The sequence below is a fragment of the Roseovarius marisflavi genome, from assembly GCF_900142625.1.
In the GTDB taxonomy this organism is placed as follows: domain Bacteria; phylum Pseudomonadota; class Alphaproteobacteria; order Rhodobacterales; family Rhodobacteraceae; genus Roseovarius; species Roseovarius marisflavi.
In genome coordinates this window covers 1-54,455 of the sequence record NZ_FRBN01000022.1, presented here as the reverse complement: position 1 = coordinate 54,455, position 54,455 = coordinate 1, and the positions used below count along the sequence as shown (strand labels likewise).

65 protein-coding genes are annotated in these 54,455 nt (G+C 60.0%); 18 read left to right on the top strand and 47 right to left on the bottom strand.

Annotation, left to right across the window (positions count from 1 at the left end; genetic code table 11):
- Positions 1-40: 40 nt before the first annotated feature.
- A complete protein-coding gene (locus BUB78_RS15975) occupies positions 41-439 on the bottom strand; it encodes a c-type cytochrome (protein ID WP_073199741.1) in 399 nt (132 codons plus the stop codon).
- A gap of 411 nt (positions 440-850) precedes the next feature.
- Positions 851-1,627, bottom strand: a complete 777-nt coding sequence (locus BUB78_RS15970) for a methyltransferase domain-containing protein (protein WP_073199739.1) — start codon at positions 1,625-1,627, stop codon at positions 851-853.
- Between the two features lie 264 nt (positions 1,628-1,891).
- Between BUB78_RS15970 and hisD the strand changes: the two genes are divergently transcribed.
- From hisD to BUB78_RS15935, 7 genes are all read left to right on the top strand, one after another.
- Positions 1,892-3,193: a histidinol dehydrogenase gene (gene hisD / locus BUB78_RS15965; protein ID WP_073199737.1), complete on the top strand. Its 1,302-nt coding sequence runs from the start codon at positions 1,892-1,894 to the stop codon at positions 3,191-3,193.
- A 164-nt stretch (positions 3,194-3,357) separates the two neighbouring features.
- Positions 3,358-4,404, top strand: coding sequence for a rod shape-determining protein (locus BUB78_RS15960; protein WP_073199736.1), 1,047 nt, complete (start codon positions 3,358-3,360; stop codon positions 4,402-4,404).
- 31 nt (positions 4,405-4,435) lie between these two features.
- Positions 4,436-5,353 (top strand): rod shape-determining protein MreC, encoded by a 918-nt coding sequence (gene mreC / locus BUB78_RS15955; protein WP_073199734.1) that lies wholly within the window; start codon positions 4,436-4,438, stop codon positions 5,351-5,353.
- On the top strand, positions 5,346-5,885 hold the full coding sequence (locus BUB78_RS15950; protein WP_073199732.1) for a rod shape-determining protein MreD: 540 nt from the start codon (positions 5,346-5,348) through the stop codon (positions 5,883-5,885). The genes mreC and BUB78_RS15950 overlap by 8 nt, the downstream gene beginning before the upstream one ends.
- Positions 5,882-7,825 carry a penicillin-binding protein 2 gene (mrdA, locus tag BUB78_RS15945; protein WP_073199730.1) on the top strand — a complete coding sequence of 648 codons (1,944 nt, stop codon included), beginning with the start codon at positions 5,882-5,884 and terminating at the stop codon, positions 7,823-7,825. Before BUB78_RS15950 ends, mrdA begins: the two co-directional genes overlap by 4 nt.
- Entirely contained in the window at positions 7,822-8,961 is a 1,140-nt protein-coding gene (gene rodA, locus BUB78_RS15940) for a rod shape-determining protein RodA (RefSeq protein ID WP_073199728.1), read from the top strand. Before mrdA ends, rodA begins: the two co-directional genes overlap by 4 nt.
- Positions 8,962-8,966: 5 nt before the next feature.
- Complete coding sequence (locus tag BUB78_RS15935) at positions 8,967-9,899, top strand: 2-hydroxyacid dehydrogenase (protein ID WP_073199726.1); 933 nt, start codon at positions 8,967-8,969, stop codon at positions 9,897-9,899.
- Between the two features lie 22 nt (positions 9,900-9,921).
- Here the strand turns inward: BUB78_RS15935 and BUB78_RS15930 are convergent, their stop codons facing one another.
- The 3 genes from BUB78_RS15930 to pncA are packed head-to-tail and all read right to left on the bottom strand — an operon-like array spanning position 9,922 to position 11,891.
- A complete protein-coding gene (locus BUB78_RS15930; protein ID WP_073199724.1) occupies positions 9,922-10,707 on the bottom strand; it encodes an SseB family protein in 786 nt (261 codons plus the stop codon).
- On the bottom strand, positions 10,700-11,287 hold the full coding sequence (locus tag BUB78_RS15925; protein ID WP_073199722.1) for a uracil-DNA glycosylase family protein: 588 nt from the start codon (positions 11,285-11,287) through the stop codon (positions 10,700-10,702). The genes BUB78_RS15930 and BUB78_RS15925 overlap by 8 nt, the downstream gene beginning before the upstream one ends.
- 7 nt (positions 11,288-11,294) lie before the next feature.
- Positions 11,295-11,891 (bottom strand): bifunctional nicotinamidase/pyrazinamidase, encoded by a 597-nt coding sequence (pncA, locus tag BUB78_RS15920; RefSeq protein WP_073199720.1) that lies wholly within the window; start codon positions 11,889-11,891, stop codon positions 11,295-11,297.
- A 105-nt stretch (positions 11,892-11,996) separates the two neighbouring features.
- Between pncA and trhO the strand changes: the two genes are divergently transcribed.
- Entirely contained in the window at positions 11,997-12,911 is a 915-nt protein-coding gene (gene trhO, locus BUB78_RS15915) for an oxygen-dependent tRNA uridine(34) hydroxylase TrhO (RefSeq protein ID WP_073199718.1), read from the top strand.
- 109 nt (positions 12,912-13,020) lie between these two features.
- Here the strand turns inward: trhO and BUB78_RS15910 are convergent, their stop codons facing one another.
- Positions 13,021-14,238 carry an MFS transporter gene (locus BUB78_RS15910; protein WP_073199716.1) on the bottom strand — a complete coding sequence of 406 codons (1,218 nt, stop codon included), beginning with the start codon at positions 14,236-14,238 and terminating at the stop codon, positions 13,021-13,023.
- A gap of 116 nt (positions 14,239-14,354) precedes the next feature.
- Here BUB78_RS15910 and BUB78_RS15905 point away from each other — a divergent pair, with 116 nt between their 5' ends.
- Together BUB78_RS15905 and BUB78_RS15900 are read left to right on the top strand one after the other, a co-directional pair.
- Positions 14,355-15,314 (top strand): KpsF/GutQ family sugar-phosphate isomerase, encoded by a 960-nt coding sequence (locus tag BUB78_RS15905; RefSeq protein WP_139279374.1) that lies wholly within the window; start codon positions 14,355-14,357, stop codon positions 15,312-15,314.
- Between the two features lie 264 nt (positions 15,315-15,578).
- A complete protein-coding gene (locus BUB78_RS15900) occupies positions 15,579-16,076 on the top strand; it encodes a hypothetical protein (RefSeq protein ID WP_139279373.1) in 498 nt (165 codons plus the stop codon).
- Positions 16,077-16,199: 123 nt separating this feature from the next.
- On the opposite strand, the gene BUB78_RS15895 is transcribed toward BUB78_RS15900, so the two are convergent.
- Positions 16,200-16,454 (bottom strand): DUF167 domain-containing protein, encoded by a 255-nt coding sequence (locus tag BUB78_RS15895; RefSeq protein WP_073199712.1) that lies wholly within the window; start codon positions 16,452-16,454, stop codon positions 16,200-16,202.
- Between the two features lie 114 nt (positions 16,455-16,568).
- Here BUB78_RS15895 and BUB78_RS15890 point away from each other — a divergent pair, with 114 nt between their 5' ends.
- Positions 16,569-17,147, top strand: a complete 579-nt coding sequence (locus BUB78_RS15890) for a nitroreductase family protein (RefSeq protein WP_073199710.1) — start codon at positions 16,569-16,571, stop codon at positions 17,145-17,147.
- On the top strand, positions 17,144-17,854 hold the full coding sequence (locus tag BUB78_RS15885) for an EI24 domain-containing protein (RefSeq protein ID WP_073199708.1): 711 nt from the start codon (positions 17,144-17,146) through the stop codon (positions 17,852-17,854). The genes BUB78_RS15890 and BUB78_RS15885 overlap by 4 nt, the downstream gene beginning before the upstream one ends.
- On the opposite strand, the gene BUB78_RS15880 is transcribed toward BUB78_RS15885, so the two are convergent.
- Complete coding sequence (locus BUB78_RS15880; RefSeq protein ID WP_073199706.1) at positions 17,817-18,110, bottom strand: DUF1467 family protein; 294 nt, start codon at positions 18,108-18,110, stop codon at positions 17,817-17,819. The two genes, BUB78_RS15885 and BUB78_RS15880, sit on opposite strands and share 38 nt — an antisense overlap.
- A complete protein-coding gene (gene mce, locus BUB78_RS15875; RefSeq protein ID WP_073199704.1) occupies positions 18,110-18,514 on the bottom strand; it encodes a methylmalonyl-CoA epimerase in 405 nt (134 codons plus the stop codon). Before mce ends, BUB78_RS15880 begins: the two co-directional genes overlap by 1 nt.
- Positions 18,515-18,662: 148 nt before the next feature.
- Here mce and BUB78_RS15870 point away from each other — a divergent pair, with 148 nt between their 5' ends.
- Positions 18,663-19,364, top strand: coding sequence for a response regulator (locus BUB78_RS15870; protein WP_073199702.1), 702 nt, complete (start codon positions 18,663-18,665; stop codon positions 19,362-19,364).
- Positions 19,365-19,376: 12 nt separating this feature from the next.
- Here the strand turns inward: BUB78_RS15870 and BUB78_RS15865 are convergent, their stop codons facing one another.
- Together BUB78_RS15865 and aspS are read right to left on the bottom strand one after the other, a co-directional pair.
- Positions 19,377-20,093: a GNAT family N-acetyltransferase gene (locus BUB78_RS15865; RefSeq protein ID WP_073199700.1), complete on the bottom strand. Its 717-nt coding sequence runs from the start codon at positions 20,091-20,093 to the stop codon at positions 19,377-19,379.
- Between the two features lie 87 nt (positions 20,094-20,180).
- Positions 20,181-21,956 (bottom strand): aspartate--tRNA ligase, encoded by a 1,776-nt coding sequence (aspS, locus tag BUB78_RS15860; protein WP_073199752.1) that lies wholly within the window; start codon positions 21,954-21,956, stop codon positions 20,181-20,183.
- A 237-nt stretch (positions 21,957-22,193) separates the two neighbouring features.
- Here aspS and BUB78_RS15855 point away from each other — a divergent pair, with 237 nt between their 5' ends.
- Complete coding sequence (locus BUB78_RS15855) at positions 22,194-23,423, top strand: SAM-dependent methyltransferase (protein ID WP_073199697.1); 1,230 nt, start codon at positions 22,194-22,196, stop codon at positions 23,421-23,423.
- 6 nt (positions 23,424-23,429) lie between these two features.
- Here BUB78_RS15855 and BUB78_RS15850 read toward each other — a convergent pair whose 3' ends face one another.
- Positions 23,430-24,554, bottom strand: coding sequence for an aminodeoxychorismate synthase component I (locus BUB78_RS15850; RefSeq protein WP_073199750.1), 1,125 nt, complete (start codon positions 24,552-24,554; stop codon positions 23,430-23,432).
- 162 nt (positions 24,555-24,716) lie between these two features.
- Here BUB78_RS15850 and BUB78_RS15845 point away from each other — a divergent pair, with 162 nt between their 5' ends.
- Both BUB78_RS15845 and carB read left to right on the top strand, forming a co-directional pair.
- Entirely contained in the window at positions 24,717-25,280 is a 564-nt protein-coding gene (locus BUB78_RS15845) for a hypothetical protein (protein ID WP_073199695.1), read from the top strand.
- A gap of 126 nt (positions 25,281-25,406) precedes the next feature.
- On the top strand, positions 25,407-28,718 hold the full coding sequence (carB, locus tag BUB78_RS15840) for a carbamoyl-phosphate synthase large subunit (RefSeq protein WP_073199693.1): 3,312 nt from the start codon (positions 25,407-25,409) through the stop codon (positions 28,716-28,718).
- Between the two features lie 439 nt (positions 28,719-29,157).
- Here carB and BUB78_RS15835 read toward each other — a convergent pair whose 3' ends face one another.
- The 12 genes from BUB78_RS15835 to rplO form a co-directional block, all read right to left on the bottom strand.
- Positions 29,158-30,843 carry an ABC transporter ATP-binding protein gene (locus BUB78_RS15835; RefSeq protein WP_073199691.1) on the bottom strand — a complete coding sequence of 562 codons (1,686 nt, stop codon included), beginning with the start codon at positions 30,841-30,843 and terminating at the stop codon, positions 29,158-29,160.
- Between the two features lie 6 nt (positions 30,844-30,849).
- A complete protein-coding gene (locus BUB78_RS15830) occupies positions 30,850-32,088 on the bottom strand; it encodes an ABC transporter permease (RefSeq protein WP_073199689.1) in 1,239 nt (412 codons plus the stop codon).
- Between the two features lie 12 nt (positions 32,089-32,100).
- Positions 32,101-33,057: an ABC transporter permease gene (locus tag BUB78_RS15825; RefSeq protein WP_073199680.1), complete on the bottom strand. Its 957-nt coding sequence runs from the start codon at positions 33,055-33,057 to the stop codon at positions 32,101-32,103.
- Between the two features lie 202 nt (positions 33,058-33,259).
- Complete coding sequence (locus tag BUB78_RS15820; protein WP_073199677.1) at positions 33,260-34,870, bottom strand: ABC transporter substrate-binding protein; 1,611 nt, start codon at positions 34,868-34,870, stop codon at positions 33,260-33,262.
- A gap of 217 nt (positions 34,871-35,087) precedes the next feature.
- Positions 35,088-36,395: a replication-associated recombination protein A gene (locus tag BUB78_RS15815; protein ID WP_073199675.1), complete on the bottom strand. Its 1,308-nt coding sequence runs from the start codon at positions 36,393-36,395 to the stop codon at positions 35,088-35,090.
- A 147-nt stretch (positions 36,396-36,542) separates the two neighbouring features.
- The gene (gene rplQ, locus BUB78_RS15810) at positions 36,543-36,968 is read right to left on the bottom strand and encodes a 50S ribosomal protein L17 (protein ID WP_073199673.1); all 426 of its coding nucleotides are present in this window, start codon (positions 36,966-36,968) and stop codon (positions 36,543-36,545) included.
- Positions 36,969-37,121: 153 nt separating this feature from the next.
- Complete coding sequence (locus BUB78_RS15805; RefSeq protein WP_073199748.1) at positions 37,122-38,138, bottom strand: DNA-directed RNA polymerase subunit alpha; 1,017 nt, start codon at positions 38,136-38,138, stop codon at positions 37,122-37,124.
- A gap of 115 nt (positions 38,139-38,253) precedes the next feature.
- Entirely contained in the window at positions 38,254-38,643 is a 390-nt protein-coding gene (rpsK, locus tag BUB78_RS15800) for a 30S ribosomal protein S11 (RefSeq protein ID WP_073199670.1), read from the bottom strand.
- A 14-nt stretch (positions 38,644-38,657) separates the two neighbouring features.
- On the bottom strand, positions 38,658-39,026 hold the full coding sequence (gene rpsM, locus BUB78_RS15795) for a 30S ribosomal protein S13 (RefSeq protein WP_073199668.1): 369 nt from the start codon (positions 39,024-39,026) through the stop codon (positions 38,658-38,660).
- A 195-nt stretch (positions 39,027-39,221) separates the two neighbouring features.
- Positions 39,222-39,866: an adenylate kinase gene (locus BUB78_RS15790; protein WP_073199666.1), complete on the bottom strand. Its 645-nt coding sequence runs from the start codon at positions 39,864-39,866 to the stop codon at positions 39,222-39,224.
- Positions 39,863-41,227 (bottom strand): preprotein translocase subunit SecY, encoded by a 1,365-nt coding sequence (gene secY / locus BUB78_RS15785; RefSeq protein WP_073199664.1) that lies wholly within the window; start codon positions 41,225-41,227, stop codon positions 39,863-39,865. Before secY ends, BUB78_RS15790 begins: the two co-directional genes overlap by 4 nt.
- A 111-nt stretch (positions 41,228-41,338) precedes the next feature.
- The gene (gene rplO / locus BUB78_RS15780; RefSeq protein ID WP_073199662.1) at positions 41,339-41,812 is read right to left on the bottom strand and encodes a 50S ribosomal protein L15; all 474 of its coding nucleotides are present in this window, start codon (positions 41,810-41,812) and stop codon (positions 41,339-41,341) included.
- Between the two features lie 168 nt (positions 41,813-41,980).
- Here rplO and BUB78_RS15775 point away from each other — a divergent pair, with 168 nt between their 5' ends.
- On the top strand, positions 41,981-42,724 hold the full coding sequence (locus BUB78_RS15775) for a vWA domain-containing protein (RefSeq protein WP_245813537.1): 744 nt from the start codon (positions 41,981-41,983) through the stop codon (positions 42,722-42,724).
- Positions 42,725-42,780: 56 nt separating this feature from the next.
- Here BUB78_RS15775 and BUB78_RS15770 read toward each other — a convergent pair whose 3' ends face one another.
- The 18 genes from BUB78_RS15770 to rplB all read right to left on the bottom strand — a co-directional run bounded on the left by BUB78_RS15770 (position 42,781) and on the right by rplB (position 51,391).
- Positions 42,781-43,218 carry a GFA family protein gene (locus BUB78_RS15770; RefSeq protein ID WP_073199658.1) on the bottom strand — a complete coding sequence of 146 codons (438 nt, stop codon included), beginning with the start codon at positions 43,216-43,218 and terminating at the stop codon, positions 42,781-42,783.
- A gap of 282 nt (positions 43,219-43,500) precedes the next feature.
- Positions 43,501-43,689 carry a 50S ribosomal protein L30 gene (gene rpmD, locus BUB78_RS15765; protein WP_073199656.1) on the bottom strand — a complete coding sequence of 63 codons (189 nt, stop codon included), beginning with the start codon at positions 43,687-43,689 and terminating at the stop codon, positions 43,501-43,503.
- Between the two features lie 13 nt (positions 43,690-43,702).
- Positions 43,703-44,269, bottom strand: a complete 567-nt coding sequence (gene rpsE / locus BUB78_RS15760) for a 30S ribosomal protein S5 (protein ID WP_073199655.1) — start codon at positions 44,267-44,269, stop codon at positions 43,703-43,705.
- 110 nt (positions 44,270-44,379) lie between these two features.
- On the bottom strand, positions 44,380-44,739 hold the full coding sequence (rplR, locus tag BUB78_RS15755; RefSeq protein ID WP_073199652.1) for a 50S ribosomal protein L18: 360 nt from the start codon (positions 44,737-44,739) through the stop codon (positions 44,380-44,382).
- Between the two features lie 11 nt (positions 44,740-44,750).
- Positions 44,751-45,284, bottom strand: coding sequence for a 50S ribosomal protein L6 (gene rplF, locus BUB78_RS15750; protein WP_073199650.1), 534 nt, complete (start codon positions 45,282-45,284; stop codon positions 44,751-44,753).
- Positions 45,285-45,296: 12 nt separating this feature from the next.
- The gene (gene rpsH, locus BUB78_RS15745; protein ID WP_073199648.1) at positions 45,297-45,689 is read right to left on the bottom strand and encodes a 30S ribosomal protein S8; all 393 of its coding nucleotides are present in this window, start codon (positions 45,687-45,689) and stop codon (positions 45,297-45,299) included.
- Between the two features lie 12 nt (positions 45,690-45,701).
- Entirely contained in the window at positions 45,702-46,007 is a 306-nt protein-coding gene (rpsN, locus tag BUB78_RS15740; protein ID WP_073199646.1) for a 30S ribosomal protein S14, read from the bottom strand.
- 19 nt (positions 46,008-46,026) lie between these two features.
- Complete coding sequence (gene rplE / locus BUB78_RS15735; protein ID WP_073199644.1) at positions 46,027-46,590, bottom strand: 50S ribosomal protein L5; 564 nt, start codon at positions 46,588-46,590, stop codon at positions 46,027-46,029.
- Entirely contained in the window at positions 46,583-46,894 is a 312-nt protein-coding gene (gene rplX, locus BUB78_RS15730; RefSeq protein ID WP_073199643.1) for a 50S ribosomal protein L24, read from the bottom strand. Before rplX ends, rplE begins: the two co-directional genes overlap by 8 nt.
- A 1-nt stretch (position 46,895) precedes the next feature.
- Complete coding sequence (rplN, locus tag BUB78_RS15725; RefSeq protein WP_073199642.1) at positions 46,896-47,264, bottom strand: 50S ribosomal protein L14; 369 nt, start codon at positions 47,262-47,264, stop codon at positions 46,896-46,898.
- A 78-nt stretch (positions 47,265-47,342) separates the two neighbouring features.
- The gene (gene rpsQ, locus BUB78_RS15720) at positions 47,343-47,573 is read right to left on the bottom strand and encodes a 30S ribosomal protein S17 (RefSeq protein ID WP_073199641.1); all 231 of its coding nucleotides are present in this window, start codon (positions 47,571-47,573) and stop codon (positions 47,343-47,345) included.
- 15 nt (positions 47,574-47,588) lie between these two features.
- Complete coding sequence (gene rpmC / locus BUB78_RS15715) at positions 47,589-47,792, bottom strand: 50S ribosomal protein L29 (RefSeq protein WP_073199640.1); 204 nt, start codon at positions 47,790-47,792, stop codon at positions 47,589-47,591.
- Between the two features lie 210 nt (positions 47,793-48,002).
- Complete coding sequence (locus BUB78_RS15710; RefSeq protein WP_073199639.1) at positions 48,003-48,623, bottom strand: 2OG-Fe(II) oxygenase family protein; 621 nt, start codon at positions 48,621-48,623, stop codon at positions 48,003-48,005.
- Between the two features lie 125 nt (positions 48,624-48,748).
- Positions 48,749-49,162 carry a 50S ribosomal protein L16 gene (gene rplP / locus BUB78_RS15705; protein WP_073199638.1) on the bottom strand — a complete coding sequence of 138 codons (414 nt, stop codon included), beginning with the start codon at positions 49,160-49,162 and terminating at the stop codon, positions 48,749-48,751.
- A gap of 13 nt (positions 49,163-49,175) precedes the next feature.
- Positions 49,176-49,883 (bottom strand): 30S ribosomal protein S3, encoded by a 708-nt coding sequence (rpsC, locus tag BUB78_RS15700; protein ID WP_073199636.1) that lies wholly within the window; start codon positions 49,881-49,883, stop codon positions 49,176-49,178.
- Positions 49,883-50,263: a 50S ribosomal protein L22 gene (gene rplV / locus BUB78_RS15695; protein ID WP_073199634.1), complete on the bottom strand. Its 381-nt coding sequence runs from the start codon at positions 50,261-50,263 to the stop codon at positions 49,883-49,885. The genes rpsC and rplV overlap by 1 nt, the downstream gene beginning before the upstream one ends.
- 3 nt (positions 50,264-50,266) lie before the next feature.
- Positions 50,267-50,545 (bottom strand): 30S ribosomal protein S19, encoded by a 279-nt coding sequence (gene rpsS / locus BUB78_RS15690; protein WP_073199632.1) that lies wholly within the window; start codon positions 50,543-50,545, stop codon positions 50,267-50,269.
- 3 nt (positions 50,546-50,548) lie between these two features.
- Positions 50,549-51,391, bottom strand: a complete 843-nt coding sequence (gene rplB, locus BUB78_RS15685) for a 50S ribosomal protein L2 (RefSeq protein WP_073199631.1) — start codon at positions 51,389-51,391, stop codon at positions 50,549-50,551.
- Positions 51,392-51,746: 355 nt separating this feature from the next.
- Here rplB and BUB78_RS20745 point away from each other — a divergent pair, with 355 nt between their 5' ends.
- A complete protein-coding gene (locus BUB78_RS20745; protein ID WP_073199629.1) occupies positions 51,747-52,100 on the top strand; it encodes a phasin family protein in 354 nt (117 codons plus the stop codon).
- Between the two features lie 108 nt (positions 52,101-52,208).
- Here the strand turns inward: BUB78_RS20745 and BUB78_RS15675 are convergent, their stop codons facing one another.
- The 5 genes from BUB78_RS15675 to BUB78_RS15655 form a co-directional block, all read right to left on the bottom strand.
- On the bottom strand, positions 52,209-52,505 hold the full coding sequence (locus BUB78_RS15675; protein WP_073199626.1) for a 50S ribosomal protein L23: 297 nt from the start codon (positions 52,503-52,505) through the stop codon (positions 52,209-52,211).
- Positions 52,502-53,119, bottom strand: coding sequence for a 50S ribosomal protein L4 (gene rplD, locus BUB78_RS15670; protein ID WP_073199624.1), 618 nt, complete (start codon positions 53,117-53,119; stop codon positions 52,502-52,504). The genes BUB78_RS15675 and rplD overlap by 4 nt, the downstream gene beginning before the upstream one ends.
- Positions 53,116-53,958 (bottom strand): 50S ribosomal protein L3, encoded by an 843-nt coding sequence (rplC, locus tag BUB78_RS15665; RefSeq protein ID WP_073199622.1) that lies wholly within the window; start codon positions 53,956-53,958, stop codon positions 53,116-53,118. Before rplC ends, rplD begins: the two co-directional genes overlap by 4 nt.
- Positions 53,959-53,970: 12 nt before the next feature.
- The gene (rpsJ, locus tag BUB78_RS15660; RefSeq protein WP_073199620.1) at positions 53,971-54,279 is read right to left on the bottom strand and encodes a 30S ribosomal protein S10; all 309 of its coding nucleotides are present in this window, start codon (positions 54,277-54,279) and stop codon (positions 53,971-53,973) included.
- Positions 54,280-54,360: 81 nt separating this feature from the next.
- On the bottom strand, positions 54,361-54,455 hold a 95-nt coding region (locus BUB78_RS15655; RefSeq protein ID WP_207545791.1), incomplete at its 5' end, for an EF-Tu C-terminal domain-related protein.

Genomic DNA, 54,455 nt, shown 5'->3' with positions numbered 1-54,455 from the left:
GGGGTGTAAAACCATTCATCAATTTTTTCGGATCACCGCGTCACTGCTGAATCGATTCCAGATAATAGGCAATCGACAGGACACGCCCGCGAATGATCGGTTCGGCCCCATAGGGCCCCGCATTCGGGATATCCTTGGCAAAGCGGTCGCCCCAGACCGGCATGGGATATCCGTGGCCACGGGTGCCCTGACGCCCATCAATCGAGTGGATGACATCAAGCATCGGAAACTTGCCGTCATTGGCCGCCGACAAGCCGGTCAACGCGGGCACCGGCACGGTCATCAACTCGGCCAGTGGTCCGTCGCCGGCGGCGCTCTCGCCATGACAGGATGCACAGGCGCTCATATACTCGGCCTTGCCAAGATCATCAGCCTGAGCGATTCCGCCCAGACCGCAGCACAGAGCAACAGCACAAATCCGAAGTTTGGAATTCAGCATCTTTTTCTCCCTTCCAAGTGTTCACACGCGACGTCAAAAATGATTCGTCAGACCATTATCGGGCGGCAATCGCTAAGGGCTTTGACAAGGATCAATGAAACCATGCCTTTAAATGGGTTTGGGCTGTCTGCGACCGCGCCATCATTTGGGGGGCGGCGATTACGCCCTGCCTTGAAACGTCGCGCGCCTTTTCGCTTGATAAGGCAGGTTTTCTGGTTCCGATCAAAAGGTCGCGTCACGTAATACCGGCCCAACCATCAAGCATTTCTGACCCAAACCTGACCTTCGGCGCAGGCCGCACCTAGGTCCGGTGAGCGGACAATCTGAGCTTTCGCTGCGCTCGCGTCGGCGGCAGCTTTGGTGCAGAACACAGCACTCAGGACCGAGACTGATAGATGTGCCAACCTCTATCTACATTTTGATGGCACTCATCCGATAGTAAGTAAGTGAAAAGAAGAAGCGTCCTTGGTTTGCAAGTTCCACTTGCTCCTTAAACCAAGCCGTTGTCTCAGCCTCAGTCATATGGTCGTGTTCAGCAGCATAGCGTGACATCAGGTGCATCAACATGAAAGCGATACCATCGGGCCGCAAAGTCACATCGCAGAATGTAAACGGTTCGATCTCTATCGCTGAAAAACCGGCATCGTGCGTCAGTCTGGGCCAAAGTGCGGCCACACAGGCCTCAGTGTAGTGATGATCCCAAGCGGCCTGAACACGCTGCATTCGATCGTTATCTTCGGAGAACCAGTCCAATGTCTTGAACCCAGTATCAACCGCGACAAACCTACCGCCAACGCGCAGAACCCGATGGGCTTCACGAATGGCGGATGGAATATCCGGGAGATATTCAAGTACCTGCACTGCGACAGCCTTGTCGGCCTCACCGTCTCGCAAGGGTAGCGCATCGGCTAAACCATCTTTTATTTGTGCGGACTGAAATGCAGCACACCGGGCAGACGCCGGAGCACGCATATCCTCACTGGGGTCAACACCGATGACTTGCCCCCTCTTACCGATAGCACGCGCGATTTCTTCGGTCAGCAGCCCATTTCCACAACCGATATCAACGACAATATCAACTTCGGAAAGGTGTAGTGCATCGAAGGCCATGCGTCTTCGCCGAGTTACATCGCTTCCTTGGTAAGCGATTTCGAGCAGCTGTGCTGTTTCTTCATCAAACTTAAGCATTTTCTATCTTTAGCGTGAATATGCGAAATATGAAATCGTAGCTCGCCAATAGCTGACATTCAAACGCATCGCAGCATGGTGCACTTTGGGCTCTTTCGAGGCCTACGCTGTGATCCGACCGAAGGGCAGCTTTGCCGCTTTCCTCATTTTTGGTTCAGTTTTCGGCGTGAAGGTCAAAGAAATCCGACGTTCGACACCTGCGGCGAATGCCGCCTTGAGCGCGCGGGGCACTCGGGCTATGTCACGCCTGACAGGAGACCCGATATGCCCGTATTCTTGAACGCCACCGACCCCGGTTTTGAGGCCCAGTTTCAGACCCTGCTCAGCGCCAAGCGCGAAGACAGCCCCGATGTCGATGACATCGTGGCGGGCATCATCAAGGATGTACGCGCGCGCGGCGATGCAGCGGTGATCGAGCTGACCTCGAAATTTGACCGCCTTGACCTGACGCCTGAAACCCTGCGGTTTTCGCGGCAAGAGATGGCCGATCTGATCGCGCAGGTGCCCGAAGGTGAGCGCGCAGCGCTTGAACTGGCGGCAGAGCGCATTCGCGCCTATCACGCCCGCCAATTGCCCGAGGATCAAAGCTGGGTTGAGGCGAACGGCGCGACGCTTGGCTGGCGCTGGACCCCGGTCAGCGCGGCGGGGCTTTACGTGCCCGGCGGGCTTGCGTCTTATCCGTCCTCGGTGCTGATGAACGCCATTCCCGCCAAGGTGGCCGGGGTCGAGCGGCTGGCGATCGTGGTGCCGACGCCCGATGGTCAGGCCAATCCGCTTGTCCTTTTGGCCGCGCAGATCGCCGGGGTTGACGAGATTTACCGCATCGGCGGCGCACAGGCGATTGCGGCCCTTGCCTATGGCACCGAAACCATTGCCCCGGTCGACAAGATCACCGGCCCCGGCAACGCCTTTGTCGCCGCCGCCAAGCGCAGGGTGTTCGGCAAGGTCGGGATCGACATGATCGCCGGGCCGTCGGAAATTCTGGTGATTGCCGACGCCGGGCAAAACCCCGACTGGATTGCGCTTGATATGCTGAGTCAGGCCGAGCACGACGAAAGCGCGCAATCCATCCTGATCACCGATGACGGCGATCTTGCCCAAGCGGTCAGCGCGGCAATGGATCGCCACCTTGAAACGCTGGAGCGGCGCGAGATTGCCGGGGCAAGCTGGCGCGATTTCGGCGCGATCATCCTTGTGCCCGACTTTGATCACGCCGCCGCCCTTAGCAACCGGATCGCGCCCGAGCATCTGGAGCTTTGCGTGGCTGACCCCGATGCCCTTTCGGAAAAAATCACCCATGCCGGGGCGATTTTTCTTGGCGCCTGGACGCCCGAGGCGATCGGCGATTATGTCGGCGGGCCCAATCACGTGCTACCGACCGCACGTTCGGCGCGGTTCTCCAGCGGCCTGTCGGTGATGGATTTCGTCAAGCGCACCACGCTTGCCAAGATGACGCCCGAGGCGCTGCGTGCGATTGGCCCGGCGGCCGAAACGCTGGCGATCAGCGAAAGCCTTGAGGCGCATGGCCTGTCGGTGCGCGCGCGGCTGGATCATCTGAACGACTAGGGGGCAAAACCGGGCGAAGGGGGTCAAACGGGTGGCAGTTTGACGCTTACCACGGCCAAACTGGCCCTTTCGCCCAAACCGCCCGCACCCTATAAGTGCCAGCGGCACCCGACCCCGAGTCGCGGTGCAATTATTCTATTTTCACGACGGGACGCTAGGCACACATGTCGATCTTTCACAAAATTCCCAGTCTGTTTTCTGCGGATATGGCAATCGACCTCGGCACGGCGAATACGCTGGTCTACGTCAAGGGCCGTGGCATCATCCTGTCGGAACCTTCGGTCGTGGCCTATCACGTCAAGGACGGCGTTCGCAAAGTGCTGGCCGTGGGCGAGGACGCCAAGTTGATGCTTGGCCGCACCCCCGGCAGCATCGAGGCGATCCGCCCGATGCGCGAAGGCGTGATTGCCGATTTTGACACGGCCGAGGCGATGATCAAACATTTCATCCGCAAGGTTCACAAACGCTCGACCTTTTCCAAACCCAAGATCATCGTCTGTGTGCCCCATGGCGCCACGCCGGTCGAAAAGCGCGCCATTCGTCAGTCGGTTCTGTCGGCGGGCGCGCGTCGCGCCGGTCTTATCGCCGAGCCGATTGCGGCGGCGATCGGCGCGGGCATGCCGATCACCGATCCGACCGGCAATATGGTTGTCGACATCGGCGGCGGCACCACCGAGGTGGCCGTTCTGTCGCTTGGCGATATCGTCTATGCCCGCTCGGTGCGGGTGGGTGGCGACCGGATGGACGAGGCGATCATCAACTACCTGCGTCGGCAACAGAACCTTCTGGTTGGTGAATCCACCGCCGAGCGGATCAAGACCAGCATCGGCACCGCCCGCATGCCCGACGATGGCAGAGGCACATCCATTCAGGTCCGCGGACGCGACCTTTTGAACGGCGTGCCGAAAGAAACCGAAATCAGTCAGGCGCAGATCGCCGAGGCGCTTGCCGAGCCGGTTCAGCAAATCTGCGAGGCGGTGATGACCGCGCTTGAAGCAACCCCGCCCGATCTTGCCGCCGATATCGTTGATCGCGGCGTGATGCTGACCGGGGGTGGCGCGCTTTTGGGCGATCTTGATCTGGCGCTGCGCGAGCAGACCGGGTTGGCGGTTTCTATCGCTGATGACAGCCTGAATTGCGTGGCCCTTGGCACCGGCAAGGCGCTGGAATTCGAAAAGCAATTACGCCATGCGATTGACTACGACAGCTAAGACGCCCACCTTTTCCTAAAAGGGGGACCCTTTGGCAAGAGACCGAGGACAAGGCGACGACTATACCGGCCCGCTCAAGCGTTTGCTTTTGGGGGTCGTTTTGCTGTGTCTTCTCGGGCTTTTCCTTGTCTGGCGGATCGACAGCCCGCGGGTCGAGCGGTTTCGCGCACAGGTGGTGGATCGGGTCGTGCCAAGCTTTGACTGGGCGATGGCGCCGGTTACAGGCGCCGTGAACATCCTGCGAGATTTCCAGAGCTATCAGCGGATGTACCAGCAAAATCAGGAACTGCGCCGAGAATTGCAGCAGATGAAGGCCTGGAAAGAGGCCGCGCTTCAACTTGAACAGGAAAACGCCCGACTGCTTGATCTCAACAACGTACAGCTTGATCCGCGCCTGACCTTTGTCACCGGCGTGGTGATGGCCGATAGCGGCTCGCCGTTTCGCCAGTCGGTGCTTATCAATGTTGGCGCGCGCGATGGGATCGTCGACGGTTGGGCGGCGATGGACGGGCTTGGCCTTGTCGGACGCATCTCGGGTGTGGGGCGCAATACCGCACGGGTGATCCTTCTGAGCGACACCTCAAGCCGCGTTCCGGTGACGATCCAACCCTCGGGGCAACAGGCGTTGTTGATCGGTGACAATAGCGCGGCCCCGCCCATCGACTTTATCGAGGACCCCGATCAGGTGCGCCCCGGCGACCGGATTTTGACCTCGGGGGATGGCGGGGTATTTCCCGCCGGGCTGTTGATAGGACAGCTCGCCGAAGACCCCGGCGGGCGGATGCGCGTGCGCATCGCGGCCGATTACGAGCGGCTTGAATTTCTGCGCGTCCTGCGCAGTTACGGGCACGAAGACCTGACCGATCCCGGTCAGTTGATTGCCCCGGTCCTGCTGCCTGATGAACAGGCCCCCGACGCCCCCCAAGCGGCGGAGGCGGGCAATGGCTGAGAGTTTCATTCAACGCTACTGGCTGATGCGCGCGCTTTACCTTTTTCTGTGTATCTTTCTGATATTCATGCACCTTTTGCCCCTGGACACACAGCCCTCCAACTGGACCGGGCCCGATCTTATCCTGGCGATCACCTTTGCCTGGGTGTTGCGGCGGCCGGATTATGTTCCGGTCCTGCTGATCGCCCTGGTGGCGCTTGGCATGGATCTTTTGTTCCAGCGCCCACCGGGGCTTTGGGCGGCCTGCGTCGTGATGGGGGCCGAGACCCTGCGCAACCGCGCGCCGATGCTGCGCGATCTCAGCTTTGCCGCCGAATGGGCCTCGGTGGCAAGCACGATGGTGGGGATCACGCTGGCCTATCGTCTGGTGCTGGCGGTGCTGATGGTGGATCAGGCACCGCTTGGTCTTAGCCTGATGCAGCTGTTGTTCACGCTGGCGGTCTATCCGGTGGTGGCGTTTGTGTCGCATACGCTCATGGGCGTGCGCAAACTCACCCCCGGTGATCTTGACGCCATGAGCAAACGGACATGAGACGCCCGGGCCGCGATACCGCTGAAAGCCAGCGGCGCATCACCCGGCGCGGGCTTGTCGTTGGCGGGCTTCAGGCCGGGGTGATGGGCATTCTGGCGCTGCGCATGCGCTATATGCAGGTCGAACAGGCCGATCAGTTTCGCCTTTTGGCCGATGAGAACCGCATCAACATCCAACTTATCCCGCCCACCCGTGGCCGCCTGTTTGACCGCAACGGCGCGGTGATCGCCGAGAACGTGCCAAGTTACCGTATCACCATGACCCGCGAACAGGCGGGGGATGTGGATGCCGTGATCGCGCGGCTGGCCAAGCTTGTCGAGCTTGACCCTGACGAGCTTGAGCGCGCGCGCCGCGATCTGCGCGAGTTGCGCGGCGACACCCCGGTCACCGTCGCTGACCGCGTCAGCTGGGGCGCTATAAGCCGGGTTGCGGTGAATGCCCCCGCCCTGCCCGGTGTGCTGCCCGAGGTGGGCCTGTCGCGGCGCTATCCGGCAACCAATGATTACGCCCATGTGGTCGGCTATGTCGGCACGGTGAGTGACAAGGATATTGAACGGATCGACGCGCCGGAACAGCTTTTGCGCCTGCCCCGCTTTCAGATTGGCAAGATCGGGCTTGAGGCCAAGCGCGAAAATCAGTTGCGCGGCAGCGCCGGCACCCGCCGTGTCGAGGTAAACGCCGCCGGCCGGGTGATGCGCGAGCTTGACCGCCAGGAAGGCCAGCCCGGCGCCGATATGCAGCTGACGCTGGACAACAACCTGCAATCTTATACCAATGCGCGCCTTGAGGGCGAAAGCGCGGCGGCGGTGGTGATTGATTGTGACACCGGCGATCTTCTGGCCTGCGCCTCTGCCCCGAGCTATGACCCCAACCTTTTCGTGCGCGGCATTTCGGTATCCGACTACAAGGCCCTGCTTGAAGATCCCTATCGCCCGCTGCCCAACAAGGCGGTGCAGGGGATTTATCCGCCGGGATCGACCTTCAAGATGGTCACGGCCCTGGCCGCGCTTGAGGACGGGCAGATCGCCCTTGATGATACGGTCTATTGCCCCGGCTACATGGAAATCAGCGGTCGCCGGTTCCACTGCTGGAAGCGGGGCGGGCACGGCAATGTCGATCTGCATCGCTCGCTGCGCGAAAGCTGTGACATCTATTATTACGAATTGGCCCTGCGCACCGGCATCGAAAAGATTAGCGCCATGGCCGAGCGACTTGGGGTCGGGGTCCAGTTCGACCTTCCGATGACCAGTGTCGCCAAGGGCCTTGCCCCGACGCGCGAGTGGAAACAGACCAACCGGGGCCAGCCCTGGGTGATCGGCGACAGTGTGAACACCGCCATCGGTCAGGGCTTTGTTCTGGCCTCGCCCCTGCAACTGGCGGTGATGACGGCGCGGATCGCCACAAGCCGGGCGGTGACGCCGCGCCTGATCAAGTCAATCGACGGGGTTGAACAGCCCACTGGCCATGGCGACACGCTTGGCCTCAATGAGAACCTCATGCGCGAGGTGCGCAAGGCGATGTTCGCGGTCTCCAACAGCAATCGCGGCACCGGTTATCGCAGCCGGATCATCGAAGATGCCTTTCGCATGGCCGGCAAGACCGGCACCAGCCAGGTGCGCAACATCACCTCGGGCGAGCGTGCCAGCGGCGTGGTCAACAACCGCGACCTTCCCTGGGAGCGGCGCGATCACGCGTTGTTTGTCAACTTTGCCCCCTTTGACGCGCCAAAGGTAGCCGTCGCCGTGATCGTCGAGCACGGCGGGGGTGGCTCGACCGCCGCCGCGCCGATTGCCCGCGACATCACCCTTCAGGCGCTCTATGGCGAGGACCCGCCGCTTGAGGCCTATCCCGCCGCCGACCGGGGCCGGATCAAGGCGCTTCAGGAAAAGCTGCGCAGGGCGCGCCCGCAAACCGGTCCGGACGGGAAAGACCGCGCATGAGCTATCTTGAATATACCGTCAAGACCACGCCGACGGGGCCGGGCAAGATGCTTCACCTCAACTGGCCGCTTATGGTCTTGTTGATGGCGGTGGCCGGGGTTGGGTTCCTGATGCTCTATTCGGTTGCCGGCGGGTCTCTGTCGCCATGGGCCGAACCGCAAATGAAGCGCTTTGCACTCGGCTTTGCCGTCATGCTTATGGTGGCGATGGTGCCGATCTGGTTCTGGCGCAACATGTCCCTGCTGGCCTATCTGATCTCGCTGGCGTTGTTGATTGCGGTGGCGCTTGTCGGGGTCGAGGGCAAGGGCGCGCAACGCTGGATCGACATCGGCTTCATGCGGTTGCAGCCCTCGGAGCTTGTGAAAATCACGCTGGTGATGCTTTTGGCGGCCTATTACGACTGGTTGCCGATGTCGCGGGTATCGCGGCCGGTTTGGGTGGCCCTGCCGGTGGCGATGATCCTGTTTCCCGTCGCGCTTGTTCTGCGTCAGCCGGATTTGGGCACCTCGATCCTGTTGCTGGCCGCCGGTGGGGTGATGATGTTCATCGCAGGCGTGCATTGGGCCTATTTCGCCACCGTGATCGCCGCCGTCGTGGGGTTGATCTTTGCGGTGTTTGAAAGCCGGGGCACCAGTTGGCAAATGCTTGAGAATTACCAGTATCGCCGGATCGACACCTTTCTCAATCCCGACAATGACCCGCTTGGCGCCGGCTATCACATCACTCAATCCAAGATCGCGCTTGGCTCGGGCGGCTGGACCGGGCGAGGGTTCATGCAGGGCACGCAGTCGCGGCTTAACTTCCTGCCGGAAAAGCACACCGATTTCATCTTTGTGACGCTGGCCGAGGAATTCGGCTTTGTCGGGGCGATTTCGATCCTGGGGCTTTACTCGCTCATTTTGCTGTTCTGTATCTCGACCGCGCTCTCGAACCGTGATCGCTATTCCTCGCTTTTGACGCTTGGTGTGGCGATGACATTTTTCCTGTTTTTCTCGGTCAATATGGCGATGGTGATGGGGCTGATGCCCGTGGTCGGCGTGCCCTTGCCACTGGTGAGCTATGGCGGCTCTGCCATGCTTGTCCTGATGGTCGGATTCGGCCTTGTCCAGAGCGCACATATTCACAAACCAAGGTAGATTTCATGCCCGTAAACGTCCTGTTCGCTGCCCGCCCCGAGCGGTGGGAAACCTATGAAGCGCCATTGAGAACCGCCTTGTCAGAGGCCGGGGTCGCGGCCAACCTTGCCACAAAGATGCCCGCGCATGAGGTTGATTACATCGTTTATGCGCCCAATAGCGGGGTCGAGGATTTTGCCCCCTTCACCCGCGCCAAGGCGGTTTTGAACCTCTGGGCCGGGGTCGAGGATGTGGTGGGCAATCCAACCCTGCACCTGCCGCTGGCGCGGATGGTCGATCACGGTCTGACGCAGGGTATGGTCGAATGGGTCACGGGTCACGTGCTGCGCCATCATCTTGGGATGGATGCGCATATTCTTGGGCAGGACGGGATCTGGCGCAAGGATATCCCGCCGCTGGCACAGGATCGGCGGGTGACCATGCTGGGCCTTGGCGCGCTTGGCCAGGCCTGCGCATCGGCGTTGGGGCGGCTTGGGTTCGCGATGACCGGCTGGAGCCGGAGCCAGAAAGAGATCGACGGCGTGACCTGTCTTTCGGGCGAACAGGGGCTGCGTTCGGCCCTTCAAGTGGCCGATATCCTTGTTCTCTTGTTGCCGCTGACGGGGGATACGGAAAACATTCTGAACGAGGAAACGCTAGCGTATCTGCCGCGCGGCACGGTGATCGTGAACCCCGGTCGCGGGCCTCTGATCGACGATAACGCGCTTTTGGCGGTGCTGGACAGCGGCGATGTCGGCCATGCCACGCTGGACGTGTTCCGCGAGGAACCGCTGCCGCCAGAGCACCCCTATTGGGCGCATCCACGGGTGACGGTGACGCCGCATATCGCCTCGGAAACACGACCGAAATCAGCCTCGCAGGTGATCGCGGAAAACATCCGACGCGGCGAGGCGGGCGAGCCGTTCCTGCATCTGGTTGATCGCAACCTGGGATACTAAGCGCCCCCTCTGCGCGGCGTCGCTATTTGAGGATCGGGGGTTTGGCGGGATCAGAGCCCGGCGCGCGCCGAGGCTCTGGCGTCGAATGCTGCGGCAGGTCAAACCGCAATCCACAGGTCGACAGCCGCGCGGCCGCCGGATCGTTTGCGGCGAAAAACGCCACATCAAGCGCAGCGGCCTCAAGCCCGGAGAAGATGAGCACCTCTGACACGGCCTGTGCCAGGGCCGCCTCTGCGCCCGGCGCGGCGTCGACAAAACCAAGCATGTGCCCCTGCGCGCCGCTGTCATAGGTCACCCCCACCAGATAGGCCAGTGAGGCAAGGCCGGTGGCACTCGCAAGCCGGGCATCAAGCGCAACGACAACGTTTTCCGGCAGGCCCTTGGGCGCGTGAAACCGCTCGACCCGCGCCTCGATCTCTGACGGGCCGGTGCCCAGGGTTTCGGCCAGCCAATCCACCGCCTCGGGCGGAATGAGGATCGACGAGGGCGCCACCTCAAGATTGACCCCAAGGCCGATGCCCTGCCCGGCCAGCATCGCGGCAATCCCCCGCCCGCTGAGCGCGGCATAGGGCGCCGGGCGGTTGGCAAAGCTGCTTAGGCGGGCCTCTTGATCGAACACCAGAACAAAGGAATGATCCGAGAGGTCGAACACCTCGGGATCGATCGCCTCGCCCTCCGGCTCGGATTTCAGCAAGAGGTAAAGCTCGCTCGCCGCGAGGGTCTCATAAAACCGCATGCGCGCGGCTCCGTCCTCGGGGGCGGCCTCCATCGCGGCATGGGCGGCGTCAAGGCGGGTAAGCTCAGTCATGGATAAGCCTTTGAACCTCTGCACGTAATTCAGGCAGAACATCTGCCTCGAACCACGGTTTTTTTCTGAGCCAAGCGGTATTGCGCCAGGACGGGTGCGGCAAGGCAAAAAGCCGCGGTGCATGGTCGCGCCAGCCCTTGACCGTATCGGTCACGCCGGATTTGACGCCAAGATGATATTTATGGGCATAGCCGCCGACAAGAATGGTGAGCTCAATCTTTTCAAGCTCTTGCATGACCCTGTCGTGCCATGTCTCGCCGCAAATACGCGGCGGCGGCAGGTCAGAGCCCTTGGCATCATAGCCCGGAAAACAAAACCCCATGGGCACGATGGCAACTCGGGACTGATCGTAAAACTCTGCCTCGCTCAGCCCAAGCCAATCGCGCAACCGCTCGCCCGAAGGGTCATCAAACGGCTTGCCCGACTGATGCACACGCGCGCCCGGCGCCTGCCCTGCGATCAGGATGCGCGCCGACGGGCGAAACCAGACCACGGGGCGCGGGCTGTGGCCCGTTTGAGTGGCCGCAAAACGATCGGCGCAAAGGGTGCAGGCGCGGATTTGATCGCCAAGCGGGGTCATCTCTGGCTCATACAAGCGTGACCCCCGCCTCGCACATGCCCGCAAGCGCCGCGTCGAGCGAGCCATCAAGATCAATCGCGCGACACAGATCGCGCCGCACGCTCACATCATACCCCAATCGCGCAGCATCGACCGCCGAGAAATTGACACAGAAATCGGTGGCCAGCCCGACCATCGTCAGCGCGTCAATCCCGCGCGTGCGCAGATACCCGTCAAGCCCGGTGGGTGTTTCATGGTCGTTCTCGAAAAAAGCCGAATAGCTGTCGATCGCCGGGTTCATGCCCTTGCGGATAATCGCATCGGCGCGGGTCGTCTCAAGCCCGTCGTGAAACGCGGCACCCGGCGTGCCCTGAACGCAATGATCGGGCCAGAGCACCTGTGGCCCATAGGGCATCTCGGTCATCTCAAACGGCGCCTTGCCGGGATGGGACGAGGCAAACGATGAGTGCCCCGCCGGGTGCCAGTCCTGCGTCAGGATCACGGTCGCGAAATCGGCCATGAGGGCGTTGATGCCGGCCACGATCTCATCGCCGCCCGCCACCGCCAAGGCGCCACCGGGGCAGAAATCGTTTTGCACGTCGATCACGATCAGGGCTTGGGTCATGAGGGCCTCCTTTTATCCCTTAGGGGTACGCAGGTGCGGGTCTTGCGTCAATGGCGCCACTTTGTCCTCTTGTTCAGGCGCGCCCAAATGGGTAAATCGCGGGCCATGTACAAGATTGCCGCGCTCTATCATTTCACCCGCTTTGACGACCCCGCTGCGATTCAGGGTCCCCTTCTGGCGCTCTGCGAGGCCGAGAAGATCAGCGGGTCCTTGTTGCTTGCCCGCGAGGGGATCAATGGCACGATCGCGGGCCCGGATGCGGGGATCGCCCGCGTCATCGCACATATCCGCGCCCTGCCCGGCTGTGGCGATCTGGAATGGAAAGAAAGCAGCAGTGCCGATCAGCCCTTTCGCCGCCTCAAGGTGCGGTTGAAGAAAGAGATCGTCACGATGGGCCAGCCCGATGTCGACCCGCTTGCGCAGGTTGGGCATTATGTCGATCCGGGCGATTGGAACGCCCTGATTGAAAGCCCTGATGTGGCCGTGATCGACACCCGAAATGATTACGAAGTGGCGATTGGCACCTTCAAGGGCGCCGTCGACCCCGAAACCGCCAGCTTTCGCGATTTTCCCGCCTGGTGGGAGGAAAACAAGCACCGCTTTCACAACAAGCGGATCGCGATGTTCTGCACCGGCGGAATCCGCTGCGAAAAATCCACCAATTACCTGCTTGGTCAGGGCGTGGAGGATGTCTATCACCTCAAGGGCGGCATCCTGAAATATCTCGAAGAGGTGCCAGAGGCACAAAGCACATGGCAGGGCGAGTGCTTCGTCTTCGATGCGCGTGTCTCGGTAGGTCATGGCCTTGTTAAGGGTCCGCACCGGCTCTGTCATGCCTGCCGCCGCCCGATCCTGCCCGAAGACACCAAACGCCCCGAATATGAAGAGGGCGTCGCCTGTCATCAATGCTGCGATGAGACGACGGAAGAGCACAAAGACCGCTTTCGCGAGCGCGAGAAGCAGATGGCACTGGCCGAGGCGCGCGGCGAGCGCCATATCAAGGTGATACACGAAGAGTAACCCCTGTGACCTTGCGCATCTTGCCGGTTTCGGATTTGAGTATTTGGACCAAGAAGAAGCAGGGCGGGTGCAACTTCTTCTTGGCAAAAATACTCATAAATGCGCCCTCTCAGGCAAGTTGAGGCTGGCGGGTGCGGGTGCGCGTCAGGATCAGGGCGATGATCCCGATATTGAGGGCATTCCAGGCGATCCCGTTGAGGAACGCCATCTGGTAGCTGCCGGTCAGGTCATATATCCAGCCCGACATCCAACCGCCAAGCGCCATGCCTGCGATGGTCGACATCAGGACAAAGCCGACGCGCCGCCCCGCCTCGTGGCTCGGCATGTATTCGCGCACGATCACCGCATAGCTCGGCACGATCCCCCCCTGGGCCAGACCAAAGACAAGGCTGACCACGTAAAGCGAGGTCAGCCCACCCGAGGGCAGGTAAAAGAACAGGGCAATGCATTGCAGGGTCGAGCCGATCAGAAGCGTGCGCACCCCGCCGAGCCGGTCAGCCATCAACCCCGAGATCAGCCGCGACACCACCCCGCCCAAAAGCATCAGCGACAGCATCTGCGAGCCGACTGCGGGGCCATAGCCAAGGTCGACGCAATAGCTGACAATATGGACCTGCGGCATCGACATCGCCACACAGCACCCCACCCCAGCCAGCCCGAGCATAAGCATCAGGGTGCGCGGCGGGATGCCGACGGCACTGGCCCGCGCATTCGAGAGCGTATCGGCATGCGCGCGTGCCGCCAGCGGCACCCGGCGGCGCAGCAGAAGGGCCAGCGGGATGACCGTCACCACCGTGACCACCGCCAGCACCATATAGACCGCGCGCCAGCCCTGATTTGCCAGAATACCGGCAAGGATCACCGGCCAGATCGCCCCCGAAAGGTAGTTGCCACTCGCGGTGATCGCCACGGCGATACCCCGGCGGCGCACGAACCAGAGCGAGACATCGGCGATCAGCGGGCCAAAGCTGGCGGCGGTGCCAAAGCCGATCGCGATTTGCAGCGCCGACAGAACAACCACCGACGGGCTTATCGCCGCCAGGCCGGTGGCGACGGAAATAAGCACCGCCGCACCACAAAGCGCGGTCGTGACCCCAAAGCGGTCGACGATCCGGCCAATGCCGAAATTACCGAGCGCAAAGCCGACCATGGTCATCGTATAAGGCAGCGAGGCCGCCGCACGATCGACCCCAAACTCGGCCTGCATCGCGGGCATCACCACGATGATCGACCACATGCCGACATTGCCCACCATCGCGATCAAAAGCGAGACGGCAAGCCGCGTCCAAGCATAGCGGCTATCAAGGATCTGGATATCGGCACTCATGGACGCGACGTTAGAGCGGCCCGCCTGCACTGACCAGCCGCAAAATGCGGCCTCGCGGCGGGGGCTTGGCCTTGGGGCCGGAGCGCGCTATCAGTCGGGCAAAGAGGAGCCACGCCATGACAGCCAGCCAAACGCCGACCGAAATTGCCCGAGAGGTCTTGCGGATCGAGGCCGAGGCGCTGAACACGCTGCGCGATGGCCTTCCGGAACGCTTTGATCAGGTGATCATCGAGCTGTTGCAGGTGCGCGGTCGCGTGATCGTGTCGGGCATGGGCAAGTCGGGGCATATCGCGGCCAAGATCGCCGCGACCATGGCCAGCACCGGCACCCCGGCGCAATATGTCCACCCCGGCGAGGCCAGCCATGGCGACCTCGGCATGATCACCGATCAGGATGCGGTGATCCTTATTTCCAATTCCGGCGAGACCCGCGAACTGGCCGATATCATCGCCCATACCCGCCGTTTTGCGATCCCTCTGGTGGCGATCACCAAAAAGGCCGACAGCACTCTGGCGCAACAGGCCGATCACCTGCTTGAGCTGCCCAATGCGCCCGAGGCCTGTGCCATCGGCATGGCGCCGACCACAAGCACGACCTGCACGCTGGCGCTTGGCGATGCCCTGGCGGTGGCGATGATGCGGATGCGCGGGTTCGAGCGCGAGAATTTCATGGCCTTTCATCCTGGCGGCACGCTTGGGGCGCAATTGCTCAAGGTGTCGTCGGTGATGCACCGGGGCGATGCCCTGCCGGTGGTCGCGGCCAATACGAATATGGGCGAAACCCTGCTTGAGATGACCGCCAAGGGCTTTGGCGTGGCGGCTTTGGTCGAGAATGGCATGCTCAGGGGGGTGATCACCGATGGTGACTTGCGGCGAAATCTTGATCAGTTGATGAGCCGCACCGCCGGCGAGATCGCCACCTATAACCCACGCAGCATTTCGCCGGATGCGTTGTTGTCCGAGGCGCTTGGGGTGATGAACACCCATAAGATCAGCGCGCTTTTCGCGGTCGATGACGCCGGGCAGCTACAGGGATTGGTGCATATCCATGACGCCCTGCGCGCGGGCGTTGCCTAGAGGCGGCCACCTGACATCACAAAACCTCTGAGCGCCGCGCCCCGCAAGCGGGCGCATGGGCCGCCGCTGATCCTGTAAATGGCCGACTTAAAGCTATATCCCGCACGCGCGAAAGCGGGGTGGACCGATGTATTTTGCCCAAGCGAAACACAGGCAAATGCCCCCTCCAAAATCTGGCGTCACCTTTGATTTATGTCAGTTTGGAACAGGCGTTCTTCGATACCCTCCCCCGGTCAGAGGCGCAATGCCGAGGGAGGAAACGCAATGTCACTAAAGCTGATGATTGAAATTCTTGGGGTAACAGGTCTAACGGCCCTGTCGCTTTCCGTTCCCGCTCTAGCTCACGATTTCAACCGTTCCCATGGATGGCAAAACGGATGGGGCCAAGGCCAGATGATGGGTCAAGGTTACATGATGGATCCAGGTCACATGATGGCTCCGGGGTATATGATGAATCCGGGCCACATGATGGGCCAGGGCTATATGATGGGTCCGGGCTACATGATGGGTCCGGGCTTCAACCAGCCGGGCGGTGCTGGTCCCGGCATGATGCCGTCAGTGCGGGAGGATCTCGATATCGGCGATGTCAGGCACATGATGGAGTATAGACTTCGCTGGATGAACAACCCAAACCTCAAACTTGGCAATATCGACGAAAAGGATTCCGATACCATCACAGCCGATATCGTCACCAAAGACGGCTCGCTCGTGCAACGGCTGAACGTGAATCGCCATACCGGCTGGATCGAACCGGGCCAATAGCGGCGCGTGCCGCCGCCGCTTCACGGCCAGCTTAGCTTGGCGGCACGGCGTTATGAGACAGGGTGAGGTATTTTCCGGTCGCACCGGAGGCGTCGTTCAATAGCGCGCACATGCGTCCTAAATCTATTCCACCTCGAACACCTTGTCGCGCGAGGTCTGCCCGCGAATGAGCCGCAGGCGCGTCTTGGGCAGGCCGAGCGCCTTGGCCAACAGCTTTTGCACGGCGGCATTGGCGCGGCCGTCCTCGGGCACGGTGGTGACATAGACCCGGAGCTGATCCGCCTCAAAGGTAATGCGGTTGCGCGAGGCTTTGGGTGTCACCCGCAGGGCAATCTGGGTGCCGGAGCGCGCGAGGTGGCTGAGATCAGGGATATCCATGGGTTTGATTACCCGCTGGCCCGGCGCGCTCCAAGTGGTTTTAAACGGCGCGGCCCCTTGACCCTGCCCCCCGGCTTGCCGACATGTAGGCCGTGATAAAGATGAAAGGTTGCCATGCCCGTTCCGAACCCCGCCGCCCTTGAATTTCTGCAAACCCGCCGCTCGCGTCCGGCAAAGACGCTTGTTCTGCCGGTTCCCGCGCGCGCCGAATTGCGCCCGCTTCTGACCGCCGCCGCCCGAAGCCCGGATCATGGCAAGCTTGAACCCTGGCGCTTTATCGTGCTGGAACGCGGCGCGCTGTTGCGGATTGCGGGGCTGATCGAGGGGGTTGGCGCGCGGCTTGGCAAATCCCCCGAGGATATCGCCAAGGCAAAGGGGCAGTTTGACACGGCGCATCTGGCGGTGGCCGTGATCGAGGTGCAAAAACCCTCCGAGAAAATCCCGGCGATTGAACAGACCTATGCGGCGGGCGGTGTCTGCCTTGCGCTTTTGAATGCCGCGCTTGCGGCGGGGTGGGGCGCCAATTGGCTGAGCGGATGGGCAAGCCATGACCGCGATTTTGCCGAAGCCGCGCTTGGCCTTACATCGCCCGAGCGGATCGCCGGGTTCATCCATATCGGCACCGAAGGCAGCGCGCCGCCGGAACGGCCACGCCCCGATCTCGACCAGATCACCACCTGGATTTCGGCATGATATTTACCAGCTTTTTCAAGGCTCTGTCGCAGGTTGGTGACCGGCGCTTTCAGCGTGTTCTGCTGATTGGGGTCGGCCTGACGCTGGCGCTTTTGATTGCCGCCTATGCGCTTTTTCTGGGGCTCATCCAATGGGCGGTTGGCGATACAAGCACCCTGCCGCTGATCGGCGAGGTGACCTGGCTTAACGACCTGTTGGGCTGGAGCAGCTTTTTGCTGATGATGATCGTGTCAGCGTTTTTGATGGTGCCGGTGGCCTCTGCCATCACCTCGATGTTTCTCGACGAGGTGGCGCAGGCGGTCGAGGATCGCCATTATCCCGGCCTTGGGACGGCGAGCAAGGTGCCGTTTGGCGAGGCCCTGCGCGATACGGTGAATTTCCTGGGCATCCTGATCGGGGCCAATATCGTGGCGCTGATTGCCTATGCGATTTTCACACCCTTCGCGCTTTTCATTTTCTGGGCGTTGAACGGTTATTTGCTGGGGATGGAATATTTCCAACTGGCCGCCATGCGCCGCATCGGCCGCGCGCGCGCCAAGGACCTGCGGCGCAAGAACCGGCTGACGATCTGGGCGGCGGGCACGCTTATGGCGATGCCTCTATCGGTGCCGCTGATCAATCTGGTGATCCCGATCCTGGGCGCGGCCACCTTTACCCATATCTATCACGCTATTGCGGCGCGCTCTGCTCGGGGCCCATCCGGTTGAACATGAAGGTATCAAGATCACGCACCGTAATCTTTCCCGACAGGATCGTGCCGCCGATGATCGCCCAGAGAACGACACTGAGCCCGGTGGTGATCCAGGCCTTTTTGCGCAGGTGATGATGCTCGGGCGATCCGGCATGGGTGCCTGGCACGACCTCGTTCAAATCGCCCTGTGTCTGAATGCGAATCGGGATCACGACGAGAAAGGTCATGAACCAGATCACGGCGAAAAGCACGATGCCAGAGGTGATTCCCATCAGACTTGCTCCAACTCGACAAGGCAGCCGTTAAAATCCTTGGGGTGCAAAAACAGCACCGGCTTGCCATGGGCGCCAATCCTGGGCTCGCCGGTACCAAGCACGCGCGCGCCGGATTTCAAAAGCTGGTCGCGGGCGGCCAGAATATCGTCAACCTCGTAACAGATGTGATGAATCCCCCCCGCCGGGTTCTTTTCCAAAAATCCGTTGATCGGGCTGTTTTCCCCCAACGGGTACAGCAATTCAATCTTGGTATTGGGCAATTCGATAAAGATAACAGTGACCCCGTGGTCGGGTTCGTCCTGCGGTGCGCCCACCTTGGCGCCCAGCGCAGTGCGGTATTGCTCGGCGGCGGCGGTCAGATCCGGCACGGCGATTGCAACGTGATTGAGGCGTCCGATCATGGCTGGTTCCTTTCATCTGGTTTGACTGTGTTATGGGGGCGCAAACGCCGGGTGACAAGCGACAGGGGGACGCAACCCGCGCATTAACCGCGCGTTCACCATCCCTGCGTAATCCTGTGCGGACCCGGTTCAACAAAGGATCAGCCCGATGAATGATCTCGACAGCCTTGCACCCCAGCGCGCGCCCACAAACAGCCGCCCGCTTTTGGGTATGACCGTCCTCGCCGTCGAGGATAGCCGCTATGCCAGCGAGGCGCTGCGTCTTATGTGTTTGCGCAGCGGTGCGCGGATCAGGCGGGCGGATTGCCTGCGCTCTGCCCGGCGGCATCTTCAGGTCTATCGCCCGTCGGCGGCGATTATCGACCTTGGCCTGCCGGATGGCCCCGGTGCCGAGCTTATCGAAGAGCTTGACCGCGTCTCGCCGCGCGTCGGCGTTATCATCGCGACAAGCGGCGATGCCACGGCCGAAGACGCGGCTCTCAAGGTCGGGGCGGATGGGTTTCTTCTTAAGCCGATAGAGAGCCTTGGCACCTTTCAGCAACAGATTCTGCGCCATCTGCCCGCTGACCGGCGCCCGAACGGCCCCTATGCGATCACCGATGAGGTCATAAGCCCTGATCCGCTGGCCTATCGCGATGATCTGGAGCACGTGCTGAACCTGCTTGACGGCGGGCATGACGCGCCGGTGCTGGCCTATATCTCGCAATTTCTGACTGGTGTGGCCCACTCGGCCTCTGACGGGGCAATGGCGCAGGCCGCGACGAAGATTTCCGGGGAAACCGGTGCCGACGCTGTTGCACCGATGGTCGCGCTGATCGAAAAGCGGCTGCAGACGCGGCTGGCGATTTAAGGCGGCGCGGGTCTAGCCCTGGGCGGGATCACCGGCGGCGCGCACAAGGCGGGTCAGGCTGCTCAGGCTTTCGCGCTGTCGGCCCTCTTCGTCAAAGTTTGACGGGGCCAGCCAGATTTGAAAGGCCTCCTGCAGGGCGGGCCACTCGGCATCAATCGCGGCAAACCAGGCGGTATCGCGATTGCGCCCTTTCACCACGGTGGCCTGACGGAAAATACCCTCATAGCTAAGGCCCAAGCGTTCTGCGGCGCGGCGCGACGGCATGTTGAGCGCGTCGCATTTCCATTCATAGCGCCGATAGCCCGCCTCGAACGCCCATTTCATCATAAGATACATCGCCTCGGTCGCGGCGCGGGTGCGTTGCAGCGCGGGCGAGAGGTTGATGTGCCCGACCTCGATGCTGCCCGATTGTGGCGCGATCCGAAGATAGCTTGCAACGCCACCCAGTTGGCCCGTCTCGAGATTGGTGATCGCGTAAAACAGCGGGTCCTGCCCGCCGGTGATCTGCCGCGCCCAGCGGTGGTATTGCGCGGCGGATGAAAACGGGCCGTAGGGCATGTAATCCCAGATCGCATCGCTGGCGCTATTGGCGCGGTGCAGGTCAGAGGCGTGGCGATCGGCATCCAGCATCTCAAGCGCCGCATAGCGCCCGACAAGCGCCGCGCCCTCGGGCGCAGGCGGTTCTTTCCAATCGGTCAGTTTCGGGCCAAGGGGTCGATCTTGCAGCATAAAAAGCCTTTTACATAAATCCTCTGACGCGAGCATGCACCCATGCCGCGCCAAAGGAAAGGCCCCGTTTGCCGCCCGCTGCGCGGCTTATTCCTGCGGTATCACCCGCAGGCCAAGCTCCATCATCTGATCGCTGGTGGGATCAGAGGGCGCGTTCATCATCAGGTCTTCGGCCCGCTGGTTCATCGGGAACATGATCACTTCGCGGATATTGGCGGTCTCGGCCAGCAACATCACGATCCGGTCGATCCCCGCCGCACAACCGCCGTGGGGCGGCGCGCCGTATTGAAAGGCGTTGACCATGCCACCAAAGCGCTTGCGCACCTCGGCCTCGTCATACCCGGCCAGTTCGAACGCCTTGATCATGGTATCAAGCTTGTGGTTCCGAATCGCCCCGGAAATAAGCTCGTAACCGTTACAGCTCAGGTCATACTGGTATCCCAGAACCTCAAGCGGGTCCCCGTCAAGCGCCGCGCGCCCGCCTTGCGGCATCGAGAACGGGTTGTGGCTAAAGTCGATCTTGCCGCTTTCCTCGTCGGCCTCGTACATCGGGAAATCGACGATCCAGGCAAAGGCAAACCGGTTCTGATCGGTCAGGCCAAGCTCATCCCCGATGACGGTGCGCGCCTTGCCAGCCACCCGTTCAAAGACCGATGGCTTGCCGCCAAGGAAAAACGCCGCGTCGCCCTTGCCAAGACCAAGCTGAAGGCGGATCGCCTCGGTGCGTTCGGGGCCGATGTTCTTGGCGAGCGGGCCTGCGGCCTCGACACCGTTTTCACCGTCGCGCCAGAAGATATAGCCCATGCCGGGCAGGCCCTCTTTTTGCGCGAAGGCATTCATCCGGTCACAAAATTTGCGGCTGCCGCCGGTGGGGGCGGGAATGGCGCGGATTTCGGTGCCCTCCTGCTCCAGAAGCTTGGCGAAGATCGCGAAACCAGAGCCGCGGAAATGTTCGCTTACATCCTGCATCTTGATCGGGTTGCGCAGGTCGGGCTTGTCGGTGCCATACCAGAGCGCGGCGTCGCGATACGAAATATGCGGCCAATGGGCATCGACCGCCGCACCTTGGCCGAATTCCTCGAAAATGCCCTGAACGACCGGCTGAATGGTGTCGAAGACATCCTGTTGCTCGACAAAGGACATCTCAAGGTCAAGCTGATAGAAATCGGTCGGCGAACGGTCGGCGCGCGGATCTTCGTCACGGAAACACGGCGCGATCTGGAAATACTTGTCAAAGCCGCTGACCATGATCAGCTGTTTGAACTGCTGTGGCGCCTGCGGCAGGGCATAGAACTTGCCGGGGTGCTGGCGTGAAGGCACCAGAAAGTCGCGCGCGCCTTCGGGCGACGAGGCGGTGATGATCGGCGTCTGGTATTCGCGAAACCCCTTGTCCCACATGCGGCGGCGCATCGAGGCCACAACATCAGAGCGCAGCGTCATGTTGCGCTGCATCGCCTCGCGGCGCAGATCAAGGTAGCGATAGCGCAGGCGGGTTTCCTCGGGGTATTCCTGATCGCCGAACACCATCAGCGGCAATTCGGCAGAGGCCCCAAGAACCTCGAGGTCGCGAATGAAGACCTCGATCTCGCCGGTGGGGATCTTGGCGTTGATCAGGCTGTCGTCGCGCGCCTTCACCGAGCCGTCGATTCGAATGCAATACTCGCTACGCAGCTTTTCCACCTCGGCGAAAACCGGGCTGTCGGGGTCACACAAAAGCTGTGTCACGCCATAGTGATCGCGCAGATCAATGAACAGCACCCCGCCATGATCGCGGATGCGATGCACCCAGCCAGAGAGGCGAACAGCGTCGCCCACGTTGGATTTGGTCAGGTCGGCGCAAGTATGGCTGCGATATGCGTGCATGGCGTCCTCTTTCGGCCCCGGTGGGGCATCTGTCATGGTCCGGGCCGATACACCTTGGCGGGGCGGCAAAGTCAAGGGCCGCAACCCGTTCATGCCCGGCAAATCCGTTTACATTAAGGGGATTCTGGATAAAAATACCGCTCATACGCGCAGTCGAACCGGGAAATCCCGGCCAAGCGACAGGTTTAAGTACACCAGAAAGTGGTGCCATTCTGGCGACAATAGATGAGGTGGAATATGTGGACCAAAGCTTTCGACCGATTGCTGACGCACCTGATCAAGCAGGGTCGGTTAAGTGTGACCTTCGCCGATGGCACCACGCGCCATTACGGAAGCGATGACGGACCAGCGGCGGCGCTGACGTTTCATGACCCGAGCCTGCCGCGCAAGATGGTGATGGCGCCCGATCTGGCCTTGGGCGAGGCCTATATGGATGGACGCCTGACCATCGCCGATGATGATCTCTATGGGTTCTTGTCACTGGCGATGAGCAATATGGCGGCGCAGGGCCAGCCGTGGTTTCGCCGCCCTCTCGTGATCGGGCGCTGGATGCTGCGGCGCTTCAAACAGTTCAACCCGGTCAGCCGCGCGCAAAAGAACGTCGCGCATCATTACGACCTCTCGAGCGAGCTTTACGATCTGTTCCTCGATGAGGACAAGCAATATTCCTGCGCTTATTTCAGTGATCCGGACATGACGCTTGAGGCCGCGCAAGAGGCCAAAAAGCACCATATCGCGCGCAAGCTGCTGATCAAGCCGGGCATGCGGGTGCTTGATATCGGTTGTGGCTGGGGCGGGATGGGCCTGACGCTGGCGCGCGATTACGGCGCGCAGGTGACCGGCGTGACCCTATCGCGTGAACAGCACGGCATCGCCAATGCCCGCGCCAAAGAGGCCGGGCTAGAGGGTCAGGCAGAGTTCAAGCTGATGGATTATCGCCACGTCACCGGACAGTTTGACCGCATCGTCTCGGTGGGCATGTTCGAACATGTCGGCGTGCCCCATTACGGCGAATATTTCGATACGCTCAAGCGTCTGCTCACGCCGGATGGCGTGGCCCTTGTGCATACCATCGGGCGCGCCGGGATGCCGGGCGCTACAAGCGCCTGGATCACCAAATACATCTTTCCCGGCGGCTATTGCCCGGCCATGTCAGAGGCGGTGACCGCCATCGAGAAAAGTCGCCTGATCACCACCGATGTCGAGGTCTGGCGCCTGCATTATGCCAAGACGCTGCGCCATTGGACCGAGCGGTTCGAGGCCAATATCGACAAGGCGCATGCGCTATATGACGAACGATTCTGCCGGATGTGGCGCTATTACCTGATCACCAGCGAGCTGACCTTTCGCGCCAACAAGCATGTGGTGTTCCAGTTTCAGTTATCGCCCAAAAAAGAGACGGTCCCGCTGACCCGCGATTATCTTTACCAGAAAGATCACGGTCCGGCCCGACAGGCCGCGGAATAGCCGCGCTCAGGTAAAGGCCGGGGTCAGGGCGCGGGCAAAGCGCGCCTTCCAGAGCGCCTCCTCAAATTCGCCGGTCGCGGTGCTGTCATAGACCACGCCGCCGCCGACGTTCAAAACCGCCTCGCCATCCTCGACCATCAGGGTACGAATGGCGACGTTGAATTCGGCGCGCCCATCCGGCGCGGCCCAACCGACCGAACCGCAATAGATCTCGCGCGGGGCCTGTTCCAGATCGGCCAGAATCTGCATCGCACGCAGTTTCGGCGCCCCGGTGATCGAGCCGCAGGGAAACAGCGCCGTGAAAATATCCGACAGGCCGGTTTCGGGCATCATCTGCGCGGTGATGAGCGAGGTCATCTGATGCACGGTCTGATAGGTCTCGACCGAGAAAAGCTCGGGCACCGAGACGCTTCCGGGCACACTCACCCGCGAGATATCGTTGCGCAGCAGATCAACGATCATAAGGTTTTCGGCGCGGTTCTTGGCGTCGCTTTGCAGGAAGAACCGGCGGCGGGCATCTTCTGTCGGGTCGCTGCTTCGGGGCTGTGTGCCCTTCATCGGGCGGGTCTCGATCCGCCCGTCGGCATGAGTGCGAAAGAAAAGCTCTGGCGAGCGGCACAGGATCGCCGGGCCGCTGTCATCCTCGATCAGCGCGCCATAGCGCACCGGCTGCACCCGTTGTAGCGCGGCATAAAGCGCGCCCGCCCCGCCGGTCGCGGACATGCGAATGGGAAAGGTCAGGTTGGCCTGATAGATATCACCGGCACAGATATAATCATGGACCGTCCGGAACGCGCGGCCATAGCGGGACTGATCCCAAAGAGGGCGCAAATCGCCAAGACCGGCGGGATCTCCGGGCAAATCCCCCGCTGCCTGCGGCGCGTCATACACCCCGAAATCGAGCAAGGGCAAACGGCGGTCACGCGGCAAAAGCGGCAAAAGGCGCGGCTCAAGGGCAAAGCCAAGCTCGTAACTGGCATAGCCCGCAAGCCAGAAGCCACCCGCGCGCGCGGCGTCAAGCGCGGCAAGCGCGGCGGGCACCTCGGCCGGATCATTGGCCACGATCCGGCGCTGCGCCTGCGCAAACTGACAGGCGGTGCCCATGGGCCCATGATCGAAACGAATCTGCACTCTGCGCATCCCTTGGCTGGTGCTGGGGTATTTAGGCCCCCCGAGGTCAAAACACACCCTCAAAAGCGTCGGTTTGCCCGAGTTTTGCGATGTGCGCCACGCTTGACAGGATCACCTTTGGAGGGAACGCTGGCCTCAAGGCCGTTTTAAGGAGTGTATCATATGACCCGCAGATTGATCGCCGGTTTTCTCGGAATCTGGGCGCTGAGCACGTCGGCCCTGGCCGAGCGGGTCTCGATCGGGTTCGAGGGGCCGGGCGAAGGCCCTGCCCCCGCCGAGATGCCTGAAGATGGGTTTATGGTCACGACCCGCAACATGATGATTTCCTCGGCGGCCAAGTCGGGCGATGGCACCGATGGGACCAATGAGATCGAAAGCGTCATGAACGCCCGCGGCGGCGTGATGATTCAGCGCCCCGGCGCGCCGTTTCAATTCATCTCGCTCGACTGGCAATCCGAGAAAGGCGAGCCAAGCGTCGTGGTCGAGGGGTATTTCGGGGATGTCCTGATCGGGACCGAAAGATTCACCCTGCCGCAAAGTGCCGCAGAGGGCGGCTTTGTCACCTTTCTCGCCAATGCACTTGCCGGGGTGGTGCTTGATCAGCTTGTGTTTTACCCACAGCGCAACAGGCTTGGCATGGGCGCGCTTGACAAGGTTGTGCTTGACGAGCCGCCCGAGGCGATAGACACCTCCGATGCGGGGTCAATGTCCGCCTTTAAGACCTGAGCCTTGGCCGGGTTTGGCGGATAGATCGCGGATCAGGCCTTGCACACCGCAGGATCATGGATATAACCCGCTCCAATTTGCGTGTGCAGGCCTCTGCCTGCGCCCATTTAGCTGCCCGGGGGCCCCATGCCAAAAAGAACCGATATTTCATCCATCATGATCATCGGAGCGGGGCCTATCATCATCGGTCAGGCCTGCGAATTCGACTATTCCGGCGCTCAGGCCTGCAAGGCCCTGCGCGAGGAAGGATACCGCGTTATCCTGGTCAACTCGAACCCGGCCACGATCATGACCGACCCCGAGCTGGCCGATGCCACCTATATCGAGCCGATCACCCCCGAGATCATCGCCAAGATCATCGAAAAAGAGCGCCCCGATGCCTTGCTGCCCACGATGGGCGGGCAAACCGGGTTGAACACCGCTCTGGCCGTCGCCGACATGGGCGTGCTTGAGAAATACGGTGTCGAACTTATCGGCGCCAACCGCGAAGCGATCGAGATGGCCGAAGACCGCAAGCTTTTCCGCGAGGCGATGGACCGGCTTGGCATCGAGAACCCAAAAGCGACGATTGCCAACACCATGGAAGAATGCATGGCAGCGATTGATTACGTCGGCCTGCCCGCGATCATCCGCCCGGCCTTTACCCTTGGCGGCACCGGCGGAGGCGTGGCCTATAACCGCGACGATTACGAGCATTTCTGCAAGACCGGGCTTGATGCATCGCCGGTCAGCCAGATCCTGATCGACGAATCGCTTCTGGGCTGGAAAGAATTCGAGATGGAGGTCGTTCGCGACAAGGCCGACAATGCCATCATCGTCTGTGCCATCGAAAACGTCGATCCGATGGGCGTGCACACCGGCGACAGCATCACCGTGGCCCCGGCCCTGACGCTGACCGACAAAGAATATCAGATCATGCGCAATCAGAGCATTGCCGTGCTGCGCGAGATCGGCGTCGAGACCGGCGGCTCGAACGTGCAATGGGCGGTGAACCCCGCCGATGGCCGCATGGTCGTGATCGAGATGAACCCGCGGGTGTCGCGCTCGTCTGCTCTGGCCTCCAAGGCGACGGGTTTTCCGATTGCCAAGATCGCCGCGAAACTGGCGGTTGGCTATACGCTGGATGAGCTTGATAACGACATCACCAAGGTGACCCCCGCAAGCTTTGAGCCGACCATCGACTATGTCGTCACCAAGATCCCGCGCTTTGCCTTTGAGAAATTCGCCGGTGCCAAACCGCATCTGACCACCGCGATGAAATCGGTCGGCGAGGCGATGGCGATTGGCCGCACCATCCACGAGAGCCTGCAAAAGGCGCTTGCGAGCATGGAAACCGGGCTTACCGGCTTTGACGAGGTGGTGATCGAGGGCGCGACCGATGCGACCTCGGGCAAGGCCGCCGTGATCAAGGCGATCAGCCAGGCCACACCCGACCGGATGCGCACCATCGCCCAGGCGATGCGTCACGGTCTTAGCGATGACGAGATCAACGCCGCGACCGCCTTTGATCCGTGGTTTCTTGCCCGTATCCGCGAGATTGTCGAAACCGAAGAAGACATTCGCCGCGATGGCCTTCCGCTGACAGAAGAGGGCCTGCGCACGCTCAAGATGCTTGGCTTTACAGATGCGCGGCTGGCCACTCTGACCGGTCGCGACGAAGGCCAGGTCCGGCGCGCGCGCCGCAATCTTGGGGTGCGGGCCGTGTTCAAGCGGATCGACACCTGCGCCGCCGAATTCGAGGCCCAGACTCCCTATATGTATTCCACCTACGAATCGCCGATGATGGGCGAGGTCGAGTGTGAATCGCGCCCCTCTGATCGCAAGAAAGTGGTCATTCTTGGCGGTGGTCCCAACCGGATCGGCCAGGGGATCGAGTTTGATTATTGCTGCTGTCATGCCTGTTTCGCCCTGACCAAGGCAGGCTATGAAACCATCATGATCAACTGTAACCCAGAGACGGTTTCGACCGATTATGACACCTCGGACCGGCTCTATTTCGAACCGCTGACATTCGAACACGTGATGGAAATCCTGACCACCGAACAGGAAAACGGCACCCTGCATGGCGTCATCGTTCAGTTCGGCGGTCAAACCCCGCTCAAGCTTGCCCGCGCGCTTGAGGCCGAAGGTATTCCGATCCTCGGCACCACGCCGGATGCGATTGACCTCGCCGAAGATCGCGAGCGTTTTCAGGAGCTTGTCAACAAACTTGGCCTGAAGCAGCCGCACAACGGCATCGCCAGCACCGACGAACAGGCGCTTGCGATTGCCGATGATATCGGCTTTCCGCTGGTCATTCGCCCCTCTTACGTTCTGGGCGGTCGGGCGATGGAGATCGTCCGCGACATGGCCCACCTTGAGCGTTACATCGCCGAGGCGGTCGTGGTTTCCGGCGATAGCCCGGTGTTGCTTGACAGCTATCTGTCGGGCGCGATCGAATGCGATGTCGACGCGCTTTGTGACGGTGAAACCGTTCACGTGGCCGGCATCATGCAGCATATCGAAGAGGCTGGCGTACATTCGGGCGACAGTGCCTGCTCGCTGCCGCCCTATTCGCTTAGCGACGAGATGATTGCGCGCATCAAGGTTCAGACCGAGGCGCTTGCCCTGGCCCTTAACGTGGTCGGGTTGATGAACGTGCAATTTGCGGTCAAGGACGATGAGATTTACCTGATCGAGGTGAACCCGCGCGCGAGCCGCACGGTGCCCTTCGTCGCCAAGGCCACAGATTCGGCGATTGCCGCAATTGCCGCCCGCCTTATGGCAGGCGAGAAAATGGCCGCCTTCCCGTTCCGTGGCTTTTACCCCAAAGATACCAAGCCCGGCACCCTGCCGATGGCCGATCAGATGACACTGGCCGACCCCAACATGCCGTGGTTCTCGGTCAAGGAGGCGGTTCTTCCCTTCGCGCGCTTCCCCGGTGTGGATACGATCCTTGGCCCGGAAATGCGCTCGACCGGCGAGGTTATGGGCTGGGATGTGTCCTTCCCGCGTGCTTTCCTCAAGGCGCAGATGGGGGCCGGCGTTGACCTGCCCGCAAGCGGCAAGGTGTTTGTCTCGATCAAGGATGCCGACAAGACGCCGGACCTTGTTGAGGCGGCCCGCGTGCTTGTCGATCTTGGGTTCAGCATCGTCGCCACGCGCGGCACGGCGACCTTCCTGCAAGAGCAGGACATCACCTGCGAGGTGGTCAACAAGGTCTATGAGGGGCGCCCCAATATCGTCGATATGCTGAAAGACGGGCAGATCGCGCTTGTGATGAACACCACCGAAGGCGCGCAAGCGGTTGAAGACAGTCGCGAAATCCGCTCGGTCGCTCTCTATGACAAGATTCCCTATTTCACCACCGCCGCCGGTTCGCATGCCGCCGCTCTGGCCATCAAGGCCCGCGAAGAAGGTGAGTTGAAGGTGATGCCGTTGCAGGGCAGCAACACCTGATTATCCGGGGCGGGCCGTTAACCGCCTGCCCCGCGAACGTCGTGTCGTTTTTTGACATCGTTACGACGACTCTGGCCGCCATGCGCCATGCGCCTAGCAGCGTTGCGGCAGCTGCATGAATTTTATCTATTTTACCCATTGCGCCATGGGAAATTTCGCATATGTGCTTGTCACAGACGAAACATAGACTTTGATCGTAACGCCAAGGACGGAGGCCCAACATGACCCGCGACGAACTGAACCGCGAATTGCGTATGCATAGTGCAAGCTGGCCTGCCGTGCTGATCGTCTATGGGATGATCGTTGGCACCATGGCCCTGTCGGCCATGGCGATCCTCTGATCGAGCTGCACGCGCCCTTCAAAACCTGTTGAAATGCAAAATGGCGGTGGGTTTCCCCATCCGCCGTTTCTCTTTTTCTGCCACAGGTGGCCACTGGCCTAGGTGGTGCTGACCTTTTTGTCCTTCGGATCAATCCGCGCCGCCGCCGCATCACCGACATTGTCAATGCCGCGCTCTTCAAGCAGCGTGGTAAGCCAGTTCGGGTCCATCTCGGGCACCGAGCTTAGCAACAGGTCGGTATAGGGATGGTGGGGCGGCGTGAACATATCGTCCTTGGGCCCTTGTTCGACCACCTTGCCGTGCTGCATCACCACCACCTCATCCGCGATGGACCGCACCGTGGCAAGATCGTGGGTGATGAACATATAGGCCAGGTTCAGCTCGTCCTGAAGCCGGTCAAGCAGGCGCAGGATGCCTTCGGCCACCAGCTGATCGAGCGCCGAGGTGACCTCGTCGCAGACGATAAAGCTTGGCTCGGCCGCAAGCGCGCGGGCGATGCCGATCCGCTGTTTCTGACCACCCGAAAGCTCTGGCGGATAGCGGTTGTAATACTGCGACGGCTCAAGCTCGATCAGGTCAAGCAGTTCATCCACCCGGTTCTTGAGCTTCGCACCCTTCAGCCCCGAATAGAAGGCCGCAGGCCGACCGATGATCTCGGATATCTTGACCTTGGGATTCAGCGCAGTATCGGCCATCTGGTAGATCATCTGGCACTGGCGCAGCTGATCCTTGGTGCGGTTGCGATAATCCGGCGGAAACGGCTCGCCCTTGAACAGGATTTCGCCCTTGGAAGGTGGCAAAAGCCCGGTGATACAGCGCGCAGTGGTCGATTTACCCGACCCGGATTCGCCCACGACGGCGACGGTCATGCCCTCGTAGATGTCAAAGCTGACGTCATCCAGAACCTTGGCGCCGCCCGTGTAAGAGGCATCAACATTCTTGACCGAAATCAGCGGCACAGCATCCTTGGGGCGATATTTCTGCGGGCTTTCAAAGCTGCGCACCGCCCAGAGGGATTTGGTGTATTCCTCTTGCGGGTTGTCCAGCATCTCTTTGGTCGAGGCCTCTTCAACCTCTTCGCCTTTGAGCAGAACCTTGATCGTGTCGGCCATCTGCGCCACCACCGCCAGGTCGTGGGTGATATAGATCGCGGCGGTGTTGTATTCCTCGACGATATCCCGGATCGCGGCCAAAACCTCGATCTGGGTGGTCACGTCAAGCGCAGTGGTCGGCTCGTCAAAGATGATCAGGTCAGGGCGACACGACATCGCCATGGCGGTCATTGCGCGCTGCAACTGGCCGCCAGAGACCTGGTGAGGATAGCGAAAGCCGATCTCGGTCGGGTTCGGCAGGCGCAGCTTTTCATAGAGCTGCATCGCATCCTCTTGCGCCTCTACCCGCTTTTTAAGGCGATATTGCAAGGGCGCTTCGGTGTGCTGGTCGATGATCTTATGGGCCGGGTTGAACGAGGCCGCCGCCGATTGCGCCACATAGGCGATCCGCGACCCGCGCAACGCGCGCCGCTCGCTTTCTGTGGCGGTGGTCAACTCCATCCCGTCAAACTCGATCGAACCGTTCGAGATACGCGTGCCATCACGCGCATAGCCCATACAGGCCGCCCCGATCGTGGATTTGCCGGCACCGGATTCACCGATAAGGCCCATGACCTCGCCGCGGTGCAGGGTCAGGTCGACACCCTTGATGATGTCGACCCAGCTTTCATCGGAATAGCCCTGAATTTTCAGGTCCCTGATCTTCAGAAGAACGTCTTTTTTCTTTACCATATCCGATTACCCTTTCAGGCCAGAGGAACGATGCAGCATCCAGTCCACGACAAAGTTGATCGCAACGGTCAGCAAGGCGATAGCCCCCGCAGGAATAAGCGGTGTGACATCACCGAACGAGATCAGCGTCGCGTTCTCGCGCACCATTGATCCCCAGTCCGCCGTCGGTGGCTGAATGCCAAGGCCAAGGAAGCTTAGGCCGGCAATGAGAAGGAACACGAAACAGAATTCCAGCCCGAATTCGGCCACCAGAGGCGCGGTCGAGTTGGGCAGGATTTCGCGCCGGATCAGATACCAGGTGCGTTCCCCGCGAAGTTTTGCGGCCTCGATATAGTCCATCACCACCACGTTGCCCGCAACCGCGCGCGTCAGGCGGAACACCCGAGGGCTATAGATCACCGCAACCACAAGGATCAGGATAATCTCGGACGGGTTGAAGATCACCAGCATGCCAAGCGCAAAGGAGGTCGAAACCCCGGCCAGAACCGCAAGGCCGATGATCCAGCCCATGAGACTTCGCTCTGATACCGCCGTGACAACCAATAGCCCGGTGACCGCGGCAAAAATGGACAGAAGCCAGAAACTTGTGGTGTTATTGGCCAGCTCGCCGCCAAAGATCGACAGCATCAAGAGCGCAAAGATCAACGAGGGGATCGACATGATCACATCCGAGGTGCGCGCAAGGATCTGGTCGAACCAGCCCCCCGTTGTCGCCGCCAAAAGCCCGGCAAGCGCGCCCAGCAAAAAGGCCATGACCGTGCCCGCCAAGGCAAGGGCAACGGTGTTACGCGCGCCAAAGATGACCCGGCTGAACATATCGCGGCCAAGCTGATCCGCGCCCAGGAGCATGGTTTCATCCGGCGGCGCAAAGGCCGAGGAAATGATCTGCGCCTCGCCAAACGGCGCGATCCAGGGCGCGAAGATTCCGGCGATGGCATAGGTGAAGATGATGAACATCCCGAACCCGGCGGTCAGCGGTGCAGTGCGCAATTCCTTGGCCAGGTTGGTCGGCGCAATGGCCACCAGAAACTCGCGGAAGGCATAGGATACCATCGCCGAGAGCGCCAGAAGCCCGGCACAGGTGGCAACAATGCGCAACGCGCCAACCCCGCCGACAATGCCCAGAATGAACGAGATCAAAGTCAGCGAAAACAGCAGCAAAAACGCGGAACGCTTGTTGTAGAACGCCGCCAGGCAAGAGCCGCCCAGAAGCAGAGTGTAGTAGATAATGACGAAAACATTCATGTCTCTGCCCCCTTATTTCGGATGCCGCAGGCGCGGGTTGGTCAAGATAGCCCCCACATCCGCCGCAAGGTTAAGAAGGATAAAGGTCGCCGCAAAGATCAAGCAGCAGGCCTGCACCACGGGGAAATCACGCTTTGACACCGAATCGACAAGCGCCTGCCCGATACCGGGATAGACGAAGACAACTTCGACAAGCACCACGCCAGTGATGAGATAGGCCAGGTTCAGGGCAACAACGTTGATGATCGGCGCCCAGGCATTGGGCAGCGCGTGTTTCACGATCACCTTCCAGGGCGGTGTGCCCTTGAGGCGCGCCATCTCGATATAGGGCGAGGCGAGAAGGTTGATGATCGCCGCGCGCGTCATGCGCATCATATGCGCCGTCACCACAAGCACCAGCGTCAGCGCCGGCAGGAAGGTCCGGTGCAGAAGCTCGCCAAAGGTCATGTCGTTGCTCAGGCTGGCAATCGCCGGGAACATGCCGGTTTTGACCGCCAGATAGAGAATGAGGATATAGCCGAGAAAGAATTCGGGGCTTGAAATCGAGGTAAGCGTTAGAACGTTGACGACCCGGTCAAAGATCGAGTTGCGCAAAAGCGCCACCAGCACACCAAGGACAATCGAGATCGGCACCGCGATAACGGCCGCATAGGCCGCCAGAAACAGCGTGTTGGCAAAGCGCGTGCTGATCGTATCGACGACGCTTTCGCCTGTGACGATGGAATTGCCAAAGTCGAACATGACCGCACTGGTGAGCCAGTCAAAATACCGCACAAGGGCCGGTTGATCGAGGCCCATTTCCTTGCGCAACGCGGCAAGGTTTTCCGGGGTTGCCCCCTGGCCAAGAACCGCCTGAGCGATATCGCCCGGCAGTAATTCAACCATGAAGAAGATAATTGCCGATATAATCAGCAAAATCCCCACTCCCAGTCCAAGCCGTTTTCCAACGAGCCTTAGAATATCTCCCATTAGTCCCTCCTGCTGTCTGCTCTGGCATCCGCTGTTACATCTGAACACAGATTGCCGATCTGGCAGATTCGTTTTTTTGCTCTCGCCGGATTTTGATGTCGCCCGGCTCTGGCTTGTGGCTCCGACGCAGTTGGGGAAATCAATCGGATGCGCCGAAGCAGAGAAAACCCGGCGCCATTGACGCCGGGTTTCGGTGTTGTGTTTAGGCTTCGAACCACCAGCGGCTACAGGCGCGGGCGCCATCCATCTGCCAGCTTGCAGCAAGATCCGGTCCATGCTGGACGTTCTTGCGACGCGCGTAGACAAAGTTCGGGAAGAACGGGATGACCGTGCCGCCATCATCACGGGCCAGCATCGCCATTTCGCGATACATCTCGGCGCGGCGGGTGTTGTCCAGTTCCGCCTTGGCCGCCAGCAGCAGTTCGTTGAACCGCTCGTTCTGCCAATGTGATTCGTTCCAGGCCGCATCGTCCTTATAGGCAAGACTGTACATAACATCCGGCGTCGGGCGCGCGCCCCACTGAACCGCACACCATGGCTTTTTCAGCCAGACATCCGAATAGTAGCCATCGTTCGGCTCACGGACGACATTGATGTCGATGCCCGATTTCTTGGCTTGCTCGGAGTAAAGGACGCACATGTCGACCGCACCCGAATAGACCGAGTCGGCCACGCTGAGGTTGACCGAAAGCCCTTCGGCACCGGCCTTTTTCAACAGTGACTTGGCCTGCTCCGGGTCATACTCGCGCTGCGGGATGTCATCGGGCCAATAGGGCATGGCGGGCGAATGATGGAAGTCATTGCCAGGCGAAGCCGCGCCAAAGGCGATCTTCTCGATGATCTCGTTGCGGTCAATCGACAGCTTGAGCGCGTTGCGCACATCGGGATTGTCGAACGGCGCCACGTCGCAGAGCATCGGCATGGTGATCGCAGCGGCCGAAGGCACGTTGTCGATGACGATGTTGGGGTCGCGCTGAAGCAGTGCGAGCGTCTTGAGCTCGAGCTGGGTGATCGCATCCACATCACCGGTGACAAGCGCGGTCTGACGGGCGTTCGGATCGTTGAGAACCGTGACCACGACCTCGTCGAAATAGGCGCCGTCAAGGTGCCAGTCTTCGTGGCGCGTAAATGTATAGCCGACACCGAACTCGGTGTTGGTAAGCTTGTACGGGCCACAGCCATCGCCAGATTTCCAGCTTGCCGTGCCATCGTCATTCGCAGGCACCATGGCCAGGTGATAATCGGTCATCAGCCACGGCAGATCGGCATTGCCCGAGCCCAGCTTGATGGTGATCGAGTGATCGCCATTATCCACGATATCCTGAACATCGGTCAAAAGCGCCTTGGCCGCCGATGTCGAGCCTTCACCGCGGTGATGGTTCAACGAGGCAATCACGTCATTCGCCGTGACCTTGCCGCCGCTGTGCCAGGTGGCACCGGGGTTAAGGGTGAACGTCCACTCCTTGGCGTCCGGGCTTGCCGACCATTCGCTTGCGACATCCGGTCCAAGAGAGCCATCGGGCTCGATCAGGGTGAGATACGAGCGGAACGTGTGCGCCACCTGAATCATCGAGAAGGTCACGTATGTGCCGGGATCGTGCGTATCCGAGGTGTTGCCGTCATGGGCACCAAGACGGAAGATGCCGCCACGCGTGGGCGCCGCCTGGGCAGATGTGCCCCAAAGGCCGGTTGCGGCGGAGGCTGTTACGCCTGCTGCGGCCGCATAATGCATGAACGAGCGGCGCGAGATGGTCCCGGTACGGGCCGCATCGGCAAGCTTGTCCAAAAGGATCTGGTCCTTGTTCTTTTTCATAAGATTTCCCTGTTTGCTGTGTGAGTTGTCATTGGAGAGGCCATTTTGCTGACCCTCACCAAAAGCTTCCTGTTACGACGGGTTTGAAGGATGCTTAAATACGACATTTCCCAAACAAAACACGAAACTCGCCGTGTTTCCAGCCCTTAATCCTTTAGCCCCCAAAGTTTCAGGACCAAAGATTTCACATATTTCCGGCGCAACACGCGTCAAAAGCTTAGCCACGCCGCGCACGCAACTTGGAAAAGTAATCGAGTCGTTTTTTGAGCTCGCGTTCAAAACCGCGTTCGACCGGTTGATAAAGCACCGGACGTTTCATCGTATCCGGAAAGTAATTCTGCCCCGAAAAACCGTCTTCTTCGTCATGGTCATAGGCATAGCCCGCACCATAGCCCTGCTCGGCCATTAGCTTGGTAGGAGCATTCAGGATATGCTTGGGCGGTGGTTCGCTTCCGGTTTTCCTGGCCTCGCGCATGGCCGCCTTATAGGCCACGTAACCGGCGTTCGATTTCGGCGCGAGTGCCAGATAGGTCACCGCCTGCGCAAGCGCCAACTCGCCCTCGGGGCTGCCAAGGCGCTCGTAGGTTTCCCAGGCGTGCAGACAGACGGTTTGCGCCTGCGGGTCGGCAAGGCCGATATCCTCGACCGCCATGCGGATGATGCGCCGGGCAAGGTAACGCGGGTCTTCGCCGCCGGTCAGCATGCGCGCAAACCAATAGAGCGCCGCATCGGGGTCTGATCCACGCACCGATTTATGCAGCGCCGAAATCAGGTTGTAATGTTCGTCGCCGCCCTTGTCATATTTCGCCGCCCGCTTCATCAGGCGGGTCGACAGGGCGGCTTTGTCAAGCTTTGCCTCGGTCTTCCACGCCGCCACCTGTTCGATCAGGTTCAGCAGGGCGCGCCCGTCGCCATCCGCCATCTCCAAAAGCGTCTCGCGCGCCGGGCCATCAAGCGGCAGGGTGCGGCCAAGATCGGCCTCGGCGCGTTGCGCCAGCCGCTCAAGATCGGCAAGCGCCAGCCGCTCCAGCACCAGAACCTGCGCGCGGCTCATCAGGGCGGCGTTCAGCTCAAAACTGGGGTTTTCGGTGGTGGCGCCGACCAACAGGATCGTGCCATCCTCCATATGCGGCAGAAACCCGTCCTGCTGGGCCTTGTTGAAGCGGTGGATTTCATCGACGAACAACAACGTGCCCTGTCCGTTGGCACGGCGATGCTTGGCCTCTTCAAAGACTTTGCGCAGGTCCGGCACGCCAGTGAAAATCGCGCTGATCTGTACGAAATGAAGGTCGGTTTCATCCGCCAAAAGCCGCGCGATGGTGGTTTTGCCCACACCGGGCGGGCCCCAAAAGACCAGCGACGTGAGACTGCCAGAGGCCAGCATCACCCCAAGCGGCGCCTCGGGGCCAAGCACCTGATCCTGCCCAATGACATCGCCAAGCCTGCGCGGGCGCAACCGGTCCGCCAAAGGGCGCGGCGCGGTGCTGGGCGGCGTGTCGGAGGGTGCTTGAAAGAGATCGGCCATGGGTGCATCCTATCGCGCCCTTTGATGCGACGCACGCAGATATGCGAAGGCCTTGCCCGGATTGCAAGCCAGAGCCGCCCCCTCAAACAGAAAACGCCGCCGACCAAGGGTCAGCGGCGTTCAAATTCTGGTCGAGAAGGCCGGGTATCAGGCCTCGTCAGCCTCAACCTCAGCCGCGGCAACGCGGGCCTTGTCACCGGCACCCTTGGCGTTCACGTCGCGCTCGACGAACTCGATGATCGCCATCGGCGCCATGTCGCCATAGCGAAAACCGGCCTTGAGAACGCGGACATAACCGCCCTGACGGTCCTTGTAGCGGGGGCCAAGCACGTCGAACAATTTCGCGACATACTGGTCCTGCTTGAGCTGTGCAGCCGCCTGACGGCGCGCGTGCAGATCACCGCGTTTGCCAAGTGTGATCATCTTTTCGATGATCCGGCGCAGTTCTTTGGCCTTGGGCAGGGTGGTTTTGATTTGCTCATGTTCGATGAGCGAGCCGGCCATGTTCGCCCAAAGCGCCTTGCGGTGCTCATGGGTACGGTTCAGGCGGCGGTAGCCTCTTGCGTGACGCATTTGATGGTCTCCTTAGCGTGTTTTGCTTTGTCCGGCGGTCTGATGCGTGTCAGCCGCTCTCCTTGGGGCATTGGCCCATATTTTCCCCGGCAGTCCGGGCATTTATCCCACCCTACGAAGCGATCCGTAGGGTGGGTGTAACCCACGCGTGTCTCAGAACGCGTCTTCGAATTTCTTGGCCAGATCCTCGATGTTGTCGGGCGGCCAATCTTCGACGTCCATGCCGAGGTGAAGGCCCATGCCGCTGAGAACTTCTTTGATCTCGTTCAGCGACTTGCGGCCAAAGTTCGGCGTGCGCAGCATCTCTGCTTCGGTTTTCTGGATCAGATCGCCGATGTAAACGATGTTGTCGTTCTTGAGACAGTTTGCAGAGCGCACCGACAGTTCAAGCTCGTCCACCTTCTTGAGAAGAAGCGGGTTGAACTCAAGACCATCGTCTTCGTCCTGGCGACCGGCGGCTTCGGGCTCGTCAAAGTTGACGAAGATCGAAAGCTGATCCTGAAGGATACGCGCGGCATAGGCCACGGCATCATCCGGCGTGATCGACCCGTCGGTTTCGATTTTCATGGTCAGCTTGTCATAATCCAGAACCTGGCCCTCGCGGGTGGGCTGAACGTCATAGCTGACTTTGGAAATCGGCGAATAGATCGCGTCGATCGGAATAAGACCGATGGGCGCATCTTCGGGTTTGTTCTTGTCGGCCGCGACATAGCCTTTGCCCTGGTTCACGGTCAGTTCCATGAACAGATCGGCGCCCTCGTCGAGGTGGCAAATCACGTGTTCCTTGTTCAGGATCTCGATGCCCGCGCTGTCGGAAATGTCGCCAGCGGTGACGACGCCCGGCCCCTTGGCATTGACCGAAAGGCGCTTGGGCCCTTCGACTTCCATTCGGAGAGCAACACCTTTAAGGTTCAGCACGATGTCGGTGACGTCTTCGCGCACACCGGCGACGCTGGAAAATTCATGCAGCACGTTGTCGATCTGCACGGCGGTGATGGCCGCACCTTGCAGCGACGACAACAACACCCGGCGCAATGCGTTGCCAAGTGTAAGACCAAAGCCGCGCTCAAGCGGTTCGGCGGTCAGAACAGCCTGACGCAGCGGGTCATTGCCCGGTTTTACGTCAAGCTGTGTCGGCTTGATCAATTCAGCCCAGTTTTTGTGGATCATGCGTCCCTCCATTCCAGTTCCGTTCCCATGTCCAAAGGTTCAGAACGCCCGAGGTATTAAAATGACGAAAAGGGGACCGCGCAAAACTGCGCGGTCCCACTTGGTGTGTCTCAGATCAGACCCGGCGACGTTTCGGCGGGCGGCAACCATTGTGGGCCATCGGTGTCACATCACGGATCGAGGTGATGTTGAAACCAACAGCGGCCAGAGCGCGCAGCGCCGATTCACGGCCCGAACCGGGGCCCTGAACTTCGACTTCGAGGGTGCGCATGCCGTGATCCTGGGCCTTCTTGCCGGCGTCTTCTGCGGCCATCTGGGCAGCATAGGGCGTCGACTTGCGCGAGCCTTTGAACCCGCAGGTGCCGGCCGACGACCATGCGATCGCATTGCCCTGCACGTCCGAAATCAGGATCTTGGTGTTGTTGAAGGAAGAGTTCACATGAGCAACGCCGGTGGCGATGTTCTTGGAGACCTTCTTTTTGGTGCGTTTGGTATCGCGTGCCATTGATCAGCCCTCCCTTATTTCTTCTTGCCGGCAATGGCCTTTGCGGGGCCCTTGCGTGTGCGTGCGTTGGTATGTGTGCGCTGACCGCGAACCGGAAGGTTGCGACGGTGGCGCAGGCCACGGTAGCAGCCAAGATCCATCAGACGCTTGATGTTCATCTGCGTGTCACGACGCAGGTCACCTTCGACGGTGTAGTTGGCGTCGATGTGCTCGCGCAGGGCCAGGGCCTCGGCGTCGGAAAGCTCGTTCACGCGACGCGAGGCGTCGATGTTCACGGCTTCACAGATGGCCTTGGCCGATGTGTGGCCGATACCAGTGATATAAGTCAGGGCGATCGGGACCCGTTTGTGGGTCGGGATGTTTACGCCGGCGATACGTGCCAAATGTAAGTTCCTTTTCGTTGCGGTTCCGTAGCTCCAGAACCTTTTTTCACAACGTAAGCCCGAGGCGTCTTCGCTTCGGGCCGCAGCTGAATTCAGGTGATAATATCTGTTCCGGGCGCGACCCGAGCAGAATCAATTCTCTCGCGAGATAGGGCTGGTTAGGGGGAAACCAAGGGGGCGTCAAGCCCTGCCCCCTTATTTGTCAAGTTCAGACGAAATTGCCGACTGAACCTGCGCGATTTCGGCCAGACCGTCGACCGAAGAAAGCTTGCCCTTGGCATAGTAATAACCAAGCAGCGGCGAGGTTTTCTTGTAGTATTCCATCAACCGGTTGCGCAGGCTGTCCTCGTTGTCATCCGCGCGGCGTTTGACATCCGAAGAGCCGCATTTGCCGCATTTTCCGTCGGCGGGCCAGGGCTTGGTGATGTCATTATAGACCTCGCCACAACCACCACAGGTCGAGCGCGCGGTGATCCGCTCTACAAGCGCCTCGTCGTCGACACGAAGCTCGATCACTGCGTCAAGCGTTTCGCCCTGCTCTGCCAGAAGATCGCCAAGCGCGTCGGCCTGCGGCAGGGTGCGCGGGAAGCCGTCGAAGATAAAGCCGCCCTGTTTGTCGCCCTGCAATTTCTCGCGGATCAGGCCGATCACGATCTCATCGGTCACAAGATCGCCACGTGCCATAACATCGGCCACGATCTTGCCCATCTCAGAGCCGCTGTCCTTGGCCTCCCGCAGCATGTCGCCGGTCGAAAGCTGGATCATGTTGCGGGTGGCGACAAGATGGTGCGCCTGTGTGCCTTTGCCTGCCCCCGGGGGCCCGAGAAGGATAATGTTCATCGGCGTGCTGCCCCTTTTCTGCGTGATCGTTTCTTACCTTTACCGCTCAGCTGTGATTTCTCAATCAGACCTTCGTATTGATGCGCAAGCAAGTGGCTTTGCACCTGCTGGATCGTGTCCATCGTCACCGAGACCACGATCAGAACCGAAGTGCCGCCGAAGTAGAACGGAATGGAAAACTGGCTGCGCAGGATTTCCGGCATCAGGCAGACAAGCGCAAGATAACCGGCCCCGAGGGCCAACACGCGGTTAACCACGTAATCAAGGTATTCGGCCGTCTTCTTGCCGGGACGGATGCCGGGAACAAAGCCGTTCTGGTTCTTCAGGTTATCGGCCACATCATCGGTCTTGAACGCCACGTTGAAGGTATAGAAATAGGTGAAGAACACGATCATCAGCGTGAAGAACAACAGATAGAGCGGCTGACCGGGGCCGAAATAGGCCATGATCGTCGACATCACCGGGCTGGTCTGGGTGCCCGAGAACGTGGTGATCGTCGCAGGCAGAAGCAAAAGAGAGCTGGCAAAGATCGCCGGGATAACGCCGGCCGGGTTCACCTTGATCGGAAGATGCGAAGAGCCCCCGTCATAGACTTTCATGCCGACCTGACGGCGCGGGTACTGAATATGGATCTTGCGAAGCGAGCGTTCCATGAACACCACAAAGGCGATCACGGCCACCATCATGATCATCACGCCAATGATCACCGCCGGGCTGATTGCGCCCGAACGGCCCTGGCTGAAGAACTGTGCCAATGCGGCGGGGACTTCGGCGATGATGCCCACGAAAATGATCAGCGAAATACCGTTTCCGATGCCGCGTGCGGTGATCTGTTCGCCAAGCCACATCAGGAACATCGTGCCGCCGATCAGCGTGATCATGCAGGACACAAGGAAAAAGCCGCCCGGATTGGTGACCATATCCCCCGACTGAAGGCTGACGGCCAGACCGTAGGATTGCAGCGTCGCAAGACCAACCGTGCCATAGCGGGTGTATTGGTTGATCTTCTTGCGGCCCTGTTCGCCCTCTTTCTTCAGCTGCTCAAGCTGTGGCACCATCGCGGTCAGAAGCTGAACGATGATCGATGCCGAAATATAGGGCATGATCCCGAGGGCGAAAATGCCCATCCGGCCAAGCGCACCGCCGGTGAACATCGACAACATGCCGCCGATGCTGGCCTGGGCGCCCTCCATGAATTCGCGCAGGGCGGCGCCGTCAATACCGGGCACCGGGATATAGGTGCCAAGACGATAGACGATCAAAAGCCCCAGCGTAAACAGGATGCGTTTGCGAAGATCGGAGGCCTTACCAAGCGCTGACCAGCTGGTGTTGGCCGCCATTTGCTCTGCTGCAGATACCATTCGCGGGTCTCTTTCATATGACAACGCCGCCAGAAGCTGTTTTCCAGCTCAGGCGGCGTTAAAGGAAAACTCGGAGCATATGTAAGCGGCGCGAACGCCACTCACAACCTCTTATTCAGCGGCCTGCGCGGTTGTGACCGTCAGTGAACCACCGGCTTTTTCGACGGTTTCGATCGCCGAGCGCGACGCACCAGTGACCTGAAGCGTGACTTTGGCCGAGATATCGCCCTTGGCGAGAACGCGGATACCGTCAAGCTTGCGGCGAACAAGACCCGACGCGATCAACACGTCTTCGGTGATTGCGGCGGAAGCGTCGATTTTCTTCTCGTCGATGAATTTCTGGATCAGGCCAAGGTTGACGACCGCATAAGATTTGCGGTTCGGCTTGGTAAAGCCGCGCTTGGGCAGACGTTGGTAGAGCGGCATCTGGCCACCCTCGTAACCCTTGATCGCCACACCCGAACGGGATTTCTGACCTTTGATACCACGACCACCGGTCTTACCCATGCCCGAACCCGGGCCACGGCCAATGCGCTTGCGTTTCTTGGTTGCACCGGGATTGTCGTGCAGTTCATGCAGTTTCATGTCGCTTCTCCTATGCCGGATGTGACCCCCAGCGACGGTTGGGCCAAACGCGGCGTATATTGATGTTAAGTCGTGGCAAAACAGCGCCACTCGCGGGCATATAGACGGGATCGCGTCCGGTATCAAGCATCGAGTGACAGTCGCGCCTGCAACTGGCAGAGTGCGGGCATGAGCCTACGCTTGATCTCCCTGCCCGTTTTGGCGGCTTGCCTTGGTCTCGTCCCGATGGGGCCTGCGCCCCATGCCGCGACGGGCTGTGCGACGGATGCGATGCTGGTCTTTGACGGCTCGGCCTCGATGGCCGAAATCGGCTTTGACACACAGGCGGCGACCCGCATCATGGAGGCACGCGACGCCATGCGCCGCGCCATGCCCGAAATCGCGCCCTATCGGCGGGTCGGCTTGATTACCTATGGGCCGGGGCCAAACGATGCCTGTGACAATATCGACCTGCGCTTTGCGCCGATGTCGGACGCGGCGGCGCGCGTGGTCGCCGAGGTCGAGGCGCTGCGCCCTGGTGGCCTTACCCCGCTGGCAGAGTCGGTTCGGGCGGCCGCAGAGGTGCTTGAGTACCGTAAGCATCCGGGGCTTGTGGTTCTGGTGACCGATGGCAATGAAACCTGCGGCGGGCGGCCCTGCGCGCTTGGGCGCGAATTGGCCGCAGAGGCGCGGGATATTACCGTGCATGTGATCGGGTTTCGCGTGGTGGTCGATTTCTTCAGCTGGGACAGCCCCGAGGCCGACAGCTATACCCAAGGGAAAACGGTGGCCAAATGCCTCTCGGATGCGACCGGCGGCATATATGTCTCGACCGAAACGGTCGACGAACTGGCCGCCGCCCTGCGCGAAACGCTTGGCTGCCCGCTTGTCGGGTGGAATAAGGCCCCCGGCCCTGCGCTTCCACGCGGCTAGGCCGGGGCCCTTCAATGTCTCGTAGGGTGGGTGAAACCCACGCGCCTTACCACAGCTTACGACGGCTCGGGCCAGACGAAATCGGGGCGCAGGCCCTCATAGACCGGGCGGCCATCGGATGGTTTCGGCACACCGCTCGCGGGGTCGTAAAACGCGTGATAGGACGCCGGTTCGATCTGATCGCCATAACCCATCAGGTTGGGCACGATCACCCGAATGCGGCTTTGCTTGTCATCCAGCATGATCGGCGCGCCGCATTCACCGCAGGTGCACAGCTCCAGCGGGCCATCTGGGTTGGCGGCATTGAACGGTTGGCGTTTCAACCCGGCCTCGTTGTCGACCTCAATATCACCATGCTTGAAAAACACCACATGGGTGGTGTCCTGACCGGTGACGCCCTTGCAGACGGAACAATGGCAGGTGTGGTTATCAATCGGCGCATGCGCCGCCTTGGTGTGAATGTGCTCGCATCCACCGCTACATTGGCTTGACATAAGACCCTCCTCTATCGCTGTCAGAAATGGTCGGGCCTCTGCCGACAATCGCCCGCGCAGAGTGGCCGTCCATGCACCATTCTAGCATGCGCCTTGGGGTTCCCCGGATCATATCTTGCCCTGCACGACTAAAGCATGAGGGGCGTCAAACACAAAAACGCCCCCGGCAAAACCAAGGGCGCTTTCAAACTCACGTAGGGTGGGGTTTGAGGCTATCCAGAAACGGTCCGGTGGACCGTTTCAGCCGAAAACGGGGTCAGCCCGGGAAACCCACGCCCGGCGTTAGCCTTTTTCTTCGAGGATCTCGACCATGTGCGGGATCTTGTTGATCATGCCGCGCACTGCGGGCGTGTCTTCAAGTTCGCGAACGCGGTGCATCTTGTTAAGACCCAGCCCAATCAGCGTCTGACGCTGTTTTTCGGGGCGACGGATCGGAGACCCGATCTGCTTGATTACGATGGTTTTTGCCATTGATCAGAACTCCTTACGCTTCCGCGGCTTCGGCTGCCGGCGCTTCGTCACCCTTTTTCAGGATGTCAGCGACCTTTTTGCCTCGGCGTTGGGCGACCATGCGGGGCGAGCTTTCTTTTTGAAGCCCGTTCAGCGTGGCGCGGATCATGTTATAGGGGTTCTGGCTGCCGTTGGATTTGGCAACAACGTCCTGAACACCCAGCATCTCGAAGACGGCACGCATCGGACCACCGGCGATGATACCGGTACCTTGCGGTGCTGTGCGCATCACGACCCTGCCGGCGCCGTGGCGACCTTCCATGTCGTGGTGCAGGGTCCGACCCTCGCGCAGCGGAACGCGAATCATGGCGCGCTTGGCGGCTTCGGTCGCTTTGCGAATGGCCTCGGGGACCTCTTTCGCCTTACCTTTGCCAAAGCCAACGCGGCCTTTCTGATCGCCGACGACGACGAGCGCCGCAAATCCAAAGCGTTTACCGCCTTTAACGGTTTTGCTGACCCGGTTGATCGCGACTAGACGATCTGCGAATTCCGGCGTTTCGTCGCGGTCGCGACCTCCACGGCGGTTCTCATCTCTTGCCATTTGGCGTCCTTTCATTGCGGCGCCATCGGCACCAATTCTGTGTCAATCCAGGTGGGCCCGAAAGCCCCCGGATCATCGAGGCGGCCCGTTGCGGGGCCGCCTGCGCTGTTTTAGATTTTCAGCCCGGCTTCACGTGCGGCGTCGGCAACTGCCTTGACCTTGCCATGAAACAGGAAGCCACCGCGATCGAAATACGCCTCGCTGATGCCGGCCTTTTTGGCCCGCTCCGCGATCGCCGTGCCAACTGTGGCCGCGGCTTCGACGTTGTTCTTCCCGACCAGACCAAGATCCTTTTCGAGGGTCGAGGCACTGGCGAGCGTCACACCGTTGACGTCGTCGATCAGCTGTACGCTGATGTTCTTGTTGCTGCGGTGCACCGAAAGACGCGGACGCCCTGCGTTGACCTTGCGAAGTTTGTTCCGAACGCGCATGCGGCGCTTGAGGAACAGTTTTCTCTTGCTGTTTGCCATCTGTCGCGTCCTTACTTCTTCTTGCCTTCCTTCTGGAAGATATACTCGTCTTTGTAGCGAATGCCTTTGCCCTTGTAGGGCTCGGGACGACGCCAATCGCGGATATTTGCCGCGACTTGACCGACGAGCTGCTTATCCGTGCCTTCAACCACCATTTCAGTGGGCTTGGGAACGGTAACAGTTACACCTTCCGGAATGTGGAAATCGACATCATGGCTGAGGCCGAGGTTCAGTTTGAGCACGTTGCCCTGAAGCTGGGCACGATAACCCACGCCACGGATTTCAAGCTCTTTCTTGAAGGCCTGACTGCTGCCGTGCACCAGGTTGGAGATGACCGTACGGGTCATGCCCCACTGCTGGCGCGCGCGCTTGGATTTGCCACGGGGCGTGACCGAAACCTGACCGTCGTCGATGGTGATTGTAACATCATCGGTCGCGGTAAAGCTTTTGGTGGCCATCGGGCCTTTGACTTCGATTGTCTGACCAGAGAGCGTCGCGGTGACGCCAGCAGGCAGCGGTACGGGTTGTTTGCCGATACGAGACATTTCCGGGTCTCCTTAGAATACAGTGCAGAGCACTTCGCCGCCAACGTTGGCTGCGCGCGCAGATGCATCCGACATCACACCCTTGGAGGTGGAGACAATCGACACACCCAGGCCCTGACGGACCTGCGGGATGTCATCGACGCCCAGATAGACGCGACGACCGGGTTTCGAAACCCGTTTCATTTCGCGAATAACAGGGGTGCCTTCGAAATATTTCAGGCTGACTTCGATTGCCGGGTGGCCATCTTTGCCAGTGCTCATCTCATAACCGCGGATATAGCCCTCGGATTGCAGAACATCGAGAACGCGCACGCGCATTTTCGAGGCCGGCACCGAAACCGTGGATTTTCCACGCATCTGCGAGTTGCGGATACGGGTGAGCATATCGCCGATAGGATCATTCATACTAATTCTCCCTTACCAGCTGGATTTCACGACGCCGGGAGCCTGACCACTTGAGCCGAGCTCGCGTAGCATGATCCGCGACACTTTGAGTTTGCGATAATACGCATGCGGACGACCAGTCAGCTGGCACCGATTGTGCAGCCGTGTGGCCGAGCTGTTGCGCGGCAGTTTCGCCAGTTTCAGAGACGCGCGAAAACGCTCTTCCATCGGCTTGTCCTGATCGTTGATGATCTCTTTGAGCGCGGCGCGCTTCTTGGCAAAACGATCCACCAGAGCCTGGCGTTTCTTTTCGCGCTCGATCATTGCTTTTTTAGCCATAAATCTATCCTCCCGCGGCTTAGCTGTTGAAAGGCATGTTGAAGTGCTTCAACAGTGCCTTAGCTTCAGCGTCGGTCTTCGCCGTGGTTGCGATAACGATATCCATGCCCCAAACTTCGTCGACCTTGTCGAAGTTGATTTCGGGGAAGACGATGTGTTCCTTGAGACCCATGGCATAGTTGCCATTGCCATCGAAAGATTTGCCCGGAACGCCGCGAAAGTCGCGGATACGGGGCATTGCGATGGTGATCAGACGGTCGAGGAATTCAAACATCCGGTCGCCGCGCAGGGTTACCTTGGCACCAAGCGGCATGTCTTCACGAACGCGGAAGCCCGCGATCGAGTTGCGCGCCTTGGTGATAACCGCGTGCTGACCTGCGATGGTGGAAAGATCTTCCTGAGCCGACTTGGCTTTCTTGGAATCGCGCACCGCTTCGGCACCGCAACCAATGTTCAGAACGATCTTGTCCAGACGCGGGATCTGCATGTCGTTCTTATAGCCGAACTCTTCTTTCAGAGCAGGCTTGATGGTTTCGCGGAAAACGGTTTTGAGGCGCGGGGTATAAGCTGCTGTATCAAGCATCGATCACGTCCCCCGTGGTCTTGGCAAAACGCACCTTCTTGTCGCCTTCGATCTTGAAGCCAACGCGGGTCGGTTTGCCGTTTTTGTCGAGAAGAGCCAGGTTGCTCAGGTCGATCGGCATCGCTTTCGGGACGCGACCGCCTTGGCTGGTCTGGCTTTGACGGGTGTGGCGGATGGCCATGTTCACGCCCTCGACGACGGCTTTGCCGGCCTTGGGGTCAACAGTGGTGATCGTGCCCTTCTGGCCTTTGTCTTTGCCAGCCAGAACGACAACGGTGTCGCCTTTTTTCAGTTTAGCAGCCATCTTACAGCACCTCCGGCGCGAGCGAGATGATTTTCATGAAGTTCTTGGAGCGCAGCTCGCGAACAACCGGCCCGAAGATACGGGTGCCGACCGGCTCACCTGCGTTGTTCAGGATCACGGCGGCGTTGCGGTCGAACTTGATTGCGGTGCCGTCGTCACGACGAACTTCTTTGGCGGTGCGTACGACGACGGCCTTGCGGACGTCACCCTTTTTAACGCGACCACGTGGAATGGCTTCCTTGACGGAGACGACAATGATGTCGCCAACGCTAGCGTATTTACGCTTGGAACCACCCAGAACCTTGATGCACTGAACTCGGCGAGCGCCGGAGTTGTCAGCAACATCCAGGTTGGTTTGCATCTGGATCATTTGGTTTCTCCCGACCTATGGGGGGCGATGCAGTGCCTGATCCCCAGGGTTTCGATTATGCCGAAAAGGGCCAGAGGCTTACGCCTCAAGCACCTCCCAACGTTTCGTTTTCGAGCGCGGCGCGCATTCGATGATGCGTACGGAATCGCCGACCTTGAAAGCGTTCTTTTCATCGTGAGCCCGGTACTTCTTGGACTTACGGATCGTTTTTGCCAGAACCGGGTGCTTGAAACGGCGCTCAACCGACACGGTGATGGTTTGTTCGTTTGCGTCGCTGGTCACGGTGCCAGTCAGGATACGTTTGGGCATCTGAGAGGCTCCCTATTATTCTGTGGCCGCGTTAGCGGCTTTTTCGTTCAGGATGGTCAACACGCGAGCGGCGTTGCGACGGGCAACGCGCATCTGTGCGGGGTTTTCCAGTTGACCTGTCGCGGCCTGGAAACGCAGGTTGAATTGCGCTTTCTTCAGGCTGGTCAGCTCTTCGCGGAGCTGATCGGGTGTCTTGTCACGTAGCTCTTGAGCGTTCATGCTCTTTTCCTTTCTCAAAACACCAGTCGGCCCCTGTCGGTTATCACAGGGTGACCTGAAACCTGGTGGATGAATTGCAAACGCACGAATCCCCGGCGGACCGGGTCATCGTGGATTGGGGGTCTATAGGCGAGGTGACGCTAGAGGGCAAGGGATAAGTTTGTTTGCGTAGGGTGGGTAAAACCCACGCGCGTCACCGCCCCACCGCACTCACCCCCAACTGTAGTTGAAACTCACCGAAATCCGGTCTTCTTCACTCATGTTCATCGGCACCTCATGGCGCAGCCAGCTTTCCCAGAGCAGGACATCCCCGACGGCGGGTTTGGCATAGATGAAGGTCTTCAGCTCTTCGCGTGCGTCCTTGCGGCGCGCCGGCGCGGCCATCATCATCGCCGAACGCGGGTCTTCGAGTTTGAGCGCGCTGGCGCCATCGGGCATCGCCACATAGGTCGTACCGCTGATGACAGAATGCGGGTGGATGTGGCTGGAATGCGTTCCGCCTTCGGGCAGGATGTTGATCCAGATATCCTCAAGCTTGAGCTTCTTGTCGTCGAGATCAAATTCCAGATCCTTGGCAAAGGCGGCGACATGCTTGTTGAGCACCTTGACCAGATCCTTGAAGATCGGGAACCGCCAGCCAAGATCGGTGAGCGAGGCGTAAGAGGTATAGCCGGGATAGCCGTTCTCCTCGCACCACTCCTGCCCCGCCTCGTCATCCTCGGCGATGGAATAGCACGAGGTTTCAAGTTCGGCGGCATCAATGGGTTTGCCCTGCTCAGACAGGGCAGCATGATAGAGGTGGGTCACGAAAAGTGAGGATATCTTTGTCATGCCCCCGTCTTAAACGAACGCCCCCCGCGTGGCGAGAGGGCTTGAGCCGCTCAAAACAAAAAGCCCCCACCAATCGCTTGGCAGGGGCTTTTCGATTTCATGTAGGGTGGGTGAAACCCACGCGCTTACCAGTCTTCGCGAACCACGACACGGGTCTTGATCGGCAATTTCATCGCGGCAAGGCGCAGGGCCTCGAATGCGATGGCCTCGGACACGCCGTCAATCTCGAACATGATCCGGCCCGGCTTGACCTTGGCGGCCCAGAAATCAACTGAACCTTTACCTTTACCCATCCGAACTTCGGTGGGCTTGCTGGTCACGGGAAGGTCCGGGAAAATCCGGATCCAGACCCGGCCCTGACGTTTCATGTGACGTGTCATGGCACGACGAGCAGCTTCGATCTGACGTGCAGTCACACGCTCGGGCTGGGTCGCTTTAAGGCCGTAAGTGCCAAAGTTCAGATCGGAGCCGCCTTTGGCTTCTCCCTTGATCCGGCCTTTGTGCATCTTACGGAATTTGCTGCGCTTTGGTTGTAGCATCTGTCATTCCTCCTTAACGGCGGCCGCCGGCGCCACGGGGCGCGGGACCATCCTGGAGTTCCTGGGCTTTACGGTCACGTGCCGCGGGATCATGTTCCATGATCTCACCCTTGAAGATCCAGACCTTGATACCGATGATGCCATAAGGCGTCAGCGCCTCATAAGGTGCATAATCGATGTCGGCGCGCAGGGTGTGCAGGGGCACACGACCTTCGCGGTACCATTCGGTACGGGCGATCTCGGCGCCGCCAAGGCGACCCGCGACGTTGACCCGGATACCAAGGGCACCCATGCGCATTGCGTTCTGCACGGCGCGCTTCATGGCACGACGGAAGGACACACGACGCTCAAGCTGCTGCGCGATGCTTTCGCCGACCAGAGCCGCGTCAAGCTCCGGCTTGCGGACCTCGACGATGTTCAGGTGCAGCTCGCTGTCGGTCATCGCCGCCAGCTTCTTGCGCAGACCTTCGATATCGGCGCCTTTTTTGCCGATGATCACGCCCGGACGCGCAGTGTGGATCGTGACGCGGCACTTCTTGTGCGGACGCTCGATGATCACACGGCTGATGCCGGCTTGTTTGCACTCTTTGCCAATGAATTTGCGCATGGCGATATCTTCAAGCAGAAGATTGCCATAATCCTTGGTGTCGGCGTACCAGCGGCTGTCCCAGGTGCGGTTGACCTGAAGGCGCATGCCAATCGGATTGACTTTGTTACCCATTAGGCTTGCTCCTCAATTTCACGGACCTTGATCGTCAGTTCCGAGAACGGCTTGCGCAGAGCGCCAAACCGGCCACGAGCCCGCGGGCGACCGCGTTTCATCACAAGGTTCTTACCGACGTAAGCTTCGGCAACGACAAGACCATCCACATCGAGATTGTGGTTGTTTTCAGCATTGGCGATCGCGGATTGCAGACATTTCTTGACGTCTGCGGCGATACGCTTGTTGCTGAAGGTCAGATCGTTCAGCGCTTTGTCGACCTTTTTACCGCGGATCATCGCAGCAACAAGGTTGAGTTTTTGCGGGCTGGTGCGAAGCATGCGCAGTTTTGCCATTGCTTCGTTGTCGGCCACGCGGCGGGGGTTCTTTTCCTTGCCCATGACTTACTTCCGCTTCGCTTTTTTGTCAGCAGCGTGACCGTAATAGGTACGAGTCGGCGAATATTCACCAAACTTTTGACCGATCATGTCTTCTGTGACGTTGACTGGGATATGTTTGCGGCCGTTGTAGACACCAAACGTCAAACCCACAAACTGGGGCAGGATCGTCGAGCGGCGCGACCAGATCTTGATAACTTCGTTGCGCCCGGATTCGCGCGATGCTTCGGCTTTCTTAAGCACGTAAGCATCGACAAATGGGCCTTTCCATACAGAGCGAGACATAGATTAACGTCCCTTCTTCTTGGCGTGACGCGAGCGGATAATAAGCTTTTGCGACGCTTTGTTCTTGTTCCGGGTACGAGCACCTTTTGTGGGCTTACCCCAGGGCGTAACAGGGTGACGACCACCCGATGTACGACCTTCACCACCACCATGCGGGTGGTCGATGGGGTTCATAACCACACCACGCACAGAGGGGCGGATGCCCTTGTGACGCATGCGGCCCGCTTTACCGTAGTTCTGGTTGCTGTTGTCGGGGTTGCTGACGGCACCAACGGTGGCCATGCACTCCTGACGCACCAGGCGAAGTTCGCCCGAGCTCAGACGGATCTGAGCGTAGCCACCATCACGACCCACGAACTGGGCATAGGTGCCTGCGGCGCGTGCGATCTGACCACCTTTACCGGGCTTAAGCTCGATATTGTGGATGATCGTACCGATCGGCATGCCCGAGAACGGCATTGCGTTGCCCGGCTTGATGTCGACCTTGGCGCCGGCCAGAACCTTGTCACCCACAGCCAAACGCTGGGGGGCCAGGATATAGGCCTGCTCGCCATCTTCATATTTGATCAGCGCGATGAACGCGGTCCGGTTCGGGTCATATTCGATCCGCTCGACGGTGGCCGCCACATCGAATTTGTTCCGTCTGAAATCTACGATCCGGTAAAGGCGTTTTGCCCCGCCGCCTTTGCGACGCATCGTGATCCGTCCGGTGTTGTTCCGACCGCCATGTTTCGACAAACCCTCAGTGAGAGATTTGACGGGACGACCTTTCCAAAGTTCCGAACGGTCGATCAGCACCAGCCCACGCTGGCCCGGCGTCGTCGGCTTATACGACTTAAGTGCCATGCTTTCTGTCTTCCGTTTTCTTGCAGCAGGTCAGACCCGCCGCTGTTGCAGCCCCCCGAAGGTGGCAAGGTTTAGGGCCCCAAAGGTCCCCGGTTGGATTGCTCTTGCGAACAAAGGCGAAGCCCCGGACGAATCCGGGGCCTTGCCGATGGGCTCTGATAGGGGAGCGGGCCTTTGCGGTCAAGGGGGTGGGGCGCGAAAACGCCAAGGGCAACCGCCCGATTTCCCGCCACACGACACAGATCAATTCATCGGCAGCGAATCCAGCCTAAAATGGGTCTTGCAAAGATCGCGATCGGGGCCGCGCGCGCGTTGGCCCCGAGTTCGCGATAACTCAGGTAAAGGAAGAAAGACAATGACCAAAACTGCCAAGAAATCCGACACTGGAAAGCCCGATCTTTCTGCGTTTTCCGCCGCCATGATCGCGGGGCACCCGGCGGCGTCCAAGCTCTGGCTTGATATCATCGCCGAGAGCACGCGTTTCGTTTCCGAGCGGTTTCAGGAAGACCTCGAAGGCCAAAAGGCATTGCTGCGCTGCAGGAAGCCGGTTGAAGTGGTACAACTGCAATCCGAACTCTTCCGCAAGGCAATCGAACAGTACACCGCAGAGGCGCATCGCCTGTTCGATATCATGAACGACGCGGCGGGCGAGAGCCTGAAGGAAGCCACCTCCAAAATGTCCCGCGCTTACGATGACGTCCCGCTCTGAGCGCAATTGCCGGGCGGCGTGCGGCGTGCGGCAACTCAATGAAAAACCCCGGCCACCTTTCGGCAGCCGGGGTTTTTAGTGCGTAGGGTGGGTGCTAACCCACCATCCTCACAGACCCGTGGTCACGTCGATTGTGTTGCCCTCAGCAAGGGTCACATAAGCCTTTTTAACGTCGTTACGGCGACCAAGCTGGCCCCGGAAACGTTTGGCTTTGCCCTTGGTGATGGTGGTGTTGACAGCTTTGACCTTGACACCAAAGAGCGCCTCGACGGCCTCTTTGATCTGGGGTTTGTTGGCGTCGATTGCCACCTCAAACACCACAGCACCGTTTTCAGAGGCCATAGTGGCCTTTTCGGTAATGATCGGCTTGCGGATCACATCGTAATGTTGCGGTTTCGCGCTCATTTCAGACGAGCCTCCAGTGCTTCGACACCCGCTTTGGTGAGCACGAGAGTGTCACGCTTGAGGATGTCATAGACGTTAGCGCCCATCGACGGCAGAACATCGAGACCTTCGATGTTGCGGGCGGCTTTGGCGAACTCTGCGTTCACTTCGGCCCCGTCGATGATCAGCGCGCGCTTCCAGCCAAGGTCACGGACCTGTTTGGCCAGTGCAGCGGTCTTGCCGGTCGAATCTGCGATATCGATGATCACAAGCTCGCCCGCTGCCATCTTGGCAGACAGAGCATGCTTGAGACCGAGCGCGCGGACTTTTTTCGGCAGATCATGGGCGTGGCTACGGGGCGTCGGGCCCTTGTAGATACCACCCTTGCGGAAAATCGGTGCCGAACGGGCGCCGTGGCGTGCGCCACCGGTGCCTTTTTGGCGATAGATTTTCTTGGTCGAATAGCTGACCTCGGACCGGGTTTTCACCTTGTGAGTACCGGCCTGCGCCTTGTTGCGCTGCCAGCGGACGACACGTTGCAGAATGTCTGCGCGCGGTTCCAGGCCGAAGATGTCTTCGCCCAGATCGACCGAGCCAGCTTTGCCGCCGTCCAGTTTGATGACGTCGAGTTTCATTCTTCGCCTTCCTTCTTCTCAGCCTGAATTTCGGCCTCGGCCGATTTCAGGGCTGCTTCTTCCGCGGCCGCAGCTTCTTCAGCGGCGGCCTTTGCGGCTGCTTCTGCTTCGGCGGCGGCCTGTGCGGCGGCCTCTTCAGCAGCTTTAGCAGCTTCTTCAGCAGCCGATTTCAGAGCGGCGGGCAGGATCGCGTTCTCGGGGAACGGCTTTTTGACCGCATCCTTGATCGTCACCCAACCACCTTTGGAGCCGGGAACGGCGCCTTTGATCATGATCAGACCACGATCGGCGTCGGTTTTGATGACCTGAAGGTTTTGCGTGGTGACGCGGGCAGAACCCATGTGACCAGCCATCTTCTTGCCTTTGAAAACCTTGCCCGGATCCTGACACTGACCGGTCGAACCATGCGAACGGTGGCTTACAGACACACCGTGCGACGCGCGCAGACCACCAAAGTTGTGCCGCTTCATGGCACCCTGGAAGCCCTTACCAATCGAGGTGCCCGAGACGTCCACGAACTGACCTTCAAAGTAATGGTCCGCCGTGATCTCTTCGCCCACGTTGATCAGGTTCTCCGGCGCAACGCGGAATTCCGCGATCTTGCGCTTGGGTTCAACCTTGGCCGCAGCAAAGTGGCCACGCATGGCCTGGCTAGTGCGTTTGACCTTGGCCGTACCAGCACCAAGCTGAACAGCCGAATAGCCGTGCAGCTCAGCTGTGCGCTGAGCAACAACCTGAAGTTTGTCGAGTTGAAGAACGGTCACAGGAATCTGCTTGCCGTCTTCCATGAAAAGCCGGGTCATGCCGACTTTTTTTGCGATTACACCAGAGCGCAACATCAGTAGCCCTCCTTAAACCGAAATCTGGACGTCAACGCCGGCGGCAAGATCGAGCTTCATCAGCGCGTCTACCGTTTGGGGCGTCGGGTCAACGATGTCGAGAAGACGCTTGTGCGTCCGGATCTCAAACTGATCGCGCGATTTCTTGTTCACGTGGGGACTACGCAGAACTGTGAACTTTTCAATTTTGTTCGGCAGCGGGATAGGCCCACGAACCTCGGCACCGGTCCGTTTGGCGGTATTGACGATTTCCTGCGTGCTGGCATCCAGTACGCGGTAGTCAAATGCCTTCAGCCGAATGCGAATATTTTGGCTTTGCATTGGTTAGCCTTTCGCGGCGTTGGAGTTGATAGGAGGAAGGCCGGACCACCCGGCCTTCCTCTTCGAACCCTTAATAGGTTGTTACTCGATGATTTTGGAGACGACGCCGGCGCCGACGGTACGGCCGCCTTCGCGGATGGCGAAACGGAGGCCGTCTTCCATGGCGATCGGGGCGA

Bases quoted from the DNA above. Each gene is read 5' to 3' on its own strand.
- rpsN (WP_073199646.1), bottom strand. From the start codon at position 46,007: ATGGCTAAAAAAGCAATGATCGAGCGCGAAAAGAAACGCCAGGCTCTG.
- BUB78_RS15900 (WP_139279373.1), top strand. From the start codon at position 15,579: ATGTCACTAAAGCTGATGATTGAAATTCTTGGGGTAACAGGTCTAACG.
- trhO (WP_073199718.1), top strand. From the start codon at position 11,997: ATGTACAAGATTGCCGCGCTCTATCATTTCACCCGCTTTGACGACCCC.
- rplQ (WP_073199673.1), bottom strand. From the start codon at position 36,968: ATGCGTCACGCAAGAGGCTACCGCCGCCTGAACCGTACCCATGAGCAC.
- BUB78_RS15820 (WP_073199677.1), bottom strand. From the start codon at position 34,870: ATGAAAAAGAACAAGGACCAGATCCTTTTGGACAAGCTTGCCGATGCG.
- BUB78_RS15950 (WP_073199732.1), top strand. From the start codon at position 5,346: ATGGCTGAGAGTTTCATTCAACGCTACTGGCTGATGCGCGCGCTTTAC.
- BUB78_RS15855 (WP_073199697.1), top strand. From the start codon at position 22,194: ATGTGGACCAAAGCTTTCGACCGATTGCTGACGCACCTGATCAAGCAG.
- rplC (WP_073199622.1), bottom strand. From the start codon at position 53,958: ATGTTGCGCTCTGGTGTAATCGCAAAAAAAGTCGGCATGACCCGGCTT.
- BUB78_RS15835 (WP_073199691.1), bottom strand. From the start codon at position 30,843: ATGGTAAAGAAAAAAGACGTTCTTCTGAAGATCAGGGACCTGAAAATT.
- rpsS (WP_073199632.1), bottom strand. From the start codon at position 50,545: ATGTCTCGCTCTGTATGGAAAGGCCCATTTGTCGATGCTTACGTGCTT.
- rplD (WP_073199624.1), bottom strand. From the start codon at position 53,119: ATGAAACTCGACGTCATCAAACTGGACGGCGGCAAAGCTGGCTCGGTC.
- BUB78_RS15775 (WP_245813537.1), top strand. From the start codon at position 41,981: ATGAGCCTACGCTTGATCTCCCTGCCCGTTTTGGCGGCTTGCCTTGGT.
- BUB78_RS15905 (WP_139279374.1), top strand. From the start codon at position 14,355: ATGACAGCCAGCCAAACGCCGACCGAAATTGCCCGAGAGGTCTTGCGG.
- BUB78_RS15910 (WP_073199716.1), bottom strand. From the start codon at position 14,238: ATGAGTGCCGATATCCAGATCCTTGATAGCCGCTATGCTTGGACGCGG.
- rpmC (WP_073199640.1), bottom strand. From the start codon at position 47,792: ATGAACGCTCAAGAGCTACGTGACAAGACACCCGATCAGCTCCGCGAA.
- BUB78_RS15865 (WP_073199700.1), bottom strand. From the start codon at position 20,093: ATGCTGCAAGATCGACCCCTTGGCCCGAAACTGACCGATTGGAAAGAA.
- BUB78_RS15845 (WP_073199695.1), top strand. From the start codon at position 24,717: ATGACCCGCAGATTGATCGCCGGTTTTCTCGGAATCTGGGCGCTGAGC.
- rpsQ (WP_073199641.1), bottom strand. From the start codon at position 47,573: ATGCCCAAACGTATCCTGACTGGCACCGTGACCAGCGACGCAAACGAA.
- BUB78_RS15805 (WP_073199748.1), bottom strand. From the start codon at position 38,138: ATGATCCACAAAAACTGGGCTGAATTGATCAAGCCGACACAGCTTGAC.
- rplN (WP_073199642.1), bottom strand. From the start codon at position 47,264: ATGATCCAGATGCAAACCAACCTGGATGTTGCTGACAACTCCGGCGCT.
- rpsJ (WP_073199620.1), bottom strand. From the start codon at position 54,279: ATGCAAAGCCAAAATATTCGCATTCGGCTGAAGGCATTTGACTACCGC.
- rplF (WP_073199650.1), bottom strand. From the start codon at position 45,284: ATGTCTCGTATCGGCAAACAACCCGTACCGCTGCCTGCTGGCGTCACC.
- rplX (WP_073199643.1), bottom strand. From the start codon at position 46,894: ATGGCTGCTAAACTGAAAAAAGGCGACACCGTTGTCGTTCTGGCTGGC.
- rplR (WP_073199652.1), bottom strand. From the start codon at position 44,739: ATGGCAAACAGCAAGAGAAAACTGTTCCTCAAGCGCCGCATGCGCGTT.
- BUB78_RS20745 (WP_073199629.1), top strand. From the start codon at position 51,747: ATGACCAAAACTGCCAAGAAATCCGACACTGGAAAGCCCGATCTTTCT.
- BUB78_RS15710 (WP_073199639.1), bottom strand. From the start codon at position 48,623: ATGACAAAGATATCCTCACTTTTCGTGACCCACCTCTATCATGCTGCC.
- secY (WP_073199664.1), bottom strand. From the start codon at position 41,227: ATGGTATCTGCAGCAGAGCAAATGGCGGCCAACACCAGCTGGTCAGCG.
- rplE (WP_073199644.1), bottom strand. From the start codon at position 46,590: ATGCTTGATACAGCAGCTTATACCCCGCGCCTCAAAACCGTTTTCCGC.
- BUB78_RS15675 (WP_073199626.1), bottom strand. From the start codon at position 52,505: ATGAGCGCGAAACCGCAACATTACGATGTGATCCGCAAGCCGATCATT.
- pncA (WP_073199720.1), bottom strand. From the start codon at position 11,891: ATGACCCAAGCCCTGATCGTGATCGACGTGCAAAACGATTTCTGCCCC.
- hisD (WP_073199737.1), top strand. From the start codon at position 1,892: ATGCCCGTATTCTTGAACGCCACCGACCCCGGTTTTGAGGCCCAGTTT.
- rpsE (WP_073199655.1), bottom strand. From the start codon at position 44,269: ATGGCAAGAGATGAGAACCGCCGTGGAGGTCGCGACCGCGACGAAACG.
- rpsC (WP_073199636.1), bottom strand. From the start codon at position 49,883: ATGGGTAACAAAGTCAATCCGATTGGCATGCGCCTTCAGGTCAACCGC.
- BUB78_RS15870 (WP_073199702.1), top strand. From the start codon at position 18,663: ATGAATGATCTCGACAGCCTTGCACCCCAGCGCGCGCCCACAAACAGC.
- rplP (WP_073199638.1), bottom strand. From the start codon at position 49,162: ATGCTACAACCAAAGCGCAGCAAATTCCGTAAGATGCACAAAGGCCGG.
- BUB78_RS15880 (WP_073199706.1), bottom strand. From the start codon at position 18,110: ATGGGAATCACCTCTGGCATCGTGCTTTTCGCCGTGATCTGGTTCATG.
- rpsH (WP_073199648.1), bottom strand. From the start codon at position 45,689: ATGAATGATCCTATCGGCGATATGCTCACCCGTATCCGCAACTCGCAG.
- rpsK (WP_073199670.1), bottom strand. From the start codon at position 38,643: ATGGCACGCGATACCAAACGCACCAAAAAGAAGGTCTCCAAGAACATC.
- carB (WP_073199693.1), top strand. From the start codon at position 25,407: ATGCCAAAAAGAACCGATATTTCATCCATCATGATCATCGGAGCGGGG.
- rplV (WP_073199634.1), bottom strand. From the start codon at position 50,263: ATGGGCAAGGAAAAGAACCCCCGCCGCGTGGCCGACAACGAAGCAATG.
- BUB78_RS15770 (WP_073199658.1), bottom strand. From the start codon at position 43,218: ATGTCAAGCCAATGTAGCGGTGGATGCGAGCACATTCACACCAAGGCG.
- BUB78_RS15925 (WP_073199722.1), bottom strand. From the start codon at position 11,287: ATGACCCCGCTTGGCGATCAAATCCGCGCCTGCACCCTTTGCGCCGAT.
- mce (WP_073199704.1), bottom strand. From the start codon at position 18,514: ATGATCGGACGCCTCAATCACGTTGCAATCGCCGTGCCGGATCTGACC.
- BUB78_RS15975 (WP_073199741.1), bottom strand. From the start codon at position 439: ATGCTGAATTCCAAACTTCGGATTTGTGCTGTTGCTCTGTGCTGCGGT.
- BUB78_RS15960 (WP_073199736.1), top strand. From the start codon at position 3,358: ATGTCGATCTTTCACAAAATTCCCAGTCTGTTTTCTGCGGATATGGCA.
- rodA (WP_073199728.1), top strand. From the start codon at position 7,822: ATGAGCTATCTTGAATATACCGTCAAGACCACGCCGACGGGGCCGGGC.
- rplO (WP_073199662.1), bottom strand. From the start codon at position 41,812: ATGAAACTGCATGAACTGCACGACAATCCCGGTGCAACCAAGAAACGC.
- BUB78_RS15790 (WP_073199666.1), bottom strand. From the start codon at position 39,866: ATGAACATTATCCTTCTCGGGCCCCCGGGGGCAGGCAAAGGCACACAG.
- BUB78_RS15830 (WP_073199689.1), bottom strand. From the start codon at position 32,088: ATGAATGTTTTCGTCATTATCTACTACACTCTGCTTCTGGGCGGCTCT.
- rplB (WP_073199631.1), bottom strand. From the start codon at position 51,391: ATGGCACTTAAGTCGTATAAGCCGACGACGCCGGGCCAGCGTGGGCTG.
- aspS (WP_073199752.1), bottom strand. From the start codon at position 21,956: ATGCACGCATATCGCAGCCATACTTGCGCCGACCTGACCAAATCCAAC.
- BUB78_RS15970 (WP_073199739.1), bottom strand. From the start codon at position 1,627: ATGCTTAAGTTTGATGAAGAAACAGCACAGCTGCTCGAAATCGCTTAC.
- BUB78_RS15825 (WP_073199680.1), bottom strand. From the start codon at position 33,057: ATGGGAGATATTCTAAGGCTCGTTGGAAAACGGCTTGGACTGGGAGTG.
- BUB78_RS15930 (WP_073199724.1), bottom strand. From the start codon at position 10,707: ATGACTGAGCTTACCCGCCTTGACGCCGCCCATGCCGCGATGGAGGCC.
- BUB78_RS15890 (WP_073199710.1), top strand. From the start codon at position 16,569: ATGCCCGTTCCGAACCCCGCCGCCCTTGAATTTCTGCAAACCCGCCGC.
- rpmD (WP_073199656.1), bottom strand. From the start codon at position 43,689: ATGGCAAAAACCATCGTAATCAAGCAGATCGGGTCTCCGATCCGTCGC.
- BUB78_RS15935 (WP_073199726.1), top strand. From the start codon at position 8,967: ATGCCCGTAAACGTCCTGTTCGCTGCCCGCCCCGAGCGGTGGGAAACC.
- BUB78_RS15895 (WP_073199712.1), bottom strand. From the start codon at position 16,454: ATGGATATCCCTGATCTCAGCCACCTCGCGCGCTCCGGCACCCAGATT.
- mrdA (WP_073199730.1), top strand. From the start codon at position 5,882: ATGAGACGCCCGGGCCGCGATACCGCTGAAAGCCAGCGGCGCATCACC.
- BUB78_RS15885 (WP_073199708.1), top strand. From the start codon at position 17,144: ATGATATTTACCAGCTTTTTCAAGGCTCTGTCGCAGGTTGGTGACCGG.
- BUB78_RS15815 (WP_073199675.1), bottom strand. From the start codon at position 36,395: ATGGCCGATCTCTTTCAAGCACCCTCCGACACGCCGCCCAGCACCGCG.